Annotated in this window: 38 protein-coding genes; 20 read left to right on the forward strand and 18 right to left on the reverse strand. The window is 72.5% G+C overall.

What is annotated here, in order from left to right; genetic code table 11:
- Positions 1-158 precede the first annotated feature (158 nt).
- Together FJ309_12035 and FJ309_12040 are read right to left on the reverse strand one after the other, a co-directional pair.
- On the reverse strand, positions 159-872 hold the full coding sequence (locus tag FJ309_12035; protein MBM3955325.1) for a hypothetical protein: 714 nt from the start codon (positions 870-872) through the stop codon (positions 159-161).
- A complete protein-coding gene (locus tag FJ309_12040; protein MBM3955326.1) occupies positions 869-3,631 on the reverse strand; it encodes a DUF1080 domain-containing protein in 2,763 nt (920 codons plus the stop codon). Before FJ309_12040 ends, FJ309_12035 begins: the two co-directional genes overlap by 4 nt.
- Before the next feature lie 150 nt (positions 3,632-3,781).
- Between FJ309_12040 and FJ309_12045 the strand changes: the two genes are divergently transcribed.
- The 7 genes from FJ309_12045 (at position 3,782) to greA (ending at position 12,341) form a co-directional block, all read left to right on the forward strand.
- Positions 3,782-5,320: a YifB family Mg chelatase-like AAA ATPase gene (locus FJ309_12045; GenBank protein ID MBM3955327.1), complete on the forward strand. Its 1,539-nt coding sequence runs from the start codon at positions 3,782-3,784 to the stop codon at positions 5,318-5,320.
- A 246-nt stretch (positions 5,321-5,566) separates the two neighbouring features.
- Positions 5,567-6,358 (forward strand): phosphatase PAP2 family protein, encoded by a 792-nt coding sequence (locus FJ309_12050; protein MBM3955328.1) that lies wholly within the window; start codon positions 5,567-5,569, stop codon positions 6,356-6,358.
- A 48-nt stretch (positions 6,359-6,406) separates the two neighbouring features.
- On the forward strand, positions 6,407-6,907 hold the full coding sequence (locus FJ309_12055; GenBank protein MBM3955329.1) for a response regulator: 501 nt from the start codon (positions 6,407-6,409) through the stop codon (positions 6,905-6,907).
- Positions 6,908-7,016: 109 nt separating this feature from the next.
- The gene (gene dnaG / locus FJ309_12060) at positions 7,017-9,020 is read left to right on the forward strand and encodes a DNA primase (protein ID MBM3955330.1); all 2,004 of its coding nucleotides are present in this window, start codon (positions 7,017-7,019) and stop codon (positions 9,018-9,020) included.
- Positions 9,021-9,120: 100 nt separating this feature from the next.
- Entirely contained in the window at positions 9,121-10,896 is a 1,776-nt protein-coding gene (locus FJ309_12065; GenBank protein ID MBM3955331.1) for a sigma-70 family RNA polymerase sigma factor, read from the forward strand.
- Between the two features lie 168 nt (positions 10,897-11,064).
- Positions 11,065-11,772 (forward strand): phospholipase, encoded by a 708-nt coding sequence (locus FJ309_12070; protein MBM3955332.1) that lies wholly within the window; start codon positions 11,065-11,067, stop codon positions 11,770-11,772.
- 86 nt (positions 11,773-11,858) lie between these two features.
- Complete coding sequence (greA, locus tag FJ309_12075; GenBank protein ID MBM3955333.1) at positions 11,859-12,341, forward strand: transcription elongation factor GreA; 483 nt, start codon at positions 11,859-11,861, stop codon at positions 12,339-12,341.
- A 10-nt stretch (positions 12,342-12,351) separates the two neighbouring features.
- Here greA and FJ309_12080 read toward each other — a convergent pair whose 3' ends face one another.
- Positions 12,352-13,059 carry a YggS family pyridoxal phosphate-dependent enzyme gene (locus tag FJ309_12080; protein ID MBM3955334.1) on the reverse strand — a complete coding sequence of 236 codons (708 nt, stop codon included), beginning with the start codon at positions 13,057-13,059 and terminating at the stop codon, positions 12,352-12,354.
- 23 nt (positions 13,060-13,082) lie between these two features.
- Positions 13,083-14,858: a hypothetical protein gene (locus tag FJ309_12085; GenBank protein MBM3955335.1), complete on the reverse strand. Its 1,776-nt coding sequence runs from the start codon at positions 14,856-14,858 to the stop codon at positions 13,083-13,085.
- 103 nt (positions 14,859-14,961) lie between these two features.
- On the opposite strand from FJ309_12085, the gene FJ309_12090 reads away from it, so the two are divergent.
- On the forward strand, positions 14,962-15,717 hold the full coding sequence (locus FJ309_12090) for a hypothetical protein (protein ID MBM3955336.1): 756 nt from the start codon (positions 14,962-14,964) through the stop codon (positions 15,715-15,717).
- Here FJ309_12090 and FJ309_12095 read toward each other — a convergent pair whose 3' ends face one another.
- Positions 15,718-16,860: a heme-dependent peroxidase gene (locus FJ309_12095; GenBank protein MBM3955337.1), complete on the reverse strand. Its 1,143-nt coding sequence runs from the start codon at positions 16,858-16,860 to the stop codon at positions 15,718-15,720.
- Between FJ309_12095 and FJ309_12100 the strand changes: the two genes are divergently transcribed.
- The 4 genes from FJ309_12100 to FJ309_12115 all read left to right on the forward strand — a co-directional run bounded on the left by FJ309_12100 (position 16,859) and on the right by FJ309_12115 (position 22,073).
- Complete coding sequence (locus tag FJ309_12100; protein MBM3955338.1) at positions 16,859-17,131, forward strand: WXG100 family type VII secretion target; 273 nt, start codon at positions 16,859-16,861, stop codon at positions 17,129-17,131. The two genes, FJ309_12095 and FJ309_12100, sit on opposite strands and share 2 nt — an antisense overlap.
- 37 nt (positions 17,132-17,168) lie before the next feature.
- The gene (locus FJ309_12105) at positions 17,169-17,777 is read left to right on the forward strand and encodes a hypothetical protein (protein MBM3955339.1); all 609 of its coding nucleotides are present in this window, start codon (positions 17,169-17,171) and stop codon (positions 17,775-17,777) included.
- A complete protein-coding gene (locus FJ309_12110) occupies positions 17,774-18,007 on the forward strand; it encodes a hypothetical protein (GenBank protein MBM3955340.1) in 234 nt (77 codons plus the stop codon). The genes FJ309_12105 and FJ309_12110 overlap by 4 nt, the downstream gene beginning before the upstream one ends.
- A 70-nt stretch (positions 18,008-18,077) precedes the next feature.
- Positions 18,078-22,073: a cell division protein FtsK gene (locus FJ309_12115; GenBank protein MBM3955341.1), complete on the forward strand. Its 3,996-nt coding sequence runs from the start codon at positions 18,078-18,080 to the stop codon at positions 22,071-22,073.
- A gap of 4 nt (positions 22,074-22,077) precedes the next feature.
- On the opposite strand, the gene FJ309_12120 is transcribed toward FJ309_12115, so the two are convergent.
- A complete protein-coding gene (locus tag FJ309_12120; protein MBM3955342.1) occupies positions 22,078-23,202 on the reverse strand; it encodes a PDZ domain-containing protein in 1,125 nt (374 codons plus the stop codon).
- Positions 23,199-24,419, reverse strand: coding sequence for a competence/damage-inducible protein A (locus FJ309_12125; protein ID MBM3955343.1), 1,221 nt, complete (start codon positions 24,417-24,419; stop codon positions 23,199-23,201). The genes FJ309_12120 and FJ309_12125 overlap by 4 nt, the downstream gene beginning before the upstream one ends.
- A gap of 82 nt (positions 24,420-24,501) precedes the next feature.
- Between FJ309_12125 and FJ309_12130 the strand changes: the two genes are divergently transcribed.
- The 4 genes from FJ309_12130 to tsaE all read left to right on the forward strand — a co-directional run bounded on the left by FJ309_12130 (position 24,502) and on the right by tsaE (position 28,755).
- Positions 24,502-25,767, forward strand: a complete 1,266-nt coding sequence (locus FJ309_12130) for a hypothetical protein (protein MBM3955344.1) — start codon at positions 24,502-24,504, stop codon at positions 25,765-25,767.
- 168 nt (positions 25,768-25,935) lie between these two features.
- Entirely contained in the window at positions 25,936-27,246 is a 1,311-nt protein-coding gene (locus FJ309_12135) for a PDZ domain-containing protein (protein MBM3955345.1), read from the forward strand.
- A gap of 92 nt (positions 27,247-27,338) precedes the next feature.
- Positions 27,339-28,265 carry a thiamine-monophosphate kinase gene (locus tag FJ309_12140; GenBank protein ID MBM3955346.1) on the forward strand — a complete coding sequence of 309 codons (927 nt, stop codon included), beginning with the start codon at positions 27,339-27,341 and terminating at the stop codon, positions 28,263-28,265.
- A complete protein-coding gene (gene tsaE / locus FJ309_12145; protein MBM3955347.1) occupies positions 28,249-28,755 on the forward strand; it encodes a tRNA (adenosine(37)-N6)-threonylcarbamoyltransferase complex ATPase subunit type 1 TsaE in 507 nt (168 codons plus the stop codon). The genes FJ309_12140 and tsaE overlap by 17 nt, the downstream gene beginning before the upstream one ends.
- A gap of 6 nt (positions 28,756-28,761) precedes the next feature.
- On the opposite strand, the gene FJ309_12150 is transcribed toward tsaE, so the two are convergent.
- On the reverse strand, positions 28,762-29,574 hold the full coding sequence (locus tag FJ309_12150; protein MBM3955348.1) for a hypothetical protein: 813 nt from the start codon (positions 29,572-29,574) through the stop codon (positions 28,762-28,764).
- 212 nt (positions 29,575-29,786) lie between these two features.
- On the opposite strand from FJ309_12150, the gene FJ309_12155 reads away from it, so the two are divergent.
- Complete coding sequence (locus FJ309_12155; protein ID MBM3955349.1) at positions 29,787-30,341, forward strand: isochorismatase family protein; 555 nt, start codon at positions 29,787-29,789, stop codon at positions 30,339-30,341.
- A 12-nt stretch (positions 30,342-30,353) separates the two neighbouring features.
- Here FJ309_12155 and FJ309_12160 read toward each other — a convergent pair whose 3' ends face one another.
- The 3 genes from FJ309_12160 to FJ309_12170 form a co-directional block, all read right to left on the reverse strand.
- A complete protein-coding gene (locus FJ309_12160; protein MBM3955350.1) occupies positions 30,354-31,193 on the reverse strand; it encodes a hypothetical protein in 840 nt (279 codons plus the stop codon).
- Between the two features lie 59 nt (positions 31,194-31,252).
- Positions 31,253-32,179, reverse strand: coding sequence for a UDP-N-acetylmuramate dehydrogenase (murB, locus tag FJ309_12165; GenBank protein MBM3955351.1), 927 nt, complete (start codon positions 32,177-32,179; stop codon positions 31,253-31,255).
- A gap of 91 nt (positions 32,180-32,270) precedes the next feature.
- Positions 32,271-34,862: a hypothetical protein gene (locus FJ309_12170; protein MBM3955352.1), complete on the reverse strand. Its 2,592-nt coding sequence runs from the start codon at positions 34,860-34,862 to the stop codon at positions 32,271-32,273.
- Between FJ309_12170 and FJ309_12175 the strand changes: the two genes are divergently transcribed.
- Positions 34,861-35,808, forward strand: coding sequence for a hypothetical protein (locus FJ309_12175; protein MBM3955353.1), 948 nt, complete (start codon positions 34,861-34,863; stop codon positions 35,806-35,808). The genes FJ309_12170 and FJ309_12175 overlap by 2 nt on opposite strands.
- Positions 35,809-35,947: 139 nt before the next feature.
- Here the strand turns inward: FJ309_12175 and FJ309_12180 are convergent, their stop codons facing one another.
- The 6 genes from FJ309_12180 to rimO all read right to left on the reverse strand — a co-directional run bounded on the left by FJ309_12180 (position 35,948) and on the right by rimO (position 41,369).
- On the reverse strand, positions 35,948-36,907 hold the full coding sequence (locus FJ309_12180) for a GNAT family N-acetyltransferase (GenBank protein MBM3955354.1): 960 nt from the start codon (positions 36,905-36,907) through the stop codon (positions 35,948-35,950).
- Positions 36,904-37,287 carry a Rieske 2Fe-2S domain-containing protein gene (locus tag FJ309_12185; GenBank protein ID MBM3955355.1) on the reverse strand — a complete coding sequence of 128 codons (384 nt, stop codon included), beginning with the start codon at positions 37,285-37,287 and terminating at the stop codon, positions 36,904-36,906. The genes FJ309_12180 and FJ309_12185 overlap by 4 nt, the downstream gene beginning before the upstream one ends.
- 15 nt (positions 37,288-37,302) lie before the next feature.
- Entirely contained in the window at positions 37,303-38,283 is a 981-nt protein-coding gene (locus FJ309_12190) for a lipid A biosynthesis acyltransferase (protein ID MBM3955356.1), read from the reverse strand.
- A gap of 176 nt (positions 38,284-38,459) precedes the next feature.
- Positions 38,460-39,287 carry a CPBP family intramembrane metalloprotease gene (locus FJ309_12195; GenBank protein ID MBM3955357.1) on the reverse strand — a complete coding sequence of 276 codons (828 nt, stop codon included), beginning with the start codon at positions 39,285-39,287 and terminating at the stop codon, positions 38,460-38,462.
- Between the two features lie 42 nt (positions 39,288-39,329).
- Entirely contained in the window at positions 39,330-39,929 is a 600-nt protein-coding gene (pgsA, locus tag FJ309_12200; protein MBM3955358.1) for a CDP-diacylglycerol--glycerol-3-phosphate 3-phosphatidyltransferase, read from the reverse strand.
- Positions 39,930-39,935: 6 nt separating this feature from the next.
- On the reverse strand, positions 39,936-41,369 hold the full coding sequence (rimO, locus tag FJ309_12205; GenBank protein ID MBM3955359.1) for a 30S ribosomal protein S12 methylthiotransferase RimO: 1,434 nt from the start codon (positions 41,367-41,369) through the stop codon (positions 39,936-39,938).
- Between the two features lie 147 nt (positions 41,370-41,516).
- Here rimO and FJ309_12210 point away from each other — a divergent pair, with 147 nt between their 5' ends.
- A complete protein-coding gene (locus FJ309_12210) occupies positions 41,517-42,380 on the forward strand; it encodes an inositol oxygenase (protein MBM3955360.1) in 864 nt (287 codons plus the stop codon).
- Positions 42,381-42,460: 80 nt separating this feature from the next.
- Here the strand turns inward: FJ309_12210 and FJ309_12215 are convergent, their stop codons facing one another.
- Entirely contained in the window at positions 42,461-43,615 is a 1,155-nt protein-coding gene (locus FJ309_12215) for a flavodoxin-dependent (E)-4-hydroxy-3-methylbut-2-enyl-diphosphate synthase (GenBank protein ID MBM3955361.1), read from the reverse strand.
- Between the two features lie 86 nt (positions 43,616-43,701).
- On the opposite strand from FJ309_12215, the gene FJ309_12220 reads away from it, so the two are divergent.
- Positions 43,702-44,187, forward strand: a complete 486-nt coding sequence (locus tag FJ309_12220; protein MBM3955362.1) for a tRNA (cytidine(34)-2'-O)-methyltransferase — start codon at positions 43,702-43,704, stop codon at positions 44,185-44,187.
- Positions 44,188-44,970: the final 783 nt, after the last annotated feature.

A 44,970-nucleotide genomic window follows, 5' to 3' on the forward strand; every position in this document is an offset into this window, starting at 1 on the left:
CCGGGACGTCGACCTCGGTTAGTCGACGCCGGGACGTCGACCTCGGTTAGTCGACGCCGGGACGTCGACCTCGGTTAGTCGACGCCGGGACGTCGACCTCGGTTAGTCGACGCCGGGACGTCGACCTCGGTTAGTCGACGCCGGGACGTCGACCTGAATTAGTCGACGCTCTCGGCGTCGAGCGCTCGGACCGCAGCGATCGCCTCGTCGAGCGACGGGCTCGCGCCGCCGCGCACGCGACCGCGCCGGTCGGCCTCGGCGAGCAGCTCGAGGTCGGCGAAATCGGGATGGCCCTCGAGGCGGAGCCGGGCCCGGTGGCCGAGCGTGCCGGCGGCGCGGGACCGCGCCGCGGGAAGAGATTCGACGAACCAGCGCGTGCGCTCGGTGACCAGGCCGGCGAGCGCCGCGAGGGCCGCGGCCACGGCATCGCCCCGGTCGATCGCCCGGCCGACGTCGAAAACCAGCGCCGCGGTGAGCAGCTCCTCGTCGTAGGGACGCTCGACGCGAACCAGTTCGAACACCTGCAGCGTGTGCTCGAGCGCGTCGCCCTCGGGATGCTTGACCGGATCCTGCTTGACCGACGCGAGCATCCGCACCAGCGCCGCGATGTCGTCGAATCGATCGCCGGCGAGGGCCGGCGGGTCGCTGGCCGCTTTTTTCAGCTCGGCCCCGGCGGCACGGCGGATCTCGCCATGGTCGGGAAGCCGCTCCTCCGGCACCCAGGCCCGGGCCACGCGGCGCGCGGCCCGGAGCCGGGCGCGGTGGGAGTCGCCGGCGCTGCCGAGGATCCGGCCCGCCTCGGCGGCGATCCGCCGCCGCAGCTTGTCGGGCGCGGCGCCGTCGGGCGGCCCGGGATCGGGGGGCGTCGTCATTCCTTGCCCGCCTCCGGCACCGCCCGCCAGCGGATCCCGCGCAGCTTCGCCGCGGTGGCGTAGGTGGCGAAGCCGAGCGGCTTCGAGGGGATCACCTCGGGCCGCACCGAGATCGTCCGCCCCTCGAGATCCTGGGAGACGACCTGCTCGTCGTCGATGAAGCACTCGATGCGCTGCGGCGTGACCCGGACGCGGATCGCGTACCAGCGGCCATTCTTGAACTCGCGGAACAACGTGGTGTCGTTGTGGGCGGCATCGCGGCCGTCGATGTTTGACAGCCCGACGACTCCGCCGCCCCAGCCGCCGACGATGAAGCTGCAGGGGTCGTCGCCGACCGGGAAGGTGACGCCGCAGAAGAAATCACTGCCGTCGACGCGCTGCGCCTCGCAGGCCAGCTCGTAGTGCTGCGTGGGAAACTCCTTGGTCCAGGTGATCCCGCTCATGTCGGCGCCGATCCCGATGCGGATCGCGCCGTCCTCGACGCGCACGTCTCCCTCGCCCCCGAACGCCGTGCTCCGCCAGCCGCCGAGCGCCTCGCCGTCGAACAACGGCTTCCAGCCGGCTGCCGCCGCGGCGGCCGGGGTCGCCGATCCGTCACCGCGCAACTCCCGCACCAACGCCGCGGCGCCGTAGACCTTCTCCAGGGCGGCTAGGATCCCGGCGGCGTCGACGCTGACCGCCCGCGCCAGGGCGTCGTCGTAGGCGACGTCGAGGACGAGCGAGTGGATGTTGCCGTCGAAGATCAGACCGACCAGCTCGCCGCGGGCGTTGACGACGGGGCTGCCGGAGTTGCCGCCGATGATGTCGGCTGTGCAGACGAAGTTGAACGGCGTCTGCAGGAACGCGCCGTCCTTCTCGAGGTCGGCGCGCTTCTCGCGCCACCGCGCCGGCAGGTCGAAGGGGGGCGTCTCGCGCTTCTCGTCGGCGCGGTCGAAGAGGCCGGCGTAGGTGGTGTGGGCGGGGACGGTGCGGCCGTCCTGGCGGTAGCCCTTGACCGTGCCATACGCCAGGCGGAGCGTGAACGTGGCGTCCGGGTACAGGGCGTCACCCTCGCTGGCAAACCGCGCCCGGGTGATGTCGCCGTGGGCCTGCCGCTTCACCTCACCCGCCTTCTCGACGACCGCCCGCAGGCGGCGCGACTCGGCATCGACCAGGGCCGCGAGCACGACCATCGGATCGCCGCTCTTCTCGACGGCGGCCCGGCCCCCCTTCAGCCCCGCGTCGTAGAGTTCGCGGCGCGTGTCGCGGGCCGGCTCGGCGCCCGCGGCGGTCGGCCGGGTTCCGAGGAACGAGCCGCGCACCAGTTCGGTCGCGCGCTGCCGCGGCGACTTCCCGGACAGCACCTTCTCCACCAGCTCGTCGGCCCCGCCGAGCGTCGCCGCGAGGAACGACAGCGAGTCGGTGAGCTTGGCGATCTCGAGGTCGTCGTGGATCGGCTCCTTCGAGAACAGCTGCATCTCGAGCGACTCGCGGTTGGAGTCGCGGAACTCGCGGAGCCGCTCGCCGCTCGGCTTCGCCTGCTCCTCGGCGGCGCGGAGGATCGTGCGGGCGTTGGCGAAGAACTTGCTGTTGAACGCCAGGCCCCCCTCGAGCAGCGCGTGGCGGCGTGCCACCGCGTCGAGATCCTTCTCGACCTCGACGATCCGGTCGTAGGGGTTGCCGGTGCGGGCGGCAGGCAGCTTCGCCACGCTCGCCCGGTCGCGGGCCTCCCCGCCGCGGCGCGCGGCCATGATCCGCGGATCGAGGAGCCCGGCGTAGACACCGGACCGGGCCTTCCGTGAGTTCTGCACGCCGAACAGATCCTCGGCGACCTGCCGGGCCTGCTCCGGACCCTGCCCGGCGTAGGCGGTGTAGAGGACCTCGAGGCGATTGAGGTTGGCGAGCGACCAGGGCATCTGCCGGTCGCGCATCGCCTCCAGCTCCCGGATCGTGTTGGCCCGATCGGTGTGGCCGGGATGACCCGAGACGAACACCACCTCCCCTTCGGTCACCGGCGCCGAGGCCCAGACGAGGTGGTGGGGCACCTTCGCCGGCGCGCCGTTTTCGTAGGCGCGGAACAGGCACATGTCGAGGTTGTAGCGCGGGTACTCGAAATTGTCGGCATCGCCGCCGAAGAAGGCGATCTGCCGCTCCGGGGCGAACACGAGCCGGACGTCGGTGTATTTCTTGGCGCGGTAGAGATGGTAAGCGCCTCCCTGGTAGAGCGTGACGACGTCGCTCCGCAGCCCCGTGGCGGCCAACGACTTCTGCTCGATCTCGGCCATTGCCTTCCGCCGCGCGGCGAACGCCCCTTCGGCATCCATTCCCGGCGCGACCGCCGCCTCGACGGCCGGCGTGACGTCTTCAATCGACACCAGCACGTTGAGCTCGAGGTCGAGGCATTTGAGCTCGTCCTCGCGCCGCGCGGCGATGAACCCGTCGCGGTAGTAGTCGTGGCGCTCGTCGCCGAGCTTCTGCAGGCTGTCGGCACCGACGTGGTGGTTGGTGAGCACGAGCCCGTCGGCCGAGACGAACGACCCCGATCCACCGGAGTTGAACCGGACCGATGCCTGCTGCAGGTGCGTCAGCCATTCCGGCGACAGCTCGATGCCGTGGTCGCGCTTCAGTCGCTCCCGCGGGGGGTGGCTGTAGAGCCACATCCCCTCGTCGGCCGGCGCGACCGAGCCGGCCACGACGGCGAGTGCGACCGCGACCACGCAGGGTGCGGACCGAAGCAGGAGGGCGACAAGCCGGGACTGGGAACAACGCGGCGCAGGCATCGGCGGACAACCTCCGGGACGTGGACCGCGAACGCCACCGTCCGCGATCCAGAAAGCCTATCCGATCGCGGCACCCGGGCCGATCCCAAGCGGTTGACAGAAGAATGTACTTCTGTACACTTTGCGGCCGGGGCAGCCGAGGACAACGCCATGCTCGCGAGATTGCACACGTTTTCCCTGCTCGGCATCGACGCCGTGCCGGTCGATGTCGAAGTCGACGTTTCGACCGGCGCCCTGCCGGCGACGGTGCTCGTCGGGCTCCCCGACGCGGCGATCCGCGAGAGCACCCACCGCGTCGCCCGGGCGATGGTCAACTGCGGCTTCCACCGGCCGACCGATCGGATCGTCGTGAATCTGGCCCCGGCTGAGCTGCCGAAGCAGGCGGCGACGTTCGATCTGCCGATCACGTTGGGGATCCTCGCCGGCAGCGGGCAATTCTCGGCGGAGCGTTTCCGCGACTACGCGGTCGTCGGCGAGCTGTCGCTCGAAGGCCTCACGCGACCGGCGCGCGGGGCCCTCTCGATGGCGATCTCGACCGCCCGCCAGCGCAATCTCCGCGGCGTCGTCGTGCCGGCCGCCAGCGCCACCGAGGCGGCCGTTGTCGAAGATGTGGAGGTGATCCCGGTATCGACGCTCACCGAGGCGGTCCGCTTCTTCGCCGGGGACCTCGACATCCCGCGGACGCCCTCGCGGGTCGACGAGTACTTCGACCGGTTCGCCACCTACGACATCGATTTTTCCGACGTCCGCGGGCAGGAGGCGGCGAAGCGGGCGATCTGCGTGGCCGCGGCGGGGGGGCACAACATCGCCATGCTCGGCCCACCGGGGGGCGGGAAGACGATGCTCGCCAAGCGCGTGCCCACGATCCTGCCGCCGCTGTCGGCCGCCGAGTCGATCGAGACGAGCCGGATCTACAGCGCCCTGGGTTTGCTCGCCCCTGGGCAGCCGTTGATCGTCACGCGCCCGTTCCGCGCGCCGCACCACACGATCTCCGAGGCGGGATTGGTGGGCGGCCGGTCGGTGCCGATGCCGGGCGAGATCAGTCTCGCCCACAACGGCGTCCTGTTCCTCGACGAGTTGCCCGAGTTCAACCGGCGGACGCTCGAGGTTCTCCGGCAGCCGCTCGAAGAGGCGTCGGTGACGATCAGCCGGGCCCGGTCGACGACCCGGTTCCCGGCCGATTTCATGCTCGTGGCCGCGTTCAACCCCTGCCCCTGCGGCTACCGCGGCGATCCGCGCCGCCAGTGCCAGTGCACGACGCCCCAGGTCGAAAAATACATGGGGCGGATCTCCGGCCCGCTGCTCGACCGGATCGACATCCACATGGAGGTGCCGGCAGTGCCGTTTCGCGAGCTGTCGAGCAGCCGTGCCGGCACGTCGAGCGGCCAGATGCGTGAGACGGTGCTCGCGGCGCGCGCCCGGCAGGCGGAGCGCTTCGCCGGCCTGCCCACGCGGTCCAACGCCCGGATGACGGCCCGCCAGATCCGCGAGCTGTGTCCGCTCGACGGCGCTGCCGTCGAACTGCTCCGCGGGGCGGTCACCGACCTCGGCCTGTCGGCGCGGGCCCACGACAAGATCCTGCGCGTGGCGCGCACGATCGCCGACCTCGACGGCGCCGAACGGATCTCGTGTGCGCACGTCAGCGAAGCGATCAATTACCGGATCCTCGACCGGCGGCTGTGGACCTGAGCCATCGGGCCAGTCCGCCCCACGGAGCCGGTGGCCCCGTGCAACCCGGGCTCACACGGCGGCAAGCCCAAATGGCCGGAAGACGGTTCTGAAGCGGCACGGGTGCGGCGGGCTGACCTACCGGGAGGCCCCGTACGAGCCGCACGAGGCGGAAGCTGCCCGCCGCGACCCGCCACTCCCCGCAGGACGACCTGGGCCTTCAAGCGCTCTTCCCGCCGGTGGGCGTGGTGTGGCACGATCCGCGACATGCTTCTTCCCGCTCGGTTTGACGATCGTTCCCCTGCGCACGGCCACGACGACCGCCGCGGCGCGGGCACGACCGTCCGGTCGCTGTCGCGATGGGCCGCCGGTCTGTTCGCGCTCGGCCTGGTGCTGCTGCCGCTCGATCTCCCGGTCGCGCGGCTCGTGCGTGCCGGCATCCTTCCGGGCGAGGTGAACCGACTGCTCGGGATCAGCGAGGCGTTCGCCCACGGTTGGGGCGTGGCGGCGATCCTCCTGGTGGCATTCGCGCTCGATCCCCGGCTCTGGCATGCCGGCGCCGAATCGCGAGGCGAGCGCTGGAGGCCATCGCTGGCCGGCATCCGACTGGTGGCGATGGCGGTCGTCGGCAGCCTGTTTGTCAACGTCATCAAGCTCGCGGCGCGGCGCGTGCGGCCGCGCGTGGCCGATCTCGACGCGGCAAGCGGCGTGTTGGCGACGTTCGACGCCGCGCTGCTGGCAGTGCCCGATCCCGGGTCGGCGGACCTCCTCAGCTTCCCGTCGGGCCACGCGGCTGCGGCGGCCGGGCTGGCGGCGGCGCTGTCGTGTCGGTATCCCCGGGGGACGGCGCTGTTCGTGCTGTTCGCGACGCTCGCGGCCCTGCAGCGAGTCGGTTCTGCCGCTCATTATCCGAGCGACATCTGCTGTGGAGCCGCGCTGGGCTGCCTCGGTGCGGCCGTGTCGCTTCGTGTGAGCGGGGCTGTCGGCCGGGAAGCGCGACTGACGCGCGGCGAGCCGGCCGGAGCCGGATGCAAGCGGCGGCCTGATATACTCAGGTGATCGCCGCCCCGGCGTGCGGTGGTGCCTCCCCCCTTCCACGACACTCCCATGCCCCTCCCCAAGCGTTCCGCGGCCAAAAAAGCCGTCCGCGGGAAGAAGATCTCCGAGGTGCAGGCCGATGGCGCGGGCCCGGCGGAGGCCTCTCCGGGTGAGGACACGGCACCGGTTTCAGCCCGGCAGAGCCGCCGGATCCTCCTCGTCGACGACGACGAGGAGATCGTGGAATCGATGCGCGCGGTCCTCGAGTCGAAGGGTTACCAGATCATCGTCGCCCGCGACGGTAACCAGGGGCTCCTGCTCGCCGAGCGCGAGACTCCCGACCTGATCGTGCTCGACATGATGATGCCCAAGCGGAGCGGATTCCTCGTCCTCGAGCAGCTCCGCCGCAGCCGTCCGGTGCCCGTCAAGGTCGTGATGATCACCGCCAACGAGGGCAGCCGCCACCGCGCCTACGCGGAAATGCTCGGCGTCGACGACTACATCCGCAAACCGTTCGCGATGGATCGACTGCTGGCGACGGTGCAGCGGCTGCTCGCCGACGGCGGCTGAAGGCCGCGCGCCCCGAGAGGGCAGGCAAGCGCCGTCGTCGTGGCAAACCGGGGCGACCCGGCATGCGGTCGTCCGTTCCGGCTGCGATTGACCCGCCCCGGGGTCGTTCATACATTCCGCCGGCGTGCATGAGGCGGTCGGTTTTCAGGGGAGCTGGTCATTGCCTTCGCACCCGTCGTTCTCGTCCACCGATGCCGATGCCACCCGCGTGCCGTCGGCTCCAACGCGCCGGTCGCCGGCCGGCGCCGGAGCACCCGGCGCCGGAGCACCCGGCGGCGGTGACACGCCGCGCGACGGTCACGACGCCAAGGAGCGCGTCCGCGAGGCGACCGACATCGTCGATCTGGTCGGGTCGTACCTCGCCCTCCGCCGCACGGGCAAGACGCTCGTCGCCCGGTGCCCCTGGCACGACGATTCGCGCCCCAGCCTGTCGGTGAATCCCGAGCGGCAGACGTTCCGGTGTTGGGTCTGCAACATCGGCGGCGACGCGTTCAGCTTCCTGATGCGGATGGAGCGCCTCGAGTTCCGCGAAGCACTGGAAATGCTCGCCCAACGGGCCGGGATCGCGCTGGGGCGCGGCGATGACCAGCGCTCCGGCGAACGGGCCCTGCTCCGCGGGGCGCTGGAGTGGGCCGCGGGCCGCTATGCCTCCTGCCTCGCCGACGCACCCGAAGCGGCGGCGGCCAGGGCGTATCTCCTCGAGCGCGGGCTGTCGGCGGCGACGATCACCCGGTTCGGCGTCGGATTCGCACCGGCCGGCTGGGATTGGCTCCTCCGCCAGGCCGCCGCCGCCGGACATTCCGTCGAGATCCTCGAGCAGGCGGGGCTGGTGATCGCCCGGGGGGAACGTCCCGGGCACTACGACCGGTTCCGCGAGCGTGTGATGTTTCCGATCCGCGATCCGCAGGGCCGCTGCATCGCCTTCGGCGGCCGCGTGCTGCCGGGAAGCTCGGCAGACGTCGCCAAGTACATCAACAGTCCGGAGACGCCGCTGTTTTCCAAGAGCGGCACGCTGTACGGGCTCGACAGTGCCCGCGAGGCGATCGCCCGCTCGGGCCGGACGGTCGTCGTCGAGGGCTACATGGATTGCCTCGCCGCCCGGCAGGCGGGACACGGCGACGTGGTGGCGGTCCTCGGCACCGCCGTCGGCCAGCGTCATGCCCGGCTGCTCCGGCGCCACGCCGATCGGATCGTGTTGGTGCTCGACGGGGACGCGGCCGGCCGGCGGCGCGCCGACGAGGTGATGGATCTGCTCCTCACAGAGCCGGTCGACCTGAGGATCGCCCGCCTCCCGTCCGGCAGCGATCCGTGCGATCTGGTCATGTCCGACGGTGGATCGGCCCTCGGCGAGGTCGTCGATGCCGCCGTGGACGCGCTCGACTATCGCCTCGACACGAGCCTCGAACGTCTCGGCGACCGGCCCGCCGATCACGCGATCATCGCCGCGGTCGAGAGCGTCCTGACACCGCTGGCGCGGGTCTCCGCCGACGGGCCGCTCACCGACGGCCAGCGCCGTCTCCGCGAGGATCGGGTGCTCGGGAGGCTGTCGCGGCGCTTCGGTCTCGACACCGCCGGCCTCCGCCACCGGCTCGAGGAGCTGCGCGGCGGCGCACGGGCAGCGGCGGACCGACGCGATCCCGACGCTCCGCCGGATCGCGACGAGGATCCGGTGCCAGCGCTCACCCCGTGGGACCGCGAGGTCCTCGAACTGGTCCTCGCGCTTCCCGACGGCAGCGGGCTCGTCGGCCGTCTCGGCGCCGACGACCTCGACTCACCGACCGGGCGCCACCTGCTCTCGGTCGCCGCCCGGTGCTGCGCGGGCGACGGCCGGGTCGCCCTCCACCGGCTCCTCGACGCGATCGACGACGAGCGCCTGCGCGGCGTCCTCGTCGGTCTCGACGAGGACGCCGCGGCGCGCCCCTTGCCGCCGGCCGAGCGGCTGGTCCACTGGGAGGAGAGCTGGCGCCGGCGGCGCGCCGACCACCTCACCCGTGCCAGCGTGAACGTCCTCAAGAGCGCGACCCTCGACGCGGGCGCGGAAACGGAACTGTTGGAGCGGCTCGTCGCCGAGCGGCGGGCCGCCGAGGGCATGTCCGAACCCAAGGAGGGGTGAGGATGCCCGCCTCGTCGCTGCAATCGGACCGTTCAGGCGCTGGCCAGAGCGGTTCCGGGGGGCGGTGTGCGAGGGGCGGTAGGATGGAAGGAGGCCCTGCATGAACCACGTGACCACCACCTCGATCGATGACCGTGACCTCGCCGCGTTGCCCGCGGTCGACGGCCCCGACGCACCGCCGGGCGGCGGCAGCCCATCCGACCCCGCGCTGCCGCGCGGCACGGCGACGGGGATCGATGCCGACCTCGAGGCGCTGATCGTCACCGGGCGGCGTCAGGGCTACCTGACGTTCGACCAGGTCAACGCCTACCTGCCCGACGAAGCGGTCGATCCCGAGAAGATCGACACGCTGCTGGTGGCGCTCGAGGAGAAGGGGATCGACCTCGTCGACACGCCGCCGGTCGCCCCGAGCCCCGCGGCTGCCGCGAGCGGCGCGCCCGCTCCGGCCGCGCCGCGGCCGGCACCGGCACGGCGCGACGAGGCGATCACGACCGCGCCGTCGAATGCCGGCAACGATCCGATCCGGATGTACTTGGCGCAGATGGCGGAGATCCCGCTCCTCACCCGCCCCGAGGAGATCGCGCTGGCGAAGCGCATCGAGGTCACCCGCAAGCGCTTCCGCCGGGCGATCCTCGGCTGCAGCTACTCGCTCCAGACCACCGTCGACACGCTCCGGCGGGTCCACGAAGGGAAGCTCCCCTTCGACCGCACGATCAAGGTGTCGCTCACCGAGCGGCTCACCAAGGAGCAGATCCAGGCGCGGATGCCGCACAACCTGACGACGCTCGGCCACCTCATCGAGCGCAGTCGCGCCGACTTCCGCCGCCTCATCAGCCGCCGGACGACGGCCGACGAGGGGCGGCTGGCCCGCAGCCGTTTCCGCCGCACCCGGGCCAAGTCGCTCTCGCTCGTCGAGGAGCTGTCGCTGCGCACGCGCCGCGTGCAGCCACTGCTCAAGCTGCTCCGCGGGATGTCGACACGGATGGACCGCCTTCAGCAGAGCCTGCGGGCCGACGACCTGTCGCGTGACGACCGGGCCGACATGCGCAAGGAGCTCCGAGACCTGATGCTCTCGACACTCGAGAGCCCACGGTCACTGCGGAAGCGGGTCGTCCTCCTCGAGCGGTTGCAGCAGGAGTACGAGGCGGCGAAGCGCTCGCTGTCGGCGGCGAATCTCCGCCTCGTCGTGTCGATCGCGAAAAAGTACCGCAACCGTGGCCTGTCGTTCCTCGACCTCATTCAGGAGGGAAACACCGGCCTGATGCGCGCGGTCGACAAGTACGAGTACCGGCGCGGCTTCAAGTTTTCGACGTACGCAACGTGGTGGATCCGGCAGGCGATCACCCGGGCGATCGCCGACCAGGCGCGGACGATCCGCATTCCGGTCCACATGATCGACGTTCTCTCGAAGCTCCGCACCGCGGGCAAGAAGCTGCTCCACGAGTTGGGGCGTGAACCGACCGCCGAGGAGATGGCGGCGGCGACTGGCACGCCCCTCGAGGAGGCAAGGCGCGTGCTCGACATGGGGCGGCAGCCGATGAGCCTCGACCGTCCGGTGGGTGAAAGCGAAGACGCGAGCTTCAGCGAGTTCGTCGAGGACGTCGGCGTCGAGAGCCCGGCGCAGGCGGCCACGAGCGGCCTGCTCCGTGACCGGATCGAGTCGCTCCTCAAGACCCTCACCTACCGGGAGCGGGAGATCATCCGCCTGCGCTACGGCCTCTCCGACGGCTACACCTACACGCTCGAGGAGGTGGGGCGGATTTTCCGTGTCACCCGCGAGCGTGTCCGCCAGATCGAGGCCAAGGCCGTCAAGAAGCTCCAGCATCCGGTGCGGTCGCGCCAATTGGAGAGCTTCCTCGGTGGCATACCGCGCTGACCCCCGGCGCATGTGAGCGGTGGCCGTTCGACGGCTGGGCTGCCGGGCGACCGTCTGCCGTCGCCGCCTGCGGGCGGCGACGGCATGGCGGAGTCGACGTCGTGGACGCGCGTCGCGCGTCTGCTACACTCCCCGCTGAGCCCCAGACCACCTCCGGTCAGTCGTTTCATGCCCCTCGCCGTCACAGCCGACGCGATCCGCACGCTCCACCGCATGCAGCGGCAGCTCGCCGACCTGCGCGAGCAGATCGAGGCCGGGCCGCGGCGCGTCGCGGCCCGTGAGAAGCTCCTCGCCGCGGCCGAGGTCCGCCACACGACCGCCACCGACGACGTCCGCAAGGCGAAGATGGCGGCCGACCAGAAGCAGCTGCAGCTGAAGACGGCCGAAGCGAAAATCCGCGATCTGGAAGGCAAGCTCAACGCCTGCAAAACCAATCGCGAGTACCAGACGCTCAACGACCAGATCGCTGCGGACCGGATGGCGACGAAAGTCCTCGAAGACGAGATCCTCGAGGCCCTCGAACGGATCGACACCGTCCGCAAGCTCGTGCCGGCCGCCGAGGCCGAGGTGGCGACGACCCGCAAGGCCCTCGCCGAGGCCAGGGCCGAGGTCGATGCCAAGGCGGCCCAGTTGGCCGCCGAGGTGACGCGGATCCAGCATGATCTGGAGGCGGCCGAGCAGGAGCTGCCCGAGGACTCGCGCGACGTCTATCGCCGCGTCGTCCGCAGCAAGGGAGCCGATGCCATGGCACCGGCCGAGGGCGAGAGTTGCAGTGGCTGCTCCCAGCAGATCACCGGCAACATGGTGGCCGAGCTGGCCCAGGGAAGGGTCGTGGCCTGCCGCAGTTGCGGCCGCCTGCTCTATCTGGCGAAATAGGGGCTCCGGCCCCTTACCCCGGCCGGGTGAGGCCTCCCCGGCCACCGTGAGTGCCGGTTCTTTTCTCACCGAGTGGAACGCTGCCGATGTCCGACCGAATCCCGATGACCCGCGCCGGTTACGACAAGCTCAAGACCGAGGTCGAGCACCTCGATACCGTCGAGATGCCCCGGATCGCCGCCCGTGTCGCCGCTGCCCGGAGCGAGGGGGACCTCAGCGAGAATGCCGAGTACCACGGCGCCCGCGAGAGCCAGGGGATGCTCCAGGCGAAGATCAACCTCCTCCGCGACAAGCTCGCGCGGGCGGTGATCGTCGAGCGGCCGAAGGAAGCGACCGACGAGGTGGTGTTCGGGGCGACCGTGACCGTCAAGGACCTTTCGTTCGGCGACGAGGAGGTGTTCGTCCTCGTCGGCGCCGGCGAGGAGGACTACGACGCGGGCAAGATCAACGTCGCCAGCCCGCTCGCCCAGGGGCTCCTTGGCCGCAAGGTCGGCGAGAAAGTCGACATCCAGGTGCCGGCCGGCACGATGCGCTTCGAGATCCTCGGCGTCCGCTTCGAGGACGAATGACCACGGCGGGTCAGGCGGCGGGGCCGAGCCCCTCCCAGAGCGCTGAGCCGATCCGCACGATCGTCGCCCCTTCGAGGATCGCGTCCTCGAAGTCGTCGCTCATCCCCATCGACAGCTCGGTGAGCCCGGGAACGAGCGGACGGAGCCGGTCGCGGAGCTCCCGGAGGGCGGCGAATTGACGCCGGGCGCGTCCGGCCGGGACACCGGGCTCCGGCGCCGATGCCATCCCCATCAGTCCGCAGGCGACCACCGAGCCGTCGGCGGGCCAGCCGGCCAGGAGCGGTTCGACCTCCTCCGGCGGCAGGCCGGTGCGGGCGGCGCTGCCGGTGAGATCGACCTCGACGAGGACGCGCGCGATGTGATTTGCCGAGCGCGCCTCGCGCCAGAGGCTGTCGAGCAGCCGTGGGCTGTCGAGAGAATGGATCAGGTGGCAGACGGGGAGCGTGCGCTGCACCTTGTTGCGCTGCAGGTGCCCGACGAGGTGCCAGCGAACGCTGTCGCCGAGGTCGGCGAGCGACGCGGCACGCGCCCAGAGCTGCTGCGGACGGCTCTCGGCCAGGTCGCCACAGCCGGCCATCACCAACTCGCGCGCCCGCCCGGGATCGACCGACTTGGTCACCCCGACGAGGCGCACCGCCTCGGGCGGGCGGGCCGCCCGGTCGCAGGCGGTCGCGATCCGTTCGCGGACCCGCTCCAAATTGCCGCGGACCGTCGCCATGCCCGCGCCTCGCGCCGTTCCCGTCATTCGATCTCGATCGACCGGCCGACACGGCCCCGCGGCTTGATCCGGCCGACGACCAATTCGCACGATACGTTGCAGCCGAGCAGCGTCCGGTTGCGGGGCTCGTCGAGGGCCCGGTACACGAGCCACTGTTCGACGCCCGCCTGCACACGGTAGCCGACCGCCTCGTGCCGGCCGAGGATCCGCCGCGTGTCGGCGATGGTCAGCTGCCGCCACGTCACCGGCCCGGCGGCGCGGCGCCGGTCGCCCTCGATCCACAGCGGTGCATACAGCCTGCCACCGCTGCCGGCGTGACGGAGCCGGAGCACGCTGTCGCTGTCGGCTGATCCGACGACGACCGCCAACTCGCCCGGAGCCGGTGCCACGGTCCACTCGGGTAGCGCCAAGGGCAGCAGCGCGGCACGCGGCTTGCCGTCGGCGAGCAGCCGCTCGCGCGTCTCGTCGTTCCCGGCGGCGGAGAACGTCGGGGCGATCGACAGCCGCGACTCGGCGGTCAGCGCCCCCTCGGCGCCGGGCAGGATGACGGCGTCACCGAACAGCACGACCCGGTCGGCCGCGAGGACGACGACCTGCCGCTGCAGTTCGCCGCCGCCGGCGAGAGACCGGGCGATCTCGAGGAACGTGCCGTGCCTGCAGGGGGCGCAGCTGGAAAACCGCCACGGCCCGTCGGCGGCGACGGCAACGCCGTCGATCGCGACGTCCAATGGCCACGGCCCGGAGACGAGCAAACGCCGGCCGACGGCCACTTCGAGCCACGGAGTCTCGCGTTGCCAATCGACGAACACGCGGAGGTCATCGGCGCCCCATCCGGATCGGATCACCGCCTGGCAGCCGTCGGCGAGCGGCAGTTCGCGGGGCAGCAGTCGCCCCGCCTGCCGTTCTTCTCCGGCCTTCGTCCCACGCTGGATCCGGTGGACGGTGGCGCGCGCCCGGCGGCCCTGCCCCGCGACCGCAGCCACGAGTGACTCCAGCGCGGGCCCGGTCCGGCCGTCAGGCCCCGGGCAACGGGCCTGCGGGCCGAGCAGCGCCAGGGCCGTCCGGCAGGCGGACCGGAAGCGGGTCTCGGTCGCGCGGTTCCAGGCGGCCTGGCCACCGCAGGCGTCGACGGCCGCCCGCGTGTCGGCCCAGCTCGCGACCCGCGCCACCCGTGCGCTCCCCGACGGCCCATGGCCGGCGAGCAGCGCGCCGTCGTCCCCGGTCGACCGCGCGATGTCGGCCTCGATGGCCGCGCGGGCCTGGTCGCCGAGACGCCGCACCGCGTCGACGTCAGCCAACAGCGTGCCCGCGACGAGAAGGCACCGGGCGGCGCCAGCGTCGCCGCCGGCGAGCGCGTCGCGGGCCGGGCCCACCGCCTCCTCGAACGCCGCGTGAAGGGGGTATTCGCGGGGATCGTGCGATCGTCGGAGACGCGTCGCCACGGCGATTCCCCACGCCACTCCTTCGGTCATCAGCCACCGGTCGATTCCGGTGCTGGCCTCGGCATGGGCGACGCACTTGGCGAGGCAGGCCTCGAGGCGCCTGCCGTGCCGGCCCGGGTCGCCGATCGCAACGGCGAGGCGCCGCAGCCATTTTCGGCCATCATCGCGCGAAACCGCGGCGGCCAGCGCGGCGAGCCGTCGCTCCGTCTTGCGGCGCGTCACCCGTGGGGCGCTTCCGTGCCCGCTGGCAAGCGCGCCACGTTCGCCATTGCCGCCGAGGTAGCCGTTGGGCGAGGCCGTCAGGCGGCCGTTGCCCGTCGTCGCTCCGTGATCGCCGGAAACCCCCCGCCGCGCCATGACCTTCCCTTGGCCCCGCCAGCAGGGGCGGGGGACCGTTGGAGGAACGTGCCGAAACGGGGGTATCGTACTGGTCTGCACCCCCTCCATCCACAGGCCCGACATGCTTCCTTTCCCGCAGTTGCCACGCCGGTCTTTCCTCACGCTCCTCGGTACCGCCGCCGTGGCGCTGGCCGCTTGCCGGCATCCTCTCCTGGCCGACGAGGAGGCCAGCCCGCCGCCGGTCGATCGTCACCCGGAGCTCGAGCGCCTTGCCCCGGCCGAGGAGGTGTGGATCGACCTGCCCGCGAAGCGCGTCGTCGTCGGCGGTCTGGTCGTCCTCGACGAGGGGCCGCTCGAGTTCTTCGCCTGCCCGCGGCACACGAAGGAGCACGAGTCGATCGTCGCCGTCAACGCCTCGGCGCGCCTCGTCCACGCCGCCCTGCTGGCGATCGGCCTCGAGCCGGGGAAGCCGGTGTCGTTCGATCCGGAGTACGCCGCCGCCAGCGGTCCGGCACTGCGGCTGACGATGCGCTGGAAGGACGCGGCCGGCGGCGCCCACGAGGCCGACGCGCGCAGCTGGGTGCGCGAGACGCGCACCGGCAAGGAATTGGCCACCGACTGGGTGTTCGCCGGGAGCGGACTGTGGACCGACGCCGACGGCCGCGAGCACTACCAGGCCGATGCCGGCGACTTCATCAGCGTCTCCAACTTCCCCACCGCGACCCTCGATCTGCCGATCGAGAGCTCGCAGTCCAACGAGGCGCTGTTGTTCGACGTCTTTCCCGGCCGGGTGCCGCCGGTCGGCACGGTGCTCGATATCGTCATCACCCGCGCCGTGCCAGCGCGACCGGCCTCCGCGCCGCCCGCCGGGCGCTGATCACGCACCGGCGTGCGGATGGCCTCCCGGAGCAGTGCCGCCGACTCCGCAGTGGGCGAGGATCGCCGCTGGGGTGGCGACGTAGCCGGTGTAGAACGGCCCGAACTCCGCGTACCGTGCGCTCGCCTCGTCGAAGCGCATCGTGTAGACGATCTCCTTGAGGAAATCGGGGCGGCGTGCCCACAGCGTCACGCCCCACTCCCAATCATCGAGACCGACGCTCACGGTGATCAGCTGCGTGACGCGGCCGCCGAACGTCATCCCCGTCCGGCCATGCTCGGCCATCAGTTTGCTGCGCTCGGCGAACGGGAGCAGGAACCAGTTCTCGCCGACTTCGCGCTTCTTGTTCATCGGGTAGAAGCAGGCGTTGGGCCAGGGGGGCAGGTCGGGTTCGATCCGCGCCTTGCGCATCGCCCCCTCCCGGGCCGCGTAGCCGGCGACCTTGGCCTTGTAGCCTGGGCTGTCGGCGACCTCCCCCTCCTCGAGCAGGCGCTGGCCGTACTGCTCGACGGTGGGGACGTACTCGCTGACCTCGGTAATGCCGATGAACGACCAGGTTGCCACCAGGGCTGCGCCAAGGGGCCCGGCGAGCAGACGCTGGTGGATCCCCTCGACGACCAGGGGCGACGGATCCATCACCATCACGGCGAAATCGGCCTTGTGCCCGGGAACGATCCAACTCTGCATCCGCCGTGGCTGGCCGGGGGCCGCGGGGTCGAGCGCTGCAGAGAACGCCGCGATCCCCTCGGTGACCTGCCGCGGCGACAAGCCGGCGAGCCGGGCGCGGTCGAAGGAGTAGAAAAGGTGGCTGACGTGCCAGCCCGTCGACGGCTCGATCGAGACCGTGTCGTCGGCGGCGTGCCGGGCAGCCGCGCCGTGGGGGGCGCCGGCGGACGCCGGCGGACGGGATCCGGCGGAGGAGGGCCGCGCGGCGGAATCGGTCGGGCTGGTAGTCACGGAGTCGGCCTCCTCGGGCGGAAAGCGGGCGCGGGTCGAAAGCCACCGCGAGTGTAGGCGCGACCGCCCCGGCCCCAAAACGCCGTGCGCCCCCCCGGCCCGGCTGCCTGTCCAGGGGCGATCGTTCCGCGGTAAGATGACCGCGGCGGGGAGGAAGCACGGGCGCCGGCGGGAGGAACCGACCATGGGACAGGCGATCGTCGATCCACAGGAGCTGCGGCGCTTCGCCGCGCGGCTGCGGCACTTCAGCACCGAGGTGATGACGCAGATGCAGACGGTGCAGCGCCAACTCAACGCCCTCGGGGCCACGTGGCGCGACCAGGAGCACCAGAAGTTCGCCGAGGAGTTCGAGCAGCAGCTGGCGACCTTCGGCCGGTTCGTCGAGAGCACCGGAGAATACGTCCCCTACCTGATCCGCAAGGCGGAGCGGGTCGAGGAATACCAGCAGCAGCGCTGAGCACGCGGAACCGAGCGGCCCACGACGGGGTGACAGGATGTCCGGCCAAGCCGATGTCAAATCGATCGACACCCTGGCCTTCGTGAAGGCGGCGGTGGCGTCGTTCGCGCACGAGACGGGCCAGGCGATCTCCGAGGTCGAGCTCGAGGGGCGCCGGGCGATCGAAGACCTGACGATGGAGCGGGCCGCGCACTGGAAGGCCGAGGTCCGCCGTGCCGGCGAGGCGGTCAACGAGGCGATCAAGGAGTTGGAGCACTGCCGGGCCTTCAAGAAGGTCGGCGACGGCCAGCCGTCGTGCATCGAGGAAAAGAAGAAGCTCGACAAGGCGCGGGCGCGGCTGGCGTTCGCCGAGCAGAAGGCCGAGGCGGTGCGGCGCTGGACGCCGGTCGTCCAGCAGCAGTTCCGCGAGACGTGCGTGAAGCTCGTGCACTTCCGCGAGGTGGTCGACGTCAAGTGCCCCCGCGCGATCGCGGCGCTCGAGCGGATGCTCAAGGCTCTCGACGCCTACCGCGACGTCTCCGCTCCGCGCACCGGCGCGGCGGCCGGCGGCGGTGGCGGGGCGGCGCCGGTGACGCGACAGGTCGAGGATCCGCCGCCCGAAGGCGCGCCCCCGGCCGCCGACGCCGAGGGAGCCGTCGCACCATGAAGCACATCGACCTCTCGAGCGGCGCTTCGAAGATGTCGCTGGCGCTCAAGCAGCTCGAGATCAAGTGGGACTCCGCGAAGGACACGTGGAACGACGCCACGAGCAAGGCCTTCCACAAGGAGCACCTCGAGCCCCTCCGCCCGGACGTCAAGGAGACGCTCGAGGCGATCGGCCGTCTCGCCGAGGTGCTCGCCCGCGCCGCCCGCGACGTCAGCGACGAAGGCGGCTGACCGCCGCCACCCGTCGCGCCCGAAGCCGGCCGGTCGGGCGACGGCATCCGGCGCGGCACAGGAGCACGCCATGTCCACCGAGACCGCCGCCACTCCGACCGACACGACGCCATCCGCGGCCGCCGCGCCGGCATCGGGAAGCGCCCCCACCACGGCCCCCACGGCCTACGACCAGGCACGCCTGCGAGGAGCGATCCAGGCGCTCCGTGACGCTGCCGCCCGGCGTGCCAAGCTCGAGCACGAGATCGTCGCCGAACACGAGCGTGAGACGACGGCGGCGCGCGACGAGGCGACGGCCGCGATCGCCGCCACGACCGAGAAGCACCGCCGCGCGATCGCCGCCACGAAGAACGAATACGCCGATATCACGGCCCGCCTCGCCGCCCAGGGGGAGGCCGACTCGAAGAAGATCGACGAGCAGCGCCGCGCGAAGGTCGCGGCCGTCGAGCGCGCCTGGCAGGAACAGACGACGAAGATCAAGGAGGATCACGAGTTCGAGCAGGCCTCGGTGAAGGAGGTCTACAAGGAGAAGCGTGGCGATCCGGCGAAGCTGTTCGCCAAGACCGAGCAGGATCTCCAACGGATCGCCGCCCAACTCGACGAGGCGTTCGCGAAAGGGAAGGAGTTCCTCACGGGCTGCGGCGTGAAGCCCGCGGCGGCCGGTCCCGACGACCGGCCCGTCCCCGAGCGCGACGGGATCCTCTCCGAGATCGAGTCGCTCCACGCCGGCGTGATTTCGCGGACGAAGGACCTTCTCGGGCTGGCCGCCGCGAAGACGATGTTCGGTGGGTTGAAGAAGGATGCCGCCCAGAGGGCCCTCGAGCTGTGGGGGGCCGTCGAGCGCGACGTCGCCCGTGGCCGCGCCCTGCTCCCCGCCGCCCGGGAGTGGCTGCCGCTGCGGCGCGACGAGCAGGCCCGGGCCCTCGAGGCGAGCGCGCGGAAGCAACTCGCCGATCTCGAGTCACGGGCTGCCAAGGCGATTGCCGACCTGACCGCGAAGCGCGACGCCCAACTCGCTGACCTCGGCGAGAAGGTCAAGGCGGCGACGACGACGATCGAGTCGCGCTCGACCGGTGGCCGGGCCGATGCCGATACGCGCTACCCGGCGAAGGTCGCGGCGCTGGAGGAGGCGCTCGCCGCCGAGGTGGCCCGCCTCGAACAGGCGCGCGACGGCCGGTTGGCGGCCGCCGAGAAGAAACTCGCCGACCGGACCGCCGCCATGACGGCGCAGTGGCGGCAGGCCCGGGTCGACGCCGATGCCGTCTACGCCGCCGCTGGCGCCATCGACACGGCCGCCTTCCCGGAGTGGTCGGCGCTCGCCGACGGATCGGTTCCGCTGCCACACGACGCTCCGCCCGGGCTGCGCTTCGGCCGGCTCGACCTGTCGCTCGAGCGCGTGCCCGGCGGCGTCTCGGTCCGGCCCGAGCTCAACGCCTTCGGCCCGGTGGCGTGGACGCAGCCGGCGCTCGTCCCCTTCCCCGACGGCTCGTCGCTGGTGGTCAAGACCACCGCCGACCAGCGTGAGCCGGCCGGGGCCTTCCTCCAGGCCCTCACCCTGAGGATCGCGGCCGGCGTCCCGGCCGGCCAGACGAGGTTCACGATCATCGACCCGCTCGGCCTCGGCAAGCACTTCGCCGGGTTCATGCACCTCGCCGACCACGACGAGCTGCTGGTCACGAGCCGGATCTGGACCGAGCCGACGCAGATCGAGCAGCGCCTCGCCGACATCACCGAGCACATGGAGCTGGTGATCCAGAAGTACCTGCGCAACGAATACGACTCGATTGCCCACTACAACGCCGATGCCGAGGTGCCGGAGCCCTACCGGTTCGTCGTCGTCGCCAATTTCCCCGCCAACTTCACCGAGACGAGTGCCCGGCGCCTGGCGAGCATCGCCTCCAGCGGCGCCCGCTGCGGCGTGGCGACGATCGTCTCGGTCGACACCAAGCAGCCGTTGCCGGCCAATTTCAGCATGTCGGACATCGAGCAGTACGCCACGGTGCTGCGCCTCGAGGACGGGCGCTTCACCTGGAACGACGCCGAGTTCTCGAAGTGGCCCCTGACGGTGGAGTCGGCACCCCCCGACGACGTGTTCACCGAGATCGTCCAGCGGATCGGCCGGGCCGCCAAGGCGGCCAAGCGCGTCGAGGTGCCGTTCGACCGCGTCGCGCCCCCCGAGGAGGCGTGGTGGACCGGCAGCACGGCGCGCGAGATCGACGTCCCGCTCGGCCCGGCCGGGGCCAAGAAGATGCAGCACATGAAGCTCGGCAAGGGGACGAGCCAGCACGTCCTCATCGCCGGCAAGACGGGCTCCGGCAAGTCGACGATGATGCACGCCCTGATCACCAACCTGGCGCTGACCTACAGCCCGAACGAGGTGCAGTTCTACCTCATCGACTTCAAGAAGGGAGTCGAGTTCAAGGTCTACGACCACTACCGCCTCCCGCATGCGCGCGTGATCGCGATCGAGAGCGAGCGCGAGTTCGGCCTCTCGGTGCTCGAGCAGCTCGACCGCGAGCTGAAGCGCCGCGGCGACCTGTTCCGCGACCTCGCCGTCCAGGACCTCGCCGGGTTCCGTGCCACCGGCAATCCCGACCCGATGCCGCGCGTGCTGCTGATCATCGACGAGTTCCAGGAGTTGTTCATCGAGGACGACAAGCTCGCCCAGGATGCCTCGCTGATCCTCGACCGGCTCGTCCGCCAGGGGCGGGCGTTCGGAATGCACGTGCTGCTCGGATCGCAGACGCTCGGCGGCTCGTACAGCCTGCCGCGGGCGACGATGGGGCAAATGGCGGTGCGGATCGCGCTGCAGTGCAACGAGGCCGACAGCAGCCTGATCCTCTCCGAAGACAATTCCGCCGCCCGGCTCCTCACCCGCCCCGGCGAGGCGATCTACAACGACGCCAATGGCATGCTCGCCGGCAACAACCCCTTCCAGGTGGTGTGGCTCGGCGACGAGCGCCGCGAGCGCTACCTGTCGGCGCTGCGGCAGCTGGCCGACCGCCGCAGCGACATCCCCGCGCTCCCGCGGCTCGTGTTCGACGGCAACCAGGCCGCCGACCCGGCCGGCAACTCCCAGCTCGCCGAGCTGCTCGACAAGGGCACCGTCGGTGGCCGGCCCCAGATCGCGCCGGTGGCCTGGCTCGGCGACGCGATCGCGATCAAGGATCCGACCGCAGCGCTCCTCCGGCGCCAGGGGGGAGCCAACCTGCTCGTCGTCGGCCAGCGCGAGGACCTCGCCGTCAGCCTCCTGGGAATGTCGCTGATGAGCCTCGCGGCGGCCCACGATCCGCTCCCCGGGGGGCAGCTCGGCCGGACCGCGCGGTTCGTGCTCATCGAGCCGCCGGTCGCCGACGAGAAACCCGACCTCCTCCTCCGCGCGCTGGCCACCAACCTCCCCCACGACGTCGAGGCGGTGACGGTGCTCGGTGTCGCCGACGCCTTCGCCGGCCTCGCCGCCGAGGTCAAGCGCCGGCTCGACGAGCAGGTCCTCGACGGCGAAGCGATCTTCGTCGTCGTCCGCGACCTCGCCCGGTACCGCGAGCTGCGCAAGAGCGACGGCGACTTCGGCTTCTCGTTCGGCGGTGACCAGAAGGCGGGCCCCGCGCAGAACTTCAACACCGTCCTCAAGGACGGGCCGACCGTCGGGATCCACACGCTGGTGTGGTGCGATTCGCTCACCAACCTGATGCGGACGTTCGAGCGCGGGGCGCTGAAGGAGTTCGAGCTCCGCGTCCTGTTCCAGATGAGCGCTTCCGACTCGAGCCAGTTGGTCGACAGCCCGTTGGCCAGCAAGCTCGGGCCGCAACGCGCCCTGTTCATCCACGAGGAGACGGGGACGCTGGAGAAGTTCCGCCCCTACGCGTTCCCGGCCGGTGAGTGGCTCGCCGGTGTCGCGGCCCGGCTCCGCGCCCGCCCCCAGGGCCGGGCGACCGAGCGCCCGCGTGTGGCCAAGCTCGCCGGCGGCGCGACCGCGGCGGCGAAGCCGGCCGACGACGAATTCAACTTCACCAAGTTCCTCGACGACCCATCGCCGGCCGGCGGTGAGCCTCCCGCGGCCGGCTGAGGGATCAGCGGGGCTTCTCGGCGGGGCGCCGGCCGATCGGGACATCGATCCGCACCCGCTGGCCGTCGCGCACGAGTTGCACCGGCACCGCGGTGCCGACCGGGGCCCGCGCGGCGAGGAGGAACAGCGTCCGCTTGTCCGCGACCGGCTTGCCGTCGAAGACGAGGATCACGTCACCGCGCCGGATCCCGGCCGCCGCCGCGGGCGACTGCTCGTCGACCGCCACGACGAGCGCCCCTCCCTGCTCGTCGTCGGCGGGATCGTTGAGTTGCACGCCGAGGAATCCACGCTCCACCGGACCGCCATCGAGGATCGCGCGGCACACGTTCCGGGCCGTGTTGCCGGGGATCGCGAACGCGATCCCCTGGAAATCGGCGCCGACGATCGCGGTGTTGATGCCGACGATCTCGGCGTGGACGTTGACCAGCGGCCCCCCGGAGCTGCCCCGGTTGACGGCGGCATCGGTCTGGAGGAACTCCTGCCGCGGGTCGTCGAGGACTCCGCGGCGGCCGGTGGCACTGATGATGCCGTAGGTCAGCGTCCTGTCGAGCCCGAACGGATTGCCGATCGCCCACACCATCTCGCCGACCTCGAGGCGGTCGCTGTCGCCCCATGCCGCGGTCGGCAGCCCCTCGGCCTCGATCCGGAGCACGGCCAGATCGGTCGCCGGATCGGCGCCGACCAATTCGGCGTCGAAGCGCCGGCCGTCGGCGAGACGGACCTCGATCGCCGTCGCCTGGGCGACGACGTGGTAATTGGTGATCACCACGCCGTCGGCTTCGACGATCACACCCGACGCGCTCGACTCGTCCTCGGCAAGCTGCGTGCGCGGGCCCCACAGCGCGCCGACCTCGTCGGCGACGAGGTGCACCGGGCGGCTGCCGGTGACGTTGACCACCGCCGGCCCGACGAGCCTGGCCAGCGACGTGAACAGCTTTCCGACCGGAGCCAGCTCCGCCCCGGCGGCGGCATCGCGGATCGCCGCCAGCTCCTCGCGCGTCCGGGCGTATTGGATCCGCCCGACGAACGACGGCCAGCAGAGGAGCACGAGGACGGCGACCAGCGCGAGCACGAGCAACGGGGTGCGCAGCGCCTCCAGTCCCGGTGCGGCGGGGGGGCGTGGCGTCATCGCGCTCCTCCGGCCGGCCCCGGCGGCAGCCCGGCGGCCCCCGCTGCAAGCGTGGTCCGCACCAGATCGAGTGCCGTCCGCGCCGTCCACGACAGCCGGATCGTCGAGTCACCGCCGAGGCGGTGGCGCTTCCGCCGTTCGTCTCCCGGCCCAAGAAGCACGATCTCGACGGTGTCGCTGCCCTCGTCCCGGTCCACCGGTCCGACGACCAGCGCGTGGCTGGCGCCGCGCTGCCGTCGCCCCGCCGCGGCGGCGGCGACGAGCGCGTCGATGGCCGTCGTCGCCGGCAGGACCTCGGCGCCGCGAAACAGTCCGTCGCCGCGCCGCGCCCCGGCGGCGGCGGCCGCCTCGGCGAGCGCCCCGCAGGTGCCCCCCTCGACGGTCACCAGCGCGCCGCCGGCCTCGGCGAGGGCCGCCAACGCCGCGTCCTCGACCTCGTCGTCCTCGACGCCGAACACGAGCCCGCCGAGGCACTCGCGGATGATCCGCTCGGTAGGGGCGATCCGGGCCCGGCATGCGGCCTCGTCGGCACCGCGGGCGGCGATCCGCAGCGTGATCGTCGCGGCGTGGGCCGTGATCCCGACGAGCGGATCGCGTCCCCGGGCGACGAGATCGGGGAGCAGCGCCTCGATGGCGCTCTCACCGCGGCCGAAGCACTTGATGCGGCGAAAGACCATCGTGCCCCCCCCGGTGGCGGCGACGAGTGCCGGCACGACGGTGTCGCGCCACATCCGCTTCATCTCCGCCGGCACCCCCGGCAGGGCGAACACCCGGCAGGATCGGCCCGCCGTGCCGAGATCGACGTCGAGCCCCGGCGCCGTGCCCTCGGGATTCGGGATCAGGCGGCTGCCGCGGGGAAACAGCGCCTGACGCCGATTCGATTCGGCCATCGCGACGCCGCGCTTGGCGAACCTGGCCGCGATCGCCTCGAGCGCCTCGGCCCGCTCCTCGAGCGGCTCCCCGGCGACGGCTGCGAGGACGTCGCGGGTCAGGTCGTCGGCGGTCGGCCCGAGGCCGCCCGTGACGAACACCAGATCGGCCCGACCGGCGGCTTCACGCAGCGCGCGGACGCCGTCGCCGAGGTCGTCGGGGACGGTCGTATGAAAGCCGACGGCGATCCCGAGGAACCCCGCCTCCCGCGCGATCCACTGGCTGTTGGTGTCGAGGCGTTGACCGGTGGTCAACTCGTCGCCGATCGCGATCACGTCAGCTCGCATGGCACCCCGATCCCGCCGCCGGCACCCCCGGGTCCACCGGGGCCACTGGTCACTTTCCCCGCTGCGGGAAACAATTGCAACGATGCACCTCGGGCTTTTGGGTCATGATCGCCGCGTCGGGTGGCTGCTCGATGCGGCACCCGCGGCTGGCCATGCGCTCGGGCCGGTCTGCGACATCGACCCCTCCCTGGCCGCGGCGCTCGGCGGCGGGCGGGCGACGCCGTGGGACGCGCTCCTCGATCCGGCCGCCTGCGACGCCGTCCTCGTCGGCACCGACGGCTGGCACGACGGCCGCGCCGACGCGGTGCGGGCGCTCGTCCAGGAAGGGCGGACGCTCGTCGTTTCCCACCCGCCCGATTTGTCGATGGTCTGGGCCTACGAGCTCGACATGATCCGCCAGGACACGGGGGCCGTCCTGATCCCGTTCCTTCCGGACCGGCGCCATCCCCTCGTCGGCCGCCTCCGGGCGCTGCTCGAGGCATCCCTGGCCGGGGCCGGGGAGATCGGCACGCCAGAGACGCTGCTTTTCGAGCGGCGCCTCGCCGCCCGGGGGCGCGACGCAGTGCTCCGGGCGTTCGCCCGCGACGCCGATCTGATCCGCGCGATCGCCGGCGGGCCGCGGAGGCTCACGACCCTCGGCGGCGGCGACGGGGGACCCGGGCCGGACGACGGCCTGTGGACGAACATCGCCATCGGCCTCTCCGGACCGGCGTCGCTGCCCGTCCGCTGGCAGGCGTCGCGAGGCGCCCCCGAGGGGCTCACGATTCGCCTGGTCGGGTCGGCTGGAGAACACCTCCTCGAGATTCCCGACGGCGCGTCGGCCGACTGCCGGCTCGACGGCGGCGCGGCGCTATCGCTCGATCGGGGTGCGGTGATCCTTGCCGACGTGGAGCGCGCGGTCGCCGCACGCGCTGCAAGTGCGCCGCCCGGCCGCGACGCCGCGGACACCGGGGCCGACGGTGCCACGATCGCGGCCGCGACCTGGGACGATGCCGCCCGGGCGATCGAGTTGGCCGAGACGGTGCCGCGGAGCCTCGCGCGCGGCCGTGCCATCGACCTCCACCAGGAGGAATACACCGACCTCGGCACGTTCAAGGGCATGATGGCTTCGGTCGGGTGCGGGCTGGTGCTCCTCGGCCTGCTGGTGGTGATCGTCGCCACGCTCCTGGCCGGCATCGCCCGTGCCGCCGGCTGGGATCTCCTCGAGCGGGTCGTCGCCGTCTGGCCCGCCGCGCTGCTGGCGATCCTCGGGGCGTTCCTCGCCCTCCAGGTGATCCCCCTCCTCGTCGGCCCCGACGACGGACGCACGCCCCGGGGGCCCGACTCCCCCCGCCGTCGCGATCCCTGACCCGCCCGCAGCCGGGGTGGAAGCCGGGGAAGCTGTGCGGGCCGGCGGAACCCGGGGGAATTCGCGAAGCCAGGGCGACCGATCAACCCTGGTGTCGGTCGCATCGCTCCGGCGCGGCACGAAGGCCGACAGTTCGCAGGTGCAGTCCGGGCGGGGAGTCGGCGCGTCATGCAGCGAGTGGTCGTGCTTGGGGTCGTGGCGGCACTGGCCCTGTCCGCGGTCCCCGCTCGGGCAACCGAGACACGCCGCACGGCGATCGTCCGGGCGATCGAGGCGACCCGCGATTCCGTCGTCAACATCCACGGCCAGAAGCTCGTGCCCGGTTCGGAGGACGATGCCACCGCCGAGCTCCGCCGCGTCAACGGCATGGGCACCGGGGTGGTCATCGATGCCCGGGGGTACGTCGCCACCAATTACCACGTCGTCGAGGGGGTGCGCCGCATCGAGGTGACGCTCGCCTCGGGGCGGACGACGACCGCGACGCTGGTGTCGCACGACCCGCGGACCGACCTGGCGGTGATCAAGATCCCCGCCGACGGCGGGCCGTTCCCGGTGATCCCGATGGGGACGTCGGCCGACCTGATGATCGGTGAAACGGTGCTCGCCCTCGGCAACGCCTACGGCTACGAGCACACGGTCACGCGCGGCATCATCTCGGCCCTCCACCGCAGCGTCGAAGTCAACCGCACGCAGCGGTACGACGACCTGATCCAGACCGACGCCAGCATCAACCCGGGCAACTCCGGCGGACCGCTCCTCAACATCGACGGCGAGATGGTGGGGATCAACGTCGCCGTCCGGGCGGGCGCCCAGGGGATCGGATTCGCGATCCCCGTCGACCGGGCGCTGGAGGTCATCACGGAACTGCTGTCGACCGAGCGCCTCGACCGCACCTGGCACGGATTGGTCACCAGGAGCTGCGGCAGCGAGGGGGTCCTCGTCGCGGGCCTGCAGCCGGAGAGTCCTGCGGCCGGCGCGGGAATCGTCACCGGTGACGTGATCCGCCGGATCGGTGACATGCCGGTGACCACGCCGCTCGACGTCGAGCGGGCCCTCCTTGGCCACCGCCCGGGCGAGACGGTTCCGGTCACGGTCGGCCGCGGCGGCGCCGAGACCCGGATCGACCTCGCCCTCGGGGCGGCGCGTCCGCGCGTGCTCTCCAAGGAGGAGCGCTGCTGGAACGAGCTCGGCCTCAAGGTCGAATTCCAGCCCTCGGGCCGGGTGCAAAAGCTCCAGTCACGCTACCGGGGTGGGTTGCTCGTGACCGACGTCCGCGACGGCGGCCCGGCGGCCGATCAGGGGATCCGCGTGGGCGACATCCTCGTCGGCCTCCACGTCTGGGAGACGATCACGGTCGACAACGTCCTGTACGTGCTCGAGAAAGCGCGTGAGGACAACCTCGGCCAATTGAAGTTCTACGTCCTCCGTGGCCGCGAGACGCTCTTCGGCCACCTCACCAGCGACACGATGCTGCGGTAGCTTTCAGCTGTCTTTCGCCCCCCCGGGGCCCGCGGCACTGCCACGCTACAATCCTCGGGCCGCGACATCGCGTCGCTCGAAGGACACCGACCGTGGAGCAGGATTTTCTCGACTGGCTGCTGCCGCGGCTGCCCGCCGATCCGCGCCTCGAGATCGGCCCCGGCGACGATGCTGCCGTGATCCGCCCCCCTGCCGGGCGCCGGACCGTCGTCAGCGTCGACATGCTCACCGAGGGAGTCGATTTTCTCCTCGGCGATGACTGCAGCCCACGGCAGGTGGGGCGCAAGGCGCTGGCCGTGGGCCTCAGCGACCTGGCGGCGATGGCAGCCCGCCCCGAAGCGGCCGTCGTCGCCGTTTGTCTGCCACGCGGCGGCGCGGCGATCGCACGCGAGCTGGCCGACGGTGTCGCCGCGCTGGCGCGCGAGCACGACGTCGCCCTCGCCGGCGGCGATACCAACGCCTGGGACGGCGGTCTCGTGGTCAGCGTCACGGTCATCGGCAGCGTCGCCCCGGGCCGGGCCTGGCGGCGCGCCGGGGCGCGCCCCGGCGACCGGATCGTGGCCACCGGAGCGTTCGGCGGCAGCATCCTCGGCCGCCACCTCGACGTCCGGCCACGCCTCGCCGAGGCGGCGTGGATCGCCGAACGGTTCCCCGTCCACGCCGCAATCGACGTCAGCGACGGCCTGTCGCTCGACCTGTCACGGCTGCTGGCCGCCAGCGGGTGCGGCGCCGTCGTCGACCTCGCCGCGGTCCCGATCCATGCCGACGCCGTTCGCCTCGGCGCTCGCGACACCACGCCGCCGCTCGACCATGCCCTCGCCGATGGCGAGGATTTCGAGTTGCTGCTCGCGCTTCCCGCCGCGGCTGCCGACGATCTGCTCGCCGCCGACCGGCCATTTCCGACGCCTCTGACCGCGATCGGCACCGTCACCGCCGCCGCGGGCCTGCAGGCCCGTGGCGCCGACGGCCGGCTCGCCCCGCTCGAGCCCCGGGGATTCCTCCATGCATTCGGCGGCTGAGGCGCGTGCCGACCTCGTGGTCGGCAGCGAGGCCGAGCTCGACGCCGTCACGCGCCGGCTCGCGACGGCCCTCCCCGTGCCGGCGTTCATCGCCCTGCACGGCGATCTGGGCGCCGGCAAGACGCGGTTCGTCAAGGGACTGGCTGCGGCGAGCGGGCTCGATCCAGACCTCGTCGTCAGCCCGACGTACGGCCTGATCCACGTCCTCCCGCTTCCCGCCGGCTGCCCGGTGAGGCAGATCGTCCACGCCGACCTCCACCGCCTTGCCGGGCCGGAGGATCTGGCCGAGATCGGCTGGGACGACGCCACGAGAGGGGCTGCGTGGGTGTGCGTCGAGTGGGCCGACCGCGTCGGACCTGCCCTCCCCGCCGACCGCCTCGAGGTCGCGATCGAGATCCTCTCGGAGTGGACACGGAAGCTCACGATCCGCGCGATGGGGCCACGCCACGCGGCGGCGGCGGCCGCATGCGCTCCCGGCAGCGGGCGCTGAACCGCGTCAGCCGCGCCCCGCGTCGGCGTGTTGCGGCCGGGGCGCGAGTGCCGCCAGCTCGGCGGCCAGTGGCCCGTGGAGCGCCACCTCGAGCGCGGCCAGCGTTCGGGCCACCGGGACGCCGTCGAGGATCCGGTGATCGGCGAGGATCGTGACCACCGAGCGACCGGCGTCGTCGAGCGGGGTCGCCGTCAGGCTCGTGGTGAGGAACGACGGGTGATGGCGGTTGGCACATCCCTCGCCGGCGAGCATCGAGATGCTGAACGTGCCGAGACGAAGCGGACGCTTGCCGCCCGGGGAACCGACGTTGGCGCGGAGCACGACCCGCCGCAGCCAGGTGGGAAGGAGGAGGAGCTGCCGCTGCCGCGGGAACATCTCCTCCTCCGGGCCCTCGGCATGCCGCGTGATCTCGGCCTGCAGCGCCGGCAATGGCATCGCGTCCGGGGAGGCGATCCGCGCCCACCACAGCGATTCCGGGTCGAGGGCCGCAACCGCGGCCGGGGTGTCGGGGCCGCGCGGCCGGCTGACGGCGATCGAGGCCACGGAGATCGGGCTGGTGGCCCAGCAGGGCCGGCGCCAGGGCGTCAGCCAGCGCCGCGGCACGTACCAGCTCCGCAGTGCCGGCCGGTCGCGGGCGACGAGGGCGAACCCCTTCACCAACAGCGCGGTCCACCCGATCCGGGGAACGGCCCGGCGCCGCAGCCTGTCGACCTCCCCGAGCACCATCACCCGGTCGACGGGAAAGGTCGGCACGCGGCGTGACAGCCGGACGATGTCGCCGACCACCAGACGGTGGGCGTCGAGCGGTCGCGTCGTCACGGACAGTCGTCGGCCCATCGCTCCACTCGTCGTGCGGCCCCGCTGGACGACCGCGCCTCTGCGGCCTCACGCCCGCCATTGCATAGCCGATTCCCCGCCGGCTCGGCAACGCCGCTCGGCTCGGCATCCACTGGGCGGTACCCGGTGGCCTGCCGCCGGGCCCTGGTAGAATCACAACGAGGCTGTCCCTTTCTCTTCAGGACGTCTTCCCCATGCGGCTCGATCCCGCCACGTCGCTGCTCGGCGTGATCGACATCCAGCAGCGTCTCCTCCCGGCGCTCCCCGGCGGGCCGGCGGCCGCACGCCGCACCGAGCGCGTCGTCCGGGCAGCGGGCCTCCTCGGCGTGCCTGCGGTGCTCACCGAGCAATACCCCAAGGGGCTCGGCCCGACGCCGGCGGAACTGGCCGACGTGCTCCCGCCGGCGGTGGCGAAGCTCACCTTCAGCGCTGCCGCCGAGGTGCGCGATGCGGTGGCGGCGGCCGCCGCGGCCCGCGGGGCGGTCGAGGGGATCGTGCTATGCGGCTTCGAGACGCACGTCTGCGTCGCGCAGACCGCGCTCGATCTGCTCGCCGACGGGTTCGCGGTGTTCATCGTCGTCGACGCACTCGCCTCGCGCCGCGCGATCGACCACGAGGTCGGCCTGCGCCGTCTCGAAGGTGCGGGGGCGGTGCCGGTGACGAGCGAGGCGGTGGTCTTCGAGTGGGCCCGCTCCGCCGAACATCCGCAGTTCCAGGCGCTGCGCCGCCTCGTGCTCGACATCGACTGACCGTCGCGGCCGTCAGCTCCCGGCGGCACGGAGGGCGCCGAGGTCGAGGGGCTCGGCCGCCGTCCCGGGCGTGACCCCTGCCTTGAGCCTGGCGATCTTCAGCGCCGCCGACGGTTCGCCGGGCTGCTCCCGGCCCGGAGCGCTGCCGAACCGGATCACGCCCCCCTGCCGATCGACGAGATCCCAGCGGCCGTGCGGTCCGGGTGCCGGGCGGCACTCGACGAGGTCGAGCGCCTGCCACTGCGGGCCGACGGCGCTCACCAGCGCCGCCGCCTCGTCGACCGAGGGATCGCCCCAGCGCGATCCCTCGGGTCCCTGCGGGCTGGTCGTCATACCGGTCACGCGGGGGTAGGCGGCGGCCGACTCGGCGGTGAAATCGGCGCTCGGGAGGAACACGCCGTCGGCGTCGATCGCCAGCAGCCCGCCGGGAATGCGGACCATCGCCACCGGCTCGCGGCAGACGACCGTGACGACGGCGGCCGGCGGATGGCTGACCTCGACGCGACTCACCTCACGGATCCAGGGGTGCATGTCGAAGGCCCGGGCGAGGAGCGTCGGCAGCCGCGCGTCGTCCACCGGCACGCCATGGTCGAGGCTCGCCATCCGCAGCGCCTCGGCGCGGACGTCGGCGCGGATCCAGGGGGCGAGCCCCTCGACGACGACGTCGCCGGGATGGAGGAGCTGGTCCTCGCCCCAGCGCACCCGGTCGCCGAAGCGCCACCACGCCAGGGCGCCGGCGGCGAGCGCGGCGGCGAGGATCACACCGGCGACGACGAGCGGCCGGCGCGGATCCCCGCCCGCGGGCTGGCCGTCGTCGCTCTCGGCTGCCGACGGCGGACGCCAGGGAGGCATGGACGAAGCCCTCGGGGCTGGGGCGGAACGGGCGGCAGGCGGGAGCGTGCCCGCCGCCGTCACCACGACTCGATCTGTGGCGCCAATTCGACGCCGAGGCGCTGCCGGACCTGGGTCCGGACCATTTCGACCAGGGCGCGGACGTCGTCGGAACTGGCGCCGGCCTGGACCGTGACGTAGTTGGCGTGGGTCCCGTGGATGCTCGCGCCGCCGACGCGCATTCCCCGGCAACCGGCCTGGGCGATGATCGACTCGGCGCTCGCGCCGAGCGGATCCTTGAACAACAGCGCCACGCTCCGCGTCCCCGAGGGCTGCCCGGCGCGCTCGACGATCCACTGCTTCTGCATCCGCTTGGTGAGCTGATCGGGATCCTCGACGTCGAGTTCCAACCGGCAGCCGAGGACGATGCCGTCGTCGAGGTTGCTCCACCGCGACCCGAACGCCAGCCGCGCCCCCTCGCGTTCCTCGACCGAGCCGTCGGCCTGCATCACCGTGACGGCGCGGACGCGATCACCGATGTCGCCGCCGCGCGCCCCGGCGTTGCCGACCAATGCCCCGCCGACCGTGCCCGGAACCGCCACGAGCGTCTCCAGCCCGGCGAGCCCCGCCTGGACCGCGGCGGTCACGAGATGGACGAGCTTCGCGCCGGCACCGGCTTCGATCCGGCCGCTTCCCCCGTCGTCGATCGCGATCGCGCAGAACCCGGGGGCGGAAAGCCGGACCACCAGCCCGGGAAAGCCGGCGTCGGGGACGAGCACGTTGGAACCGCCGCCGATCACCCGCACGGGCAGGCCGAGCTCGGTCGCACGGCGCACCAGCCGCGCCAGCGCCTCGCGATCGACCGGTTCGCAGAAATAGCGGGCGGCTCCGCCGACACCGAGCCAGGTGTGGACCGCCAACGGCTCTCCGGCCCCGACCGCGATCCCGAGGTCGTCGAACGGCGTGGCGGTGGCTGGCCCGGCGGCCGGCACCGACGGCGATGTCATGGGATGATCCTCGAACGGTTGACGCGACGCTCGGCGCCCGATGACGGCGATTGTCGCCGTCGGCCCGCCGGCTCGGCAAGCCGCCTCGTCGTCAGGCCGCGCGGCGCGCGGTGGGATCGGCCGCCAGTGCGAACCAGCCGGCGACGAGCGAGGCCAGGCCGAGGTGCGGCTCGCCGTCGTCGCCTCCGCCGGGACCGCGGCCGGGGTCGAAGCCCCGGCCGAGGACGACGACACAGTCGCGCCGGCGGATCCCGGCCAGCAAGCGGTCGACGCGCGCGTAGGCCGCGATCACCGACGGCGAAGGATCGTCGGCCAGGATCCCGTCGGGCACGACCACGGTCTCGTCGGACCAGCGCGCCACCAGCGCGCGGAACCGGCGCGGCGCGAGCCGGCGGGCCAGGCCGCGCTCGGCGAGGACCACGAGCCGTCCGGCAGTCAGGCGGCGGAGGCTGGCGAGCGTCGCGACCAGCGCGTGGCGGCTGCTCGGCTGGTCGATGAACACGTGGCCGTCCTGGCCGCGGTCGATCCGCTCGACACGGCCGGCGACGCTCCCGATCGACTCGAGCCCGCGGACGACGTCGCTCAAGGCGATGCCGAGGCGGCGGCCGACCGCCGCGGCCAGCAGGGCATCGCAGACGAAAGCCTGGACGGGCGTGGCGACCGCCACCGGCGCGACCTCGTCGGCCGACTGGAGGAGGAACGTCTGCCCACCGAGCTGGCGTTCGACCGGGCTCGCCCACAGGGCAAGCCGGCCGCCATCTCCCCGGAGGCCGACGCGGATCGGCGCGGCACCGCCGCGCGCCAGCCACCGGGCGACCAGCCGCCGCGCGCCGGCGTCGTCGTGGCAGACGACGAGGTCGCCGTCGGGCACGAGGATGTCGAGAAGCCGCGCCTCGAGCGGTGGTGCGGCGCCGCGCCGCCGCGGCCGCGGCGGCACGACGTTGGTGACGACCGCCGTGGCGCAGCGGATCCCGGCGAGGACGCGCCGCGCGAGCATCGCCGCCGAGACCTCGACGACGACATGGGTGCAGCCGGCTTCGTGGAGCCGCGCCAGGCAGCCCGCCACCGCACTGGGGTCGGTGAGCCGGACGGGCGACGGGCCGGCGGCGTCGGGCTCGAGACAGCCGAGGTCGGAGATCACCCCGACGCGGACGCCGGCCTCGGCGAGGATCCCGGCGGTCAGCCAGGCGGTGGTCGTCTTCCCGGCGCTGCCGGCGACGGCGATCAGGTGCATCGCGTCGGCCGGCGCACCGGCGAGGGCGTGGCAGATGCGGGCCATCGCCTCGTCGGCGTTGGCCACGAGGCACACCGGCGCGCCGTACGCAGGCACCATCCGTTCGCTGACGATCCCGACGGCGCCCCGGGCGACGGCTTCGGCGAGCCCCTCGCCCCCTTCGCCGTCGGCCGTCGTCCTGACGACATACACGTCGCCCGGGCCGCAGTCGCCGGCACGGTCGTGGCACCCGCGGGCGGGAATGTCGCGCCCGCCGACGAAACGGCAGCGCGGGAGGACGTCGTTGAGCCTCACCATCCGCCGGACGAACCCGTCGTCGCGGCGCGCGTCGATCCCCTCGTTGCCCGCCATCGTCGCCTCCGTGCGCTCGCCACCGCCGCGACGGCCGTCCCTCCTTGGACGAGCCTGATGCACCGGCTCCCGCATTGTCGGGAGGCGCGGCACCGGGTCAATGTCGACTCGCGTGGCGCTTGCCGGTGTGTCGCGCGGCGGGGTAGTGTCGCGGCGTTCAACTCCGCCGCGGCCGCCACGCCTTCCGGAGCCACCGGCCTTGCCCGTCCTGCCGAGCCCACCGTCGCCCCCCGCGCGCTTCGCGCTGTGGCTCGGCGCCATCGCCGGGGTGGAGCTGGAGCTGGCCCACGCCTGGCTGGAGACGATTCTCCCCGTCGTCGACGCTCCCGGTCCCGAGCAGTGGTTCCGGACCGGGGCCGGGCAGCGGCACCCGCCGGCACTGCCGCGGCCCTGGGTGGCGCTGGCTGCATTTCCCCGGCCGGGACTGTGGTCGGTGGCGGACATGACGGCCGTGGCGGCCAGCCTGCCGCTGGTGCCGCTGGTGGCGGTGACGACGAGCCTCGCCGAGGGGAGCAGGCGGAGCGGCGATTCCCTCGCCGGGATCGAGGAGGTGCCGTGGGTCGAGCTCCCCGGCCGCGTCTGGGGCTGGGCCAGCGGCGCGGCACGCCCCGCCGGTTGGCTTCCGGCGACGAGCCGCCGCGACGAACGCTGGCTCGTCGCCCCAAAGCGCCCGGCCACGGCGCGCAGGCCGGTCGCCGTCGCGGCCCCCGGGACGTCGCGGGAACAGCTCTGCGACCTGCTCGACGCCGCCGGATTCGCCCCGCAACCACTCGACACGCCGCGCCCCCATCCCGGGTGCCCGGGGCCGGTGATCTGGGATGCCGGGGGGGTCGGGGAGGAATGTTGTTCCTGGTTGCGCCTCCTCACCGCCGATGGCCGCCGTGACGTCGTCGTCCTCGAGTCGTTTCCACGGGGCGACGGCGTGCGCCTGGCGCTGGAGGCGGGTGCGGCGGCCGTCCTACCCCGGGTCGTCGCGGCCGAGACGGTCGCCGGCACGCTGGGATGGATCACTGCCCGCGGTGCGGCGCCGGGCTGACCTTGGAGGGGCGTGGCGCCCCGGCTAGCATCCGGCCCCCCACAGCCCCGGCGACCGGCCATGCCCCACCAGCTTCCCCGCTCCGCGGCCTTCGGACCGCGTCCCCGACGGGCACTGCCGCGGAGCGCGATCCGCGTGCCGTTGCTCGGCGCGCTGGTCGTCGCCGGCTGCGCCCACCTCGGATCGCCGCCGGCGTGGGACACCGTCGTCCTCGAGACGACGAGTCTCGCCGACCCCCTCGCCTGGCACGGCGGCGAGGGGCTGCCCGACCGGACGCTGGTGATGGCAGGTCAATTGGTCGTCCACGCCGACTTTCCTCTCGCGGGCCAGCACCGCCTGATCCGCGACCTCGAATCGCTCCGCGCCGACGTCAGCCAGACGCTGTCGTTGCCCGTCTCCGACGAACCGGTCCATCTCTACCTGTTCGGCACGCCGACGCGGTACGACGAATTCGCCGCCCGCCGCTTCCCGGGCTTCCCCGTGCGGCGCGCGTTCTTCGTCGAGACCGACACGACGCTGTCGGTGTTCGCCGCCTGGCAGGACCGGATCGCCGAGGATCTCCGCCACGAGACGACGCACGGCTACCTCCACGCAGTCGTTCCCACGATCCCACTGTGGCTCGACGAGGGGATCGCCGAGTACTTCGAGCTCCCGCGCGGCGCCCAGGGGGTCCACCGCGAGCACCTCACCCACCTCGCCGGCCGCCGCGCCGAGGGCACGCTGGCGATCGACCTGGCCCGGCTCGAGCCGCTCGCCGATCCCGGCGAGATGTCGCAGGACGACTACGCCGAGGCGTGGGCGTGGGTCCACTGGCTCCTCCACTCGACCCCCGCCCGGCGTTGCCTGCTCCAGGATTACCTCACCGACCTGCGCCGTGACGGCTCGACCGCGCCGCTGGCAGCCCGGCTGACGCACGTCGAGGGCTCGCCGCTGGCCTGCGCCGAGAACCTCCGCCAGCACCTCGCGACGCTCGCCGCCGGCGCCGACAACGCTCCGGTCGAACCCTGAACGGCAACGGCGCGGCTCACCTGTCCGTGGACAAAGCCCTCCCTGGCCTTTGTCCACTCAGGCGACCGCGGGAACCGCCGAGGGTTTCCCGGGTCGCCAGCGGCCGCATCCAGCGGCCGATGACTTTTTCCCCGGGCTGTCACGCGTCGGACACCGTCTTGGCGTACACCAGCCCCAGCGCCAGCGGTGCGAACCCGAGCTTCGTGTACAGCGCGCAGCCTCCGGGATCGGCTTCGTGCGCCTGTCCTTCGACCATCTCCGCCCCCTCCTGCGCGAGGTCGAACAGCGCCTCGCCGAGCACGTGGTGCCCGAGGCCGCGGCGCCGAAGCGTTTCCGGCACGGCGACGCCGAGCAGCCCCCAGCGCAGCCCCGGAGCACAGCCCGCCAGTCCGTGACGGTCCCAGAACGTCGCGCTGGCGGCCACCATCCCGTCGGCGCCGACCAGCTCGTAGCGGCGCAGCGGGAGCCCGACGGTGGTCGCCGCCTCCCACCAATGCCGGTGCGGCGGCTCGTCGATCGCCCGCAGGAGCATCGAGCGGCGCAGCGCCAGCTGCGTGCGGCTCACCTGGGGGCGGTAGCCGGTGAGGCGGCGGCCGACGGCGGCGATCCGATCGGCGACGTGGTAGCCGCCGCGGCCGAAGACGCCGGTCAGCGCGGGGCTCGATTCGAGGATCCCCGGCAGATCGGCGCCACCGTAGAGGCCGAGGTAGAAGGCGCGCTGCGCGCCTGTGCCGCCCCCCTGCAGCCGCCGCGCGCCGTTGCGGCGGAGATACGCCTCGCAGTGGCCGAGCAGCTCGTCGGCGATGCCCTCCTTGCGGGCGTGCGGCACCACCGCGACGAGAAACACGATCCCGAGGCCGCGGTCGAGGTTCCGCCCATCGGCGGTCGGGCCGAACCCGGCGTGGGCGAAGCCGACAGCCCGCGGGCCGTCGAACGCCAGCACCAACCCGGCCGGGTCGAACCACGGCTTGGCGAGGACCGCCCCCTCGATCAATTCGCTCGTCATCGGCTGCAGGGCACCGGGACCGAGCTCGGCGTCGCGCCACACGTCGGCGAGGCGCGGAGGATCGTCGTTGCGGAAGCAGCGGTACTCGATCACGCCGCGTGATCCCCCGACGCGGGCACGAGGCGCACGAGGATCCGCCCGGCCTCCTCACGGACGTCGTGGACGGCCTGCCGGACGGTCGCCGAGAGGCGGTGGCGGCCGCTGACCGCGTCGAACTGCCAGCCGTGCCACGGGCAGGTGATCACGCCGTTGCACAGCCGCCCCCGGCCGAGCGGGCCTCCCTGGTGCGGGCAGAGCCCGTCGATCGCCGACCACTGCCCGTCGACATTGGCCAGCGCCACGATCCGGCCGCCCGCGACGCACTCGACGACCTCCCCGGGGGGGCAGTCGGCGGCGGCGGCGATGTCGATCCAGTCGCTCACGTCTCGACCGCTCCACCGGGTGCCCCGCGGCGGAGCCCGGCCCGGGGTCAGCGACGCGGGGCCACCTCAGGCCGTCGTCGTCGTGGGCAGGGCGGGAGCCACCCCGCTTGTCGCCACTGTAGCCTGCGACGACCGTCCCCGCCATCGGCGGTGGACCCACCAATACTGGCCCGGTGCGCGGCGGATCGAGACCTCGAGGAGGCTCGTGTACCACTGCGACAGCGCGTGGAGGCTGGCGACCTCGGGAGTCGCGTCGCGGGGATCGGCGATTCCCTCGACACGCAGGTCGTAGTCGAACAGGCCGCGGCGCCGCGTCGCCGAGCAGACGAGCACCGGCGCCTCGGCGGAGAGCGCGAACAGTCCGATCGCCTTGTGGACGCTTGCCGGCCGGCCGAAGAACTCGACCCAGCACCCCTTCGGCCCCGCCGCCTGATCGCCGAGCAGGCCGATAACGCCATTCTCCTCGAGGGCCAGCGCCACGTCGGGTGCGCTCCCCTTCTTCGGCAGGATCACCTGCCCGCGCGACTCGCGGAACGCCGTCACGAACCGGTCGAGGAGCGGGTTGTCGAGCTCGCGGGCCACCGAGAAGATCCGCAGCCCGAACACGCCGAACAGGTACGCGGCCAGCTCGAAGTTGCCGAAGTGGCCGCCGAGGATCACCTTCGGACGCTCGCTCCACAGCACCCGCACGATCGTCTCCATGTCGGGGATCCGCAGGTGGCGCCGCCAGGTGGTCTTCTGGATCACGCGCGGCGCGTGGGCGATCTCCACGACCATCAGCAGGAGGTGCTCCCACATCTGCCTGGTGATCGTCCGGCGGCCGGCGGCGTCGAGCGCGGGAAAGGCCGTCTCGAGGTTTTCCTCGACGACCGCGCGGCGGATCGGGACCCGCGCTGCGAGCACCGCGGCGATCCCCACCGCGGCGCGCTGGCAGACGTCGCGCGGCAGCGCCTGGACGACGCAGATCACGACCCGTACCGCCGCATACACCAGGCGGTCGAGGCAGCGGGTGGCGAGGCTGCGGCGGGGGGTGGCGGGGGCCGACACGGCCGGGCTCCGGGGGGGACGACGGGGGGATTGTCGTCACAACAGCCCCGGCGGGACCAGATCAGCCTGCCGCGCCGGCGCGGTCCACCGGGCTGCCGCTCTCCATCGTGAAACCCGCGGCGTTTGCCACGGTCGCCTGAGTGGACACGGCCTCATTGGGCTTTGTCCACGGACAGTCAGCCCTTGACCGGCCCGCCACCGGCGAGGACCAGAGCGATGCTGGCGGCGTTGAACAGCCCGTGCAGGACGACGGCCGGCAGAAGCGAACCGGTGCGGAACACGATCCCCCCCAACACCATCCCGAACAGTGCCAGCGGCACCGGCGCCAGTCCCTGCCCGGCATGGGCGAGGCCGAAGGCCAGCGCCTGGAGGCAGATCGCCGCCCCGGCATCACCGCCGAAGCGCTCGACGAGCCAGCCCTGCAACACCCGGCGGAAGAGAAACTCCTCGACCAGCGGGGCGACGACCACTGCCGACAGGATCACCAGCGCGATCGCCGCGGGATCTCGATGGGTGGAGACGTAGTCGATGATCGGGTGGGCATAGGGCTGGATCCGGTCGAGGAGCGTGGCCAGCGCCAGCAGCGGCCACAACACCAGCCCCAAGCCGATCACGGCGAGCCGCAGGTCGTGCCGCCAGTCGGCCACCGTCATCCCCAGCTCGTCCCACGTCGCCCCGCGCGAGCGCAGGTGCCACAAGCCGACCAGCGCCGCCACCGTCATCCCGACGATGCTCGCCGCCAAGCGCGACGACAGCGGCGCGTCTTCGGGCACGACCGCGGCGGCGAGCACCTGGGTGACGATCACCGTGGCGAACACCGCCGCCACGTCAACGCCGCTCCACCGCGCCGGTGGCGCGATCCGCGCCGCGAGGAGCGGCAGACCGCGACGGAGCCGCGCCGCCAGCGCCCAGCCGACGACGAGGCTCGCCAGCGCCGCGGCGACCCAGAGGCCGGCGACGACCGGCGAACCCGCTTGGTCGAGAGGTTGTTCGAGCTGCTGCATGACCAATCCGTGGCGGGCGCCGGCGCCCGTCGCTCCGTGCTGTCAGGGCCCGCGCCGCGGCATGAGCACCGTCGCCGCCCGCGCCAGGTACTCGCCCCCCGACCAGATCGTCGCCACCACCGCCGCCCAGACGGCGATCGTCGCGAGGGCCGTCGGATCGAAACCACCCCAGGCCGCCGGCCCCATCCGCCGCGCCAGTTCGGCCGCCGCGGCCAGGCACTGCAGCAGCATCTTCGCCTTTCCCGACCAGCCGGCGGAGAAATCGTGCCCCGAGCGCTCCAGTTCGGCGCGGAGGGCGGTGACGAGCAGCTCGCGGACCACGACCACGACCGCCATCCACGGGGCGATCGCCGAGCCGTCGCGCCCGGCGAGCAGGATCCACACCCCGCAGACGAGCACCTTGTCGACGAGCGGATCGGCGATCCGCCCCAGCCGGCTCACCTGGTGGAACGTCCGCGCCCACCAGCCGTCGACCCAGTCGGTCGCGGCGGTGACGACGAACAGCCAGAACGCCGCTCCCGCCATCCCCGCCTCGATGACCGCGAACAGCGCCAGCGACGCCACGAGCCGCGCGGCGGAGAGGAGGTTGGGAACCGTCCAGACGCGGTCGAGATCGTCCGGCGGCGGGGGCGACGACGGCATGGCGGCTCAGCCGTCGGCGGGGATGCCGGCGAGGTCGTAGCCGGAGGAGGCGACGATCTCGACCGGCAGGATCCGCCCCGTGAGCGGCCGGCGCGGCGAGCTTCCCGGGGCCGTCACGTAGACCGTGCAATCGATGTCGGGGGCGTCTCCCTTCGAGCGTCCGATCCAGACGTCGTCGCGCTGGCCCGACGGGCCGTCGACGATCACGTCGAGCGTCCGCCCCACCTGCCGGCCGGCATGGTCGTGGGCGATCGAGCGCTGCAGCGCCATCAGTTCGTCGCGCCGCGCCAGCTTCTCCGCCTCGGGGAGGTGGCCATCGAGCTTCGCCGACGGCGTGTCGGCCTCGAGCGAGTAGGGAAACACGCCGAGCCGCTCGAACCGCCAGCGCTCGACGAACGCCAACAACTCCTCGAATTGCCCGCGCGTCTCGCCGGGAAACCCGGTGATGAACGTCGTCCGGAGGACGAGGTCCGGGATTCGCGCTCGGAGGGCACCGAGCAGGTCCTCGATGGCGCCCTTCGTGACGCGCCGCTGCATCCGCTTGAGCACCGGGTCGGCGGCATGCTGGAGCGGCAGGTCGAGGTAGGGGAGGATCCGGGAGCTGGCCGCGATCCGGTCGACGAGCGCCGGCGTGAAATGGATCGGGTACAGGTACATCAGCCGGATCCACTCGATCCCGGCGACCCCCTCGAGGGCCCCGAGCAGCTCGGCGAGGCGTGGCTGGCCGTCGATGTCGATGCCGTAGAAGGTCGTGTCCTGGGCGACGATCACCAGCTCCTTGACGCCGTCGGCGGCCAGCTCCTCCGCCTCGCGGACGACCGCCTCGATCGGCTTGCTGGCATGCTTGCCGCGCATCCGCGGGATCGAGCAGAACGTGCAGGTCCGGTCGCAGCCCTCGGAGATCTTCAGGTAGGCGACATGCCGCGGCGTGACGCGGAGCCGGTTGGAGTCGTCGAGGGCCCGGGCCGGCGCCGGCCGGAACACGCTCCGCTGCTCGCCAAGGCCGCCCACGAGCCGGTCGGCGGTGCGCGCGATCTCGTCGCGCGAGAAGACGCCGATCACGGCGTCCACTCCCGGCACCTCGTCGAGGAGCGCCTCGCGCTGCCGCTCGGCGAGGCAGCCGGCCACGACCACGCCGCGCGTGCCGCCGCCGCGCTTGAGATCCACCATCTCGCGGATCACGCCGTACGACTCCTGGCGCGACGCCTCGAGGAACGCGCAGGTGTTGACGACGACGAGGTCGGCTCCACGCGGCTCCGCGACCAGCCGCCAGCCGTCGTCGCGGAGCAGCCCGAGCATCCGCTCGGTGTCGACGAGGTTCTTGGGGCAGCCGAGGCTGACGATCGCGTAGGTGCCGCGCGCGGGCCCGGGGGCGCCGGCGGGGCCGGCGGCGAGCGTCCCTGCCCCTGCCTGCTGCTCGACGATCGGAAGTTGGGTCATGGGTCCGACGATACCAGCGCCCGCCGCCGCCCCGCCAGCGGACCCCGGCAACGCTCACCCGCGACCGCTCTTGGGAACGATCGCCCGAGACGCCATCATGGTGGCCCCGGGTCGCTCGGGCCCTCGCCCCCTCCGGAACCCCGCGCCATGGACGACGCTCGCCCCCTCGGCAGTCTCGACGAATGGGAGGAGGACCTCCTGCGCCGCTACCCGGAGCCGTCCGGTGCGGTCGCCGCCAAGCCAGGCGCCGCGTTTCGCGACTACGCCGCCGGCGCGCGGGCGAGCGTGCGCCGGTTCTACGAGCTCAACCACCGTCACCAGACGGTCGACTTCGTCCGCGCCAAGCGCGGAGAATACCTCGGCCGCGGCAAGATGCGGATGGGGATCTGGGAGGCGATGGAGTACCTCAACCAGCTCGTCGACGACAGCGATCCCGACCTCGACCTCCCGCAGATCGAACACCTCCTCCAGACCGCCGAGGCGGTCCGCGCCACCGGCCGCCCCGACTGGTATGTCCTCGCCGGCCTCGTCCACGACCTCGGCAAGATCCTCTGCATCTGGGGCGAGCCACAGTGGGCCGTGGTCGGCGACACCTTCCCGGTCGGCTGCCGGTTCTCCGAGGCGATCGTGTTTCCCGAGTTCTTCGCCGCCAACCCCGACTCGGCCCGACCGGAATACCAGACGGAACTGGGCATCTACTCGGAGGGCTGCGGGCTCGACGCGGTCCTCCTCTCCTGGGGCCACGACGAATACCTCTACCACGTCGTCAAGCCCTACCTCCCCACGCCGGCGCTGGCGATGATCCGCTGGCACTCCTGCTACCCGATCCACCGCGAAGGGGCCTACGCGCGGTTCCTCACCGACGGCGACCGCGCCCTGCTCCGCTGGGTGCGCGATTTCAACCAGTTCGACCTGTACACGAAGCGCGACCAGCGGATGGACGTCGCGGCGCTACGGCCCTACTACGAAGACCTGATCGGCCGCTACTTCCCTCCGAGCCTCGCCTGGTGAGCGCGGCCACCACGCAGCGCGAAACGCAGGCCTCCGCCCGGCGCTGCCGGACGGACCCATGGAACGGCCCCACACCGCAGTCAGGCGTGCGTCGTGGCGGCGCGCCTGTCGATGAGCCGGTCGAGCTCTTCCTTGAGCCGCGGCAGGATCGCGTCGTAGGGAAACGCACCGAGCTCCTCGCTCCGCCGCTTGAGATTGACGTGCGTCGGCCCGCACCACAGGCCGAGGTCGGCGTCGTCGGTCTCGCCCGGACCGTTCACACGGCAGCCCATCACCGCGATCGTGATCGCGTGGTCGACGGCGTAGGCCGTCATCTCCTTGACCTGCTTGGCCAGTTCGATGAACGCCTCGTTCTCGACCCGCGAGCAGCTCGGGCAGGAGATGATGTTGAGCGACGACAGACCGTAGTCGACCACGCTCCGCACGCGCCCCGCGGCGATGTCGGCGAGGATCGCGTTGGCGGCGGCGATCTCCTGCGGCTTGTCGGCATTGGGCACGGTCAACGAGACGCGCACCGTGTCGCCGATCCCGCGCGAGATCAACTGCTCGAAGGCGATCCGCGTCTTGATGATCCCGTCGGGGGGCATCCCGGCCTCGGTGACGCCCAGGTGGAGCGGCACGTCGGGGCGTTCGGCGGCGAAGTGGCGGTTGACCTCGATGACCTTCGCCGGGTCGGAATCCTTGAGCGACACCGCGTAGCGCGTGAAGCCGATGCTGTCGAGCAGCGCGCAGTGCTCGAGCGCGCTGGCGAGCATCGGCCCGAGCGAGTCGTGATCGTCGAACAGCGCCTTCTTCGCCGGATCGACACTGCCACAGTTGACCCCGACGCGCAGGGCGCAGTCGTTGTCGCCGGCGACCCCGGCGATGAACTTCACCTTCTCCTGCCAGGGTTTGGTCGTCTCGTGGTGGTAGAGATGGCCGGGGTTGTAGCGGAGCTTGTCGACGTGGGGGGCGACATCGGCGGCGAGCCGGTAATTCTCCTGGAGGTCGATGGCGAGGTTGGCCGGGGTGCCGGCGCGGATCGCGGGGAGCGCGGCGGCGTCCTTCTTGCTGTCGACGGCGATCCGCACGACCCCGGCGCCGGCGGCATGCAGCGCGTTGGCCTGCTCGAGCGTGGCGGCGATGTCGGCGGTGTGGGTGGCCGTCATGCTCTGGGGGGCGATCGGGTGGCCGGCGCCGATCGTGATCCGGCCGATCCGCACTCCCCGCGTCGGATTCCGCTTGATCTTCTCCACCGTTGTCCCTCCCGGCAGACTCTGTCGCGATCCCGATCCGTCCTTCCTCAAACGATAGCAGACCCGCGACCGGCGGCGAACGACCGATGCGCTACGCTCCCTGTCTCCACGTCGTCCTCCACGAGCCCGAGATCCCCCCCAACACCGGCAACATCGGCCGGACCTGCGTGGCCGTCGGGGCCAAGCTGTGGCTCGTGCGCCCGCTCGGGTTCAAGCTCGACGACTACTACCTCCGCCGCGCCGGACTCGACTACTGGGAGGAGCTGGAGTGGGAGGCGGTCGATTCGTGGGACACGCTCGTCCCGGCCCTCGCCGCCGCCGGCGCGGGGACGCGCTGGCTGTTCTCCGCGCGCGCGACCACGACCTACACGACGGCGAGCTATTCGCGCGGCGACGTGCTCGTCTTCGGCAGCGAGTCGTCGGGGCTACCGCAGAGCCTCCAGGCGGCCCATGCCGCCACGCTCCTCACGATCCCCTCGCGCCCCCAGGTGCGGAGTCTCAACCTGTCGAGTGCCGCCGCGGTGGTGATCTACGAGGCGATCCGCCAGTGGGGCGGGCAGGTCGGCGGCTGACGGCTTCGACCGAAACGCCCCGGCTCACGGCCCGTCGGCCATGGCCCGCTCGTGGAGCGGCAGGTGGCGGTAGTAGACCTCGAGCATGCAAGTGCACAGGCTCGTCACGAACAGCCGCCCGCCGATGTGGCCCCAGCGATCGAGCGCCGGATCCCAGCTCCCCGCCTCCTTGCCGCGCTGCACCTGCTCGCGCGGCAGGACCTCGCGGAGGTCGGCATTCCAGCGGTCCCAGGCGGTGCCGCCGGCATGGTGGGCGACCTGCGTGAGGTAGTACCAGGCGTAGACATCCTTGTCGCCGCCGCCGAAGTCGAGCCGGCGCTCTGCCAGCAGACGTTCGAGTCCGGCCGTCACGCGCGGGTCGTCCGGCTTCCACGCCAAGTACAGCCGGCACAACAGCCCCTCCGCCGTGACCGCCGCCGTCACCGGCGACGCCGGTTTCGACTCGATCTCGCGCCGGTAGCCGTAGCGCGATCCCCCGTCGACCGCGACGCCGTCGACGAATCCGGCGAGGCGGTCGAACGTGTCGCGGGGCACCTCGATTCCCGCCGCGGTCGCGCTGACCAGCGCCATCATGTACCACCCGCTCACCGACATGTCGCCGTCGCGCCCCGGCTCGTATCGCCACCCGCCATCGGGCCCCTGCGCCGCCACCGCATAGGCCACCGCCCGCCGCGCCGGCCCCGCGAGCGTTTCGTCGCCGGTCATCGCCGCCAGCTCGCACAGCGCGATCGTCGCCTGCGCGTGCGAATACAGCGCATGCTGCGTCGGCAGCGCTCCGGGCTC

The organism is Planctomycetota bacterium (assembly GCA_016872555.1).
GTDB lineage: Bacteria > Planctomycetota > Planctomycetia > Pirellulales > UBA1268 > F1-20-MAGs016.

Coding starts and splice junctions, on each gene's coding strand:
- FJ309_12035 (MBM3955325.1), bottom strand. CDS start 872: ATGACGACGCCCCCCGATCCCGGGCCGCCCGACGGCGCCGCGCCCGAC.
- FJ309_12040 (MBM3955326.1), bottom strand. CDS start 3,631: ATGCCTGCGCCGCGTTGTTCCCAGTCCCGGCTTGTCGCCCTCCTGCTT.
- FJ309_12045 (MBM3955327.1), top strand. CDS start 3,782: ATGCTCGCGAGATTGCACACGTTTTCCCTGCTCGGCATCGACGCCGTG.
- FJ309_12050 (MBM3955328.1), top strand. CDS start 5,567: ATGCTTCTTCCCGCTCGGTTTGACGATCGTTCCCCTGCGCACGGCCAC.
- FJ309_12055 (MBM3955329.1), top strand. CDS start 6,407: ATGCCCCTCCCCAAGCGTTCCGCGGCCAAAAAAGCCGTCCGCGGGAAG.
- FJ309_12065 (MBM3955331.1), top strand. CDS start 9,121: ATGAACCACGTGACCACCACCTCGATCGATGACCGTGACCTCGCCGCG.
- FJ309_12070 (MBM3955332.1), top strand. CDS start 11,065: ATGCCCCTCGCCGTCACAGCCGACGCGATCCGCACGCTCCACCGCATG.
- greA (MBM3955333.1), top strand. CDS start 11,859: ATGTCCGACCGAATCCCGATGACCCGCGCCGGTTACGACAAGCTCAAG.
- FJ309_12080 (MBM3955334.1), bottom strand. CDS start 13,059: ATGGCGACGGTCCGCGGCAATTTGGAGCGGGTCCGCGAACGGATCGCG.
- FJ309_12085 (MBM3955335.1), bottom strand. CDS start 14,858: ATGGCGCGGCGGGGGGTTTCCGGCGATCACGGAGCGACGACGGGCAAC.
- FJ309_12090 (MBM3955336.1), top strand. CDS start 14,962: ATGCTTCCTTTCCCGCAGTTGCCACGCCGGTCTTTCCTCACGCTCCTC.
- FJ309_12100 (MBM3955338.1), top strand. CDS start 16,859: ATGGGACAGGCGATCGTCGATCCACAGGAGCTGCGGCGCTTCGCCGCG.
- FJ309_12095 (MBM3955337.1), bottom strand. CDS start 16,860: ATGGTCGGTTCCTCCCGCCGGCGCCCGTGCTTCCTCCCCGCCGCGGTC.
- FJ309_12105 (MBM3955339.1), top strand. CDS start 17,169: ATGTCCGGCCAAGCCGATGTCAAATCGATCGACACCCTGGCCTTCGTG.
- FJ309_12110 (MBM3955340.1), top strand. CDS start 17,774: ATGAAGCACATCGACCTCTCGAGCGGCGCTTCGAAGATGTCGCTGGCG.
- FJ309_12115 (MBM3955341.1), top strand. CDS start 18,078: ATGTCCACCGAGACCGCCGCCACTCCGACCGACACGACGCCATCCGCG.
- FJ309_12120 (MBM3955342.1), bottom strand. CDS start 23,202: ATGACGCCACGCCCCCCCGCCGCACCGGGACTGGAGGCGCTGCGCACC.
- FJ309_12125 (MBM3955343.1), bottom strand. CDS start 24,419: ATGCGAGCTGACGTGATCGCGATCGGCGACGAGTTGACCACCGGTCAA.
- FJ309_12130 (MBM3955344.1), top strand. CDS start 24,502: ATGCACCTCGGGCTTTTGGGTCATGATCGCCGCGTCGGGTGGCTGCTC.
- FJ309_12135 (MBM3955345.1), top strand. CDS start 25,936: ATGCAGCGAGTGGTCGTGCTTGGGGTCGTGGCGGCACTGGCCCTGTCC.
- tsaE (MBM3955347.1), top strand. CDS start 28,249: ATGCATTCGGCGGCTGAGGCGCGTGCCGACCTCGTGGTCGGCAGCGAG.
- FJ309_12155 (MBM3955349.1), top strand. CDS start 29,787: ATGCGGCTCGATCCCGCCACGTCGCTGCTCGGCGTGATCGACATCCAG.
- FJ309_12160 (MBM3955350.1), bottom strand. CDS start 31,193: ATGCCTCCCTGGCGTCCGCCGTCGGCAGCCGAGAGCGACGACGGCCAG.
- murB (MBM3955351.1), bottom strand. CDS start 32,179: ATGACATCGCCGTCGGTGCCGGCCGCCGGGCCAGCCACCGCCACGCCG.
- FJ309_12175 (MBM3955353.1), top strand. CDS start 34,861: ATGCCCCACCAGCTTCCCCGCTCCGCGGCCTTCGGACCGCGTCCCCGA.
- FJ309_12170 (MBM3955352.1), bottom strand. CDS start 34,862: ATGGCCGGTCGCCGGGGCTGTGGGGGGCCGGATGCTAGCCGGGGCGCC.
- FJ309_12195 (MBM3955357.1), bottom strand. CDS start 39,287: ATGCAGCAGCTCGAACAACCTCTCGACCAAGCGGGTTCGCCGGTCGTC.
- pgsA (MBM3955358.1), bottom strand. CDS start 39,929: ATGCCGTCGTCGCCCCCGCCGCCGGACGATCTCGACCGCGTCTGGACG.
- rimO (MBM3955359.1), bottom strand. CDS start 41,369: ATGACCCAACTTCCGATCGTCGAGCAGCAGGCAGGGGCAGGGACGCTC.
- FJ309_12210 (MBM3955360.1), top strand. CDS start 41,517: ATGGACGACGCTCGCCCCCTCGGCAGTCTCGACGAATGGGAGGAGGAC.
- FJ309_12220 (MBM3955362.1), top strand. CDS start 43,702: ATGCGCTACGCTCCCTGTCTCCACGTCGTCCTCCACGAGCCCGAGATC.